Origin of the sequence: Pseudomonas serbiensis, assembly GCF_030580745.1 — a bacterium.
GTDB classification, from domain to species: Bacteria; Pseudomonadota; Gammaproteobacteria; order Pseudomonadales; family Pseudomonadaceae; genus Aquipseudomonas; species Aquipseudomonas serbiensis.
This window is the reverse complement of record NZ_JAUQOO010000005.1, coordinates 288,077-345,305: the sequence shown is the minus strand read 5'-3', so window position 1 is coordinate 345,305 and position 57,229 is coordinate 288,077. Positions and strand designations below refer to the sequence as shown.

Genomic DNA, 57,229 nt, shown 5'->3' with positions numbered 1-57,229 from the left:
ACGCGCTGACCGGTAGGTTGACCTGACTGCGGATCACTGGGAACAGTAACCACATGGCTCATGGCCTGGACCATGATTTCATGTTCATGATTCTCCTGATAAATATTCCCGACCGATTCGGAAGTAGAGGCATTTTCAGTAATCAGGCCTTGTCTGGTACCGGTAATGGTCATGTAGGCGGGGATAGCCATTGATACTCTCCTTGCAAAAAATAAGCGTCCAGCGGCATATTTCGCCAGTGGTACAGCCTGTCTAATACCAAGAAGTGTGCCAGTTTTATTTTTCCTTTTTGGAACATGGAGTTGGCATTTTGCTAGTTTTAAAACAGGCGATTTCAACGGGAAAATTGCGCAAAAAAATGCGCACTTGCGCAAGTTCTTGCATATGTATTTTTCAAGCCTTGTTTCATGAGTGGTGTGGAATGTTATTCGCAGCTATATCCACAATGTATTGCGCAAAAACTTGCGCATGATGGCATTTTTGTCGCATTGATTTGCAGGGGTTGATTTGGTGTTTCGGCTATCTGTTGGCCGCGGTCATGAATTTTCAAGGGGGATTGTAAAATTTTTACCGACAGCACTGTAGGAAAGGTCCGAAAGTCTGCGGTGTGAGCTTTTTCTGCTTGTTAAAGAATTTTTTCATGGTTAGTGTCCGCATCGTGAGTTTCGCAAAGCGTCTTTCTGATCTGCGTGTTAATTGCCTGACTGGTCGGGCAAGGTTGAGTGATGACTTACTTGGATAAGCTTTCCATTCATTGCCTTGAACTTGTCGAACAACCTGTTTCCCAGATGTTCCATGAAGGTGAAGATATTCGTTTTTCAAACGAATTCGAGGCTCTGGAAGCGGAAGTTGGCAAGGCGTACTCATTGCAGGGGAATGTACAGGTCGATTGGCTTAAAGTGCGTGAGGGCAGTGAATATATCTTGCGTGGATGCTCCAGGGATTTGCGTGTTACGGTCTGGTTGACGTGGGCCTTGTATCAATGTGAATCATTTTCCGGGTTGTTGGCAGGAGTAAGTTTGCTTCACTATTTATGCAGTCATCACTGGCCAGTGCTTCATCCTCGAAAGTTGCGAACTCGAACGGCAGCGTTGAATTGGCTGGTCCCTCGGCTCGAACAGGCGCTTGCCGAAGATGTATCTGTGACAACGCAGTTAGCGTTGTTTCAAAAGCTGGTTGAAATACTTGAAGCTCTGGATAACGTGCTGACGAGTCGTCTGGGTGATGAGGCGCCGCTGCTTTTGCCAGTTCGTCGCCGGCTTGCAGGCATGGTACAGCGTGCGACCGAAAGTAAGCCTGATACAGAAAGTCTTGTTGCCCAGGTAAAGCAGGTGGCTGCCAGGGTTTTTAAAAATGAGGCAGTCATTGAAAACGAAAAAGATGCTCATAAAGCATTGAAAGATCAGCAGGAAAGTGCGCGGTTATTATGCGCCTGGTGGTTACGCCAGAAAGCTACTGATGTACGTGCTTTACGCCTGAGCCGCACGGTGTTGTGGTTGTCTACAGACAGAATGCCCGAATGCAATGTCAGGCAGATAACCACGTTACACGGCATTTCAGAGGATACAGTGAAAGGCTACGCAGAGCGTTTTCAGCAGGGACACTATGCGGATCTGGTGGTTGATATTGAAGCCAGTCTTGCCAAGTCACCTTTCTGGTTTGATGGGCAGCGTCTGGTATGGGAGTGCTTGCGTGCATTGAAATCCGAGGTGGCTATGCGGGAGGTGGAGGTTCTCTTTGCCTTGTTCCTGCAGCGGCTTCCAGGCATTTCTGATCTGAAGTTCCATGATGGATCGCCTTTCGCCGATGATGATACGCGAGGCTGGATCAGTGAGCAGGTAATGCCCCATGTCCAGGTTGCGAGCCCCGCTGATACCAGTGAAAAAAGTGCTGCTCAACCTGAGTGGGAACAGGTGTTACAGGAGGCGCTGGAAGTTTCGCGAAAAGAAGGGCTCAAGACGGCCGTTCAGATGCTTAAACAAAAATTGCAGATTGCTCAGAGTCAGCGGGATCGATTTTATTGGCAGTTCGCCTTGGCACAACTTTGTTACACCGCAAGGAAATATGAACTTGCCAAAAGCCAGCTGGAAATACTGGATCAGTATTTACAGGCGTCAGGGTTTCATACATGGGAGCCCGAGCTTTCCTTGAAAGTGCTGCACACATTGAATAGCTCCTATGAAAGCTTGCCGCAAAGCAATGTGGTAAGGGAACGCAAGGATGAAATATACCGCAGGCTTTGTCACCTCGATCTTGAGGTGCTACTTGAGTAAGCCTTGAAGGCTGGAACGCTAAAGGGGAAACATATGGCAAAAGAAGGTTCTGTCGCGCCTAAAGAACGGATAAACGTCACCTTCAAACCTGCGATTGGAGGTGCAAAGGAAGAAGTTGAGCTTCCATTCAAACTTCTGGTGGTGGGTGATTTTACGCAACGTGCCGATGAGCGGAAGCTTGAGGATCGAAAATCAATAAGCATCGATAAAAACAGTTTTGACGCTGTACTGGAAAAGCAGGAATTGACACTTGCGTTGAGTGTGCCAAACCGCCTTCAAGCGTCTGATGGCAGTGAAGAGTTGGGCATCAATGTCCGGGTTCGCTCAATCAAGGATTTCAATCCGGCCAGCCTGGTAGAACAGGTCCCCGAGCTGAAAAAACTTATGGAATTGCGGGATGCCCTTATGGCGCTCAAGGGGCCTCTTGGGAATGCACCTGCTTTTCGCAAGGCCATTGAAAGTGTGCTTGCCGATGATGAGTCTCGCAACCGTGTACTGGGTGAGTTGGGATTGGATAGTGCTGCATCGGAAAGCGCCTGAGTTATAAGCATAAGGAAATCAATCTAATGAGTGCTAAAGCGCTACAGTCAGAAAATGACAACGCTGTAGAGTATGGGGTTCTTGACCGGATCATCGCCGAAACAAGACTGACGCCCGGCGACGAGGCTTATGATATTGCCAAACGTGGAGTAGCTGCTTTCATTGAAGAGTTGCTGAAGCCACATAACAGCAAGGAGCCCGTAAAAAAGGCATTGGTTGATCGAATGATCGCCGAGATCGATACCCGGCTTGGTCAGCAGATGGATGAAATCCTGCACCACAAAGACTTTCAGGCACTGGAAGCTTCATGGCGTGGTCTTCAATTGCTGGTTGAACGCACTGATTTTCGTGAAAATATAAAAATCGAAATATTGAACGTATCCCGGCAAGATTTGCTGGATGATTTTGAAGACTCGCCAGAAGTCATGCAGTCAGGCCTTTATAAGCATGTCTATACCGCCGAATATGGCCAGTTCGGTGGTAACCCGGTTGGGGCGATCATCGCCAATTATTTCTTTTCGCCAAGTTCGCCTGACGTGAAAACCCTGCAGTATGTATCGAGTGTTGCCTGCATGGCTCATGCACCATTCATCGCTGCTGCCGGTCCCGGTTTTTTTGGTCTGGAGCAATTTACAGGCTTGCCTGACCTGAAGGATCTGAAAGATCACTTCGATGGCCCGCAATTCGTCAAATGGCAAAGTTTTCGTCAACAGGAAGACGCTCGCTACTGTGCCTTGACGGTGCCGCGTTTCCTGCTGCGCAATCCCTATGATCCGCAAGAGAACCCGGTGAAAACGTTTATCTACAGAGAAAACGTTTCCGGTAGCCATGAACATTACTTGTGGGGAAATACGGCCTATGCATTTGCCACTCGCTTGACCGACAGCTTTGCCAGGTTTCGCTGGTGTCCGAACATTATCGGCCCTCAGAGTGGCGGTGCCGTTGAGGGGCTGCCGCTGCACCACTTCCAGAGCATGGGTGAGATCGAAACCAAAATACCCACCGAGGTGCTGGTATCCGATCGCCGTGAGTATGAACTTGCCGAAGAGGGATTCATTGCCCTGACCATGCGCAAGGGAAGTGATAACGCAGCTTTTTTCTCCGCCAGTTCCGTGCAGAAACCCAAGTTCTTCGGCATCAGTGCCGAGGGAAAGACAGCCGAGCTGAACTACAAGCTGGGCACTCAGCTTCCTTACATGATGATTGTCAACCGACTGGCGCATTACCTCAAAGTGCTGCAGCGTGAGCAGCTCGGGTCCTGGAAGGAGCGTACCGATCTTGAGCTTGAGCTGAACAAGTGGATTGGCCAGTACGTGGCGGATCAGGAAAACCCAAGTGCCGATGTTCGTGGCAAACGTCCATTGCGTGCTGCGCAGATTATTGTCAGCAACGTTGAGGGCGAACCGGGTTGGTACCGGGTCAGCCTGAACGTGCGGCCTCACTTCAAATACATGGGAGCGGATTTTACGCTTTCCCTGGTCGGCAAGCTGGACAAGGAATAACGGGATGCAAGTCGCAGGCGCTCTGAAATGAGTCCTTACGGTAGTCTTTTCGAGCGTCTGGGGGGTGAGAGCAGGGGCCGCAATGGTATGAGCCGTGAAGAGTGTGTCATTGCTTCGGTGGCTGCTCATCTTGCGAAAATGCTTAGTACCCGAGCGGGTAGCGTACAGACACTGCCCGATTATGGGCTGCCGGATTTGAATGATATGAGCATGAGTCTGCATGACATCCTTGTTTCCTCTCGTTCAACTATCGAGGCTTTCATCAGAATGTGTGAGCCTCGTTTATACGATGTATCTATCGCGCCCCTGCCGCCCGGAGATGACAAGTTGAGGTTGCGATTTTCTATTGAGGGCTTCCTGGTGTTGGACGGTATAAAACGTGCCGTAAGTTTTGCGGCAAGTCTGGATGGTTGTGGAAAAGTAAATATCAATTAAGTGTCAGTCAGTCCCTGAACAGGTGGGTAACGCTTGTCTTTTAATAACTATTATCAAAGTGAGTTGACGGCGTTGCGTCAATTAGGGCGTCGCTTTGCCGAGCGTAATCCCTCACTGGCCCCTTTTTTAGGGCAGGCCGGGCGTGATCCGGATGTCGAGCGGTTACTGGAGGGATTTGCATTCCTGACAGGACGCCTGCGGCAAAAGCTCGATGATGAGTTACCTGAGCTGACTCACTCCCTTGTGCAGTTGTTATGGCCGAATTACATGCGCCCGTTCCCGGCTGTCAGCATGTTGCAGTTCGAGCCACTGGAATATTCTGGCGCGGGAGTGATCGTTGCCCGTGGCACTCCTGTGGAAAGCATACCTGTCGAGGACTCTGTCTGTCGTTTCAGCACCTGCTACCGGACGGAAGTTCTGCCGTTAAGACTGAGCGCATTGAACTGTTCGGAAAATGGCAGCGGTGTATTACTTGGCCTGCGTCTTGAGATGAACGGTGATGGGGCAATTGATTCTCTGCAATTGAATCGCTTGCGTCTGCATCTTGCCGGAGAACCACACATCAGCGAGATGTTGTACCTGGGCCTGATTCGTAACCTTGAAAGTGTCAGCGTGACTCCTTTGGATGCAGAGGGTAATCCTTTGACGACAGGAGCTGCCGGGGAGAAAGTGTCTTTCAATATTTCTGTCGACAAAGTGCAACCTGTGGGGTTCTCAGAAGAAGAGGCACTGATTCCCTATCCCTTGAATACGTTTCGTGGTTATCGTTATCTGCAAGAGTATTTCATATTTAAAGAGAAGTTTTTATTCGTCGATGTGCTGGGGCTTGAAGTTGTCAACACGCTGGCCCAGGGTCTCATTGAAAAGGTGAGAGGCGTCGAGTTGTCATTTGATATTGCAAAAAATGATATTCAGCGTTTGCGACCCACCCTTCAAAATATCAAGTTGTATTGCACTCCTGTCGTGAATCTGTTCAAGCAGGATGCCGTGCCCATTCGTCTAGAGGGAACACGGGATGAATATTTTTTAATGCCGGGCGGTCATGGTTCAGAAAAGTGCGGGATCTTTTCGGTGGATAAGGTGACGGGCTGGCAGCCGGGAGGTCTTGGGTATCAGGAGTTTGTGCTGTTCGAGTCATTCGAGCACGATTCCAGTTTTGATGTGCAGCAGCCCAAGCCTTATTACAGCATTCGTCAGCATCCTTCGCCTTTGCATGATGGTCTGGATACGTATTTGAGTTTTGATGGTCGCCAGACTGAGCGACATGAAACAGTCGCTGTAGAGTTGACGTGTACCCATCAGGGTCTTCCCTTTCACATACCGATGGGGGGCATTTGCAGGCCTTGCGAAGATACGCCTGACTTTTTGAGGTTCAAGAACATTACACCGGCCACTCGCTGCTTTGCGCCACCTCTGCATAGAGAGTTTCTGTGGCGAGTGATAAGTAACATGTCCTTGAACTATCTGTCATTGAACAATGTATCGGCACTGAGAAACATTCTGGAAACGTATGACTTTCCACGCCATTACGATCAGCAGGCGGAAAAGGTCAGCAAGCTGCTTTTGAGCGCGCTCAAGTCTATCCGTCATGAACCGGTCGACCATTTATATCGAGGCCTTCCTGTTCGTGGATTGAAAACCGAGTTGTTGATCGATACACAAGGGTGTGCCGGTGAAGGAGGCTTGTTTGTCTTTGCCTCGGTACTTAATGAGTTTTTTGCTCTTTATGCGAGTCTCAACTCTTTTCACGAGTTGCATGTCAAGAGCACCCAGGGAGAGGTATACGAATGGACGCCGCGCATGGGACTTCAGTCGTTGATCTGAATCGCCTGAGTCAGGAAATACCCAGGTATTCCCTGTTTCAGGCAATACCCTTGATTCTCGAACGACTTCGGGAAAGTAACCCGGATATCGATGAAGACGAGATTCAGGAGTTGCTGGAGTTTCAGGCCAATCCAAGTCTGGGGTTTCCCGCGAGTGATATCGATTGTCTGCACTTTTTTGAAGAAAATGGACAGCAACGAGCACGGCTCGGGCTTAATCTTTTGTGTTTGTCCGGAGCCAGTTCGCCATTACCTGCTTTTTATAGTGAGCAAGCCTTGGGTGATAGCAGAGAAGCGGAAACGACACGCTCGTTTCTTGATGTCTTTCATCACCGTCTGCAACGACTTCTTTTTCCGGTCTGGCGTAAATATCGCTATGACGCCAGTTTCACCTGTGGTGCGCAGGATTCGTTTTCAGGGCAGCTTTTTGCGCTGATAGGCCTCGCAGGGGAGGATATTCGCAGTACTGAAGAACTGAACTGGAAGCGTTTGTTGCCTTACCTGGGGTTGCTGAGTTTGCGGGCTCATTCAGCTGCATTGATAGAGTCTGTTCTGCGTTACTACTTCAAACATGCAGGTGTGTTTATCGAGCAGTGTATGGAGCGCTCGGTCGATATTGTTCAGCGGCAATGCAATCGCCTGGGTGTGGTGAATAACCGTCTTGGCGAGGATGTTGTACTGGGCGAAAGAGTCTGCGACCGAGGTGGAAAATTCCGTATTCATATCAAACAGCTTGGCTGGAATCGCTTTCACGAATTCCTGCCCATAGGTTCCGGTTTTGGAAGTCTTTCGGCATTGGTGCGTTTCACCCTGCGCGATCAACTGGATTACGACATTCGTCTGGAGTTACGCCAGGACGAAATCAGAGAGCAGCGTATTGGCGAATCGAACCGTTGCCATCTCGGCTGGAGCAGTTGGCTTGGATGTGAGCGGGCTGACGGGCTCGTCACTCTGAATAGTCATTAAGGACAGATATTCATGATCAATGTAGACCTGCAACAACTTGTAAAGGCACTGGATGCAGTAACCCGCCAAGACCTTGAGGGAACTGCCGGGCGTTGTGTGGCAAGAGGCGGGAGCAAGATCCTAGTAGAGGATCTGCTGCTGGCCTTGCTCGAGCGTCCCGGGGGGATACTGTCCCGCGCCTTGCAGGACGCAGATGTCGAGCCAGGAGAGCTGGCGGTAACGTTGCAAATGAGCATGGAGCAAAGCTCCTCCCGAAATCCGGTATTTGCCCCTGAGCTGGTTCAGTGGCTTCAGGATGCGTTACTGGTCGCCAATCTGGAGTTGGGCCAGAGCGAGATCGGTCAGGCCGCCTTGATCCTGGCTCTGCTGCGCAATCCGATCCGCTACGCCGGTAGCCGTTATCAGCCACTTCTGGCGAAGATAAATACCGATCGTGTGCGGGACTTTGCGCTTGGCGAGCAGGTTGCCTCTGCCGATGTCCCGTCAGGAAACGGGGAGTCCCTGCTGGCCCGTTTCACCCACAACCTGACCCGGCAAGCCCGTGAGGGCGGGCTCGACCCGGTTCTGTGCCGTGATTCCGAGATCCGGCAGATGATCGACATCCTCGCCCGTCGCAGAAAGAACAACCCGATTGTGGTCGGCGAGGCGGGCGTCGGGAAGACTGCCATTGTGGAGGGGCTGGCGCTACGGATTGCCCGTGGTGAAGTCCCTCGGCCTTTGCAGGGCGTCGAACTTCTGTCTCTGGACATGGGTTTGTTGCAGGCAGGTGCAAGCCTCAAGGGGGAGTTTGAACGTCGCCTCAAAGGCATCATCGATGAGGTGAAGTCTTCTCCAGAACCGATCATCCTTTTTATCGATGAGGCCCATACCCTGATCGGCGCAGGAGCGCAGGCCGGCAGTTCCGATGCGGCGAACCTGCTGAAACCTGCTCTGGCGAGAGGAGAGTTGCGTACCATCGCGGCAACCACCTGGGCAGAGTACAAGAAGTATTTCGAGAAAGACCCGGCGCTTTCACGGCGCTTTCAGCCTGTGCAGTTGCATGAGCCTACGGTCGATGAAGCCATCACCATTCTGCGCGGCCTGGCCCAGGTCTATGAAAGAAGTCACGGTGTTTATCTGCGTGATGATGCGGTGGTTGCGGCAGCCCAGTTATCTGCACGTTACCTGACCGGACGACAGTTGCCGGACAAGGCAGTCGATGTTCTCGATACGGCCTGTGCTCGTGTCCGCATCAGTCTTGCTGCGGCTCCTGAAAGCCTTGAACGTCTGCGTGCCGAGCTGGCTGAGGGGCAGCGTCAACTCGATGCCTTGCGGCGTGATGCAGATGCCGGATTGTCGGTTGATGCGTGCTTGCTGTATGCGCTGCAAGCCCGGATGGCGCAGGTTCGAGAGGATGAGGCTGAACTGGAAAGGCTCTGGCTTGAGCAACGAGAGATTGCCGGGCATTTGCTTGAGTTACGACAGAAGCTGGCTGCTGCGCGTGCGCAGAAAGACCACGACGCCGTATCCGAATCATTTGAGTATGAACTGCAGATCACCCATCAGCGCCTGGTCCAGGCCCAGGCAAGCAATCGGTTGGTCAGTTTTGAGGTCTGTCCCCGTCTGGTCGCTGAGGTGGTCAGCGCCTGGACCGGTATTCCGCTTTCACAACTGGCCCGTGAGTACAGCGAAAAGGTCGCTGACTTCGCTTCGGACCTGCGTTTCTGGATTCGAGGTCAGGAACAGGCTGTTCAGGCTCTTGATCGATCCATGCGTGCGGTGGCGGCAGGCCTGAACAAACCCGATGCACCTGTCGGCGTCTTTTTGCTGACAGGCCCCAGTGGTGTCGGCAAGACAGAAACGGCTCTGGCTCTAGCTGATCTTCTCTATGGTGGAGAGCGCTTCCTGATCACGATAAACATGTCCGAATTTCAGGAAAAGCATACGGTTTCCCGATTGATCGGTGCGCCACCCGGTTATGTGGGTTACGGCGAAGGTGGCATGTTGACAGAGGCTGTCCGGCAGAAGCCATATTCGGTGGTTTTACTGGATGAAGTGGAAAAGGCCGACCCCGATGTATTGAATCTTTTCTACCAGATATTCGATAAGGGTGTGCTCAATGATGGCGAGGGAAGGGAGATCAATTTCCGCAATACCCTGATCCTGATGACCTCCAATCTTGGGAGCGATTACATCACGATGCTTTGCCAGAACGGTCAGCGCCCCGATGCCGATGAGCTGGACAAGATTGTCCGCCCGGTGCTCAGTGCTCACTTCAAGCCGGCGTTGCTGGCACGGATGCAGGTGGTGCCTTATTACCCGGTCTGCGGGCCTCTGATGCGGGAACTGATCGAACTCAAGCTTCGTCGTCTGGGTGATCGGTTGTCAGGCCGGCAACTGATGTTCAGCCACTGCCAGGAACTGGTCACTTATCTGGCTGAGCATTGTACTCAAAGCGATAGCGGTGCCCGGTTGGTGGATTGTTTGCTTGACCTTCACGTATTGCCGTTGATTGCAGACCACGTACTGGATGCCATGGCCAGGGGAAACAGGCTGGAAAAAGTACATGTCACGCTCGACGGTACAGGCACCGTTATTTGCGAGTGTGTGTGATATGGGCTTCATGTTCGATTCAATCGAAGAGCCACTTGGCTATGCACAGGAACTCTGTATTCAATACACCAGCATTTCGCAGATATCCGATAGCGAGATGCTGTTGCAGGGATTTGCTCTGGCGGCATCGGAACTGAGTGGTTGCGAGCTGGCCCGGTTGTATCTGCTCGATGCCACGCATACGCACTTGAAGTTGTGTGCAGAGTCTCTGGGCGGTGTGGTCATACCTGGAGCCACTGCAAGCCTTGCAGTGGACTTCAACAGCGAGCAGCCATTGCAGTTATGTCTCTGCCAGAATCAGGTTGTCAGTGTGAGTGAACTCGATGTCTGTTCATTCGACACCGGTTTTTTGCCGCCCCATGAAAAGACCTGGAAGTCATTGTTATGTGTCCCTCTGATCAATCAGCAACAGAGGGTTGCCGGCCTGTTATTGTGCGCCAGCCTTGAGAGCCGGGTTCTGGCGGGTTTTGCTGAGTCACTGGGAGGGCTGGGGGCATTCGTGCTTGCGCAATTGCATCTGCTGCAACGTCTGCGCAACCTGCAGGAGCCTTTCGTTCAGCCTCTGGCAACGACTCCTCGAGACACCGGCTATGGCTTGATCGGCCAGAGCGAGATCATGCATCAGACCTGTCACTTGATCGGGAAGGTTCTGCATAGCTCATATACCGTTTTGCTGACCGGGGAGACAGGCACAGGCAAGGAGGTGGTTGCCCGAGCCATCCACGACCATGGGCCTCGTCGCTCCATGCCATTTGTCGTCCAGAACTGTAGTGCCTTTCCTGAGGGGCTTCTGGAAAGCGAGCTGTTCGGTTATCGCAGAGGTGCATTTACCGGGGCGGATCGTGACCGGGCAGGTCTGTTCGATGCAGCCAATGGCGGTACGCTGTTGCTGGACGAGATTGGCGATATGCCGCTGTCTCTGCAGGCCAAGTTATTACGGGTCTTGCAGGAAGGAGAGATCCGTCCGCTGGGCTCAAACGTTACCCGCAAGATCGATGTGCGCATCATTGCAGCAACCCACCGCAATCTTCAGGCGCTGGTCGCCGAAGGTCTGTTCAGGGAAGACCTTTACTATCGTCTGGCACAGTTCCCCATTGAGTTGCCTGCCTTGCGCCATCGTGAAGGCGACATTGTGCAGCTGGCACGGCATTTTTCCGACATGGCCTGCCACTTTCTTCAACGGGTCCCTGTTCGGTGGTCCGAAGTCGCGCTTGTTCTGCTGTGCAAACGTAACTTCCCCGGCAATGTCCGCGAGTTGAAAGGGCTTGTCGAACGCGCTGTGCTGCTGTGCGAAGGCGATGAACTACTGCCTGAGCATTTCTCTTTCGATGTAAAGCTGCTGAGTCGTGACACCAGCCTCAATCTGCGGGAGCGCCTTGAACAAGTAGAGCGCAGCGTATTGCTTGATAGTTTGCGCAAGAGTGGCGGCAATCGCAGTCTGGCTGCACGTGAACTGGGGCTGGCCCGTCGCACGCTGCTTTATCGAATATCTCACTTGAACATCAAGCGCGATGAGTTGCATGTCTGATTAAAAAGACACTCTTCTGGTTGTTCTTATTATCCATGCTCATGGAGGTTTTATGAGTGTTCGCTACTGGCTGCCTGCTGTTTCTGTTCTTGTGGTTATTGCCTTTCTTGCGGGATGCACTGGCCACTTCAAGTTTGATGATGACGAGTACCGGCCTCTGGGCGATCCCGACTCACTAAATCGTGGTAAGTAATCATAAATAGGTGTGCTCATGGAACGGCTTTTTGAAGTGGAAAACACCTTGCTGGACCCTCTTGCAGCACTGGAGTCCAGAAACAGTGTTTATTCAGACATGAATGACTTCTATTCATTGCCCAGTGCGTCCTGGCAGACAGGCCAGAGTCAGGATCATGCTCAAGTAGACAGTGAACATATGTCGTTGCCTGAGTTGATTGATATGCCAGTCACTGAACCTTGTCCGGTCGAGCCGGAAAGGCTGATGGACGACTTCTGGAAAGAGTTTGGCGATGCGCTGGGGATCAGTCTCGATCATCTTGAACTGTCCGGCCGTGAAGCCCTGGCGATAAATACCGCTCGCCTGTTCCGGCAGTGTATTGGCGGCTTGCGAAAAAACCTGCACACCCGCAGTGAGTTGAAACGCGAGTTGCAGTTAGTACCTGACAGCATTAGCCCGCTTGAAGACGCGGCAGATATCAGCATTGCAATGGATAAATTGCTGCTGGGCACATCGCCGTCGCTTGTCCAGGCCTTTCGTGACTTGCAGGCGCATCAGGTTGCCATGTTTGACGCCAGTCGGACCCTGGTGCGTGCCACTTTCGATCATTTTTCACCGCAACACCTGACCTGGCAGTTTGAGCTGGATAACGGTGCCTCGTTATTGCGGACAGCGGGCAGTCGCTGGCGCGCGTATATGCGCCATTACCGCACTCTGGAACAAGAGAGTGAATGGGAAGAACACCTGCTGGTTCGCAATTTTTCTCAGGCCTATCAAGAACAGATTCGCCTGATCAATACCCTCCATTTCAATACCCAAGGATGATGCTTATGTTTTGCTTCAGGAGTTCGATCATGCTGTCAGTGCTGCTGGCACTTGGCGGTTGTTCGGCATTGTCGCCTTACTCGACCCAGACTCGTTTGAGTCTGCAGTTGACTGCCAGTGATTACCTTAATCCGGATATCAATGGTCGGTCATCTCCCATTGTCTTGCGTCTGCTGGAGTTAAGGCATCCCGTCACTTTCGAGAACCTGGATTTCTTCAGTTTGTATGGGCGTGCGAGGGAATCCCTGAATAAGGATCTGGTGATCAGTGAGGAACTGGAGTTATTGCCAGGGCAACGTATCGATCTCAAGTTGAGAGCCGGTAAAGACAGTCAATATATCGGTGTCCTGGCGGCTTATCGAAACCTGCCTGAAGCCCGGTGGCGCCATGTTATCCCGCTGACGGCCGAAGGGCATACGCGCACCGGGCTGACACTCGATGAAACCGGTATTCACCGCAGTGATGAATATCAGCCGAAGCGAATGACCGGTCATGAATGAGCATAAAGTCATCTGGCGCGAAGGTATGTTGTTGCGCCCGCAGCACTTCCAGCATAACGACCGTTACTATGACCATCAGATGAAGACCCGTACACGGTTGGCCGGTGCCTACCTGTGGGGTTTCATGACGTTGGTGATTGACCCGCAGTTTCTTGCTTCCGGGCAAATAGTGATTGCGCAGGCCTCGGGTGTTCTTCCCGATGGAAGCATCTTTGACCTCAGGGACCGCGATAAACCTCTGGTGCTGGATATACCGCCAGACATCATGGACACGTCGGTCTATCTTGCGTTGCCGCTGGTGACCGGGAATTACATTGAGGCGCGAGGCCCTGAACAGCCGGATGTGCTGGCACGTTACACCGCCTATACAAGCAAGATATCCGACTCCAATGCCGGGGAGGGTAACGCCACTGAGATCATGTGTGCGCGCCCGGAGTTTCGCCTGCTGCTGGGTGAGCAGCAGAGTGAACAGACTTATGTGAAGCTCAAGCTGTGCCATGTCCTGTCTGTTTCTCCAGACAAGGCGATCACCCTGGCGACTGAGTTCACACCGACATTCATCAACGTTCGCAGCTCGGCCTATCTGGCCTCATGCCTCAAGGAAGTTGTGGGCCTGCTGGAATACAGAGGCGACGTCATTGCCGGGCGCATTCGGGCGAGCGGCAAGGTCGGGGGCGCGGAAGTTGGCGACTTCATGATGTTGCAACTGATCAATCGCACTGAACTTATCCTGAAGCATTACCTGAATATCGAAGATGTTCATCCTGAAGAGTTGTACCGCGTGCTGCTGGTCATGCTGGGTGACCTGGCCACTTTCGGCAGTGACAGCAGGCGTCCCTCACTGAGCAGCACTTATCGACATGGCGATCAGTGTGCGACGTTCAGGGCCTTGATGGCTGATATCCGGCAAGTGTTGTCGATGGTGCTTGAGCAACATGCAACCGAACTGGAACTTCAGGCCCGTCAGTATGGGGTTCTGGTTTCCCCACGTGTCGATCAGCAATTGCTTGGCTCGGCGTCGTTCGTTCTGGCGGCCAGTGCGCATTGCGATACCGAAGAGTTACGGCATCGATTGCCTTCACATCTCAAGGTCGGGTCTGTAGAGAGCATCCGCGAACTGGTCAGCCTGCATCTACCGGGAATCAGGCTCAGGCCACTGCCGGTCGCGCCCCGGCAGATTCCGTTTCACTCGAACAAGACCTATTTCATTCTCGAACTCAGTACTCAGGAACAAGCCCAGGTGGAAAACTCCTGTGGCTTTGCTTTCCATGTTTCAGGTGAGTTTGACGGGCTCGAACTGAAATTCTGGGCCATCAGGAACTCATGAACATGCACATTGATATGCAAGGCGATCAGGACGACAACCTGGTTCATCAGCAGGACAGCGGACATGGCGGGCTGACAGACTTCGCCAGACCGTCAGGTTTCGAGCAACTCGAAGAGCGGCTGAGCTATACGGCACGTCTGGTGCCTGCCGAGACGTTCAGCATCAACATCAACCCTCTTGTAACGGCCGCGAGTGATCTGTTGGCGGAGATCGTCAAGCTGGCCCTTGGCGCAGAGGCGGATGAACTTCACTCACTGAACCGAAGGCTTTCGCAGAACATCAGGCTTTTCGAGGCCCGAGCCCGGCAGGAGGGCATAGAGAACGATCAACTGCTGGCTGCCCGTTATGTGCTTTGTACAGTGATTGATGAAACCGTACTGACCACAAGTTGGGGCAGCGAATGGTCGACGATGAGCCTGCTGAGCCGTTTTCATCAGGAAACCTTTGGCGGTGAGAAGTTCTTCCTTTTGTTGGAGCGCTTATCGAGCAATCCGGCCCGGCATTTACCCATGCTGGAGTTGATGTATCTGTGCCTGTCATTGGGGTTTGAAGGCAAATACCGGGTCATGAAGCGCGGAAGCATCGAGCTGGAAGGGATTCGTGACGGCCTTTATCGGCAGATCCGGCAGTTGCGCGGCGATGTCTGTTCAGAGCTATCGCCGAACTGGCATGGAATGCAGGGCCAGCAGGGTCCGGCCATTCGCCCGGCTCCCTGGTGGCTGGTGGGTGTGTTCACCTTCGTGAGCCTGACAGTGATGTATTCGGGGTTCGCCTGGGTACTGGCCGAGCAGCGCGAGATGGTGCTCAAACCCTATCGTCAGATCCACGCCGCAGTACCCAAGACCTCAGCCGCAAACAGAGACATGTAATGAAAAATCTCTTCAAGAAAATGGCAGCCCTGTTTTGCCGGACATGGCTGTGGACGCTGCTGTCCGTGTTGTTTCTGGCGCTGTGCATATGGTTCGTGGGGCCGTTGCTGGCGGTGGCCGATCACAAGTTCTGGGAAAGCCCGACGTCCCGTCTTTTGTCCGTGAGCCTGTTGTTTCTGCTGTGGGGGCTGAGCATGGTCTTCGTCAGTTGGCGCAGCGCAGCAGGCAGGAAGAAACTGGAGGCCGACACGGCTGGTCAGGAGCATCTTCGCCAGCAGGCCCTGATTGAAAAAGAGCACAAGGAGTTATCCGGACGTTTCAGGGATGCGTTGCGTGTCATCAAGCTTTCCAGCCTGTATGGCGGTCAGGGTGAGCGTTTGCCCTGGTACCTGTTGATCGGCCCTGCCGGGAGTGGCAAGACGAGCCTTCTGGACTTTTCCGGCTTGGAGTTTCCGCTCAATAAAACCGGGCGCAAGTTGACCCGTGATACCCGAGGCACCGCCAGCAGCGATTGGTACTTTGCCGATCAGGCGGTGATTATCGATACGCCGGGCCGATACCTTGAGCAGGCCACGCCGCAAGTCGATGCCAGCGCCTGGCTTACGTTGCTGGGGCTGCTGCGTAACCGTCGACGGACCTGTCCGGTCAATGGCGTATTGGTGACGTTGCCTGTCGATATCCTTTTGGAGAATGACGAAGTCCGTCTGGAGATGGTCGCCGAAGCGGTACGTAACCGTCTGGATGAGTTGTATCGCAAGTTGCATGTCGATGTGCCGGTTTATCTGGTGTTGACCAAGGCCGACTCGCTGCAGGGGTTCGATGAGTTTTTCGACCAGCTATCCAGAGAAGAAGGCGAGCAGGTGCTTGGCGCGACGTTCGGCAAGGATCAGCGAGGCAGTGATTCCGATGTGCTCAAGCACGAGTTCGAAGAACTGCTGCGACGCCTGGGCAGCCAGGTCATCATGCGTATCCACCAGGAGCATGACCTTCAGCGTCGTGGGCGAATGCTCGGGTTTCCCGATCAGTTCGGGTTGATCGGGCATCGGCTGTGCATGTTTGCCGAGATGGCTTTTGCCGGGAGTCGATATCAGCGCGCCACGCAACTGCGCGGTTTCTATCTGACCTGCGCGCCTCATCTGCTCGCAAGCGTTCAAGAGGCCAGTGCAGAGGAGGGCAACAGTGCGCCGGGCAACAACAAGGTGTTGCCAGGCATGCACACCGGGCGCGCACGCTTCATTCGTTACCTGTTGAGCCGGGTCATTTTCCCCGAAGCGGCCCTGGCCATGATGGACAAGGGCGAGCGCTGGCGAGTGGATTGGGCGCGTCGCGGCTTGTATTGCGCTGCCCTGATGATATTGGCGTTGTTCGGTGCGCTGTGGGCGAACGGTTTTGCCACCAATCATGATCGTCTGGAGAGCATTCGCCATCTGGCGCAGCAGTGGACACAGCAGCGTTCTGCCCTGAATACGCAGGCCGATGCTCTGGCGATACTCAAGCCTCTGAACCTCAGCCATGCAGCCGCCCAGGTTTTTCCCGCGCCAGAAGAGGTATCACTTCATGAGCACAGCGGCCTTTATCAAGGCGAGGCCAGCAATCGTGTGCTGATGGATGCCTATCAGGCGGAACTGCAAAACCTGTTGTTACCTCGTGTGGCCCGGACGCTGGAGGCGCAGATACAGGCCAGCATGCAGGACCGTGAGCAACTGCTGGAAAGCCTGCGTGCTTACCTGATGTTGTATTTGCCCCAGCGTCGGGATCAAGCCTTGCTGCGAGACAGGATGGCGGCGGACTGGGCGCTGCGGTATGCAGGTCAGGCGCAGGAGCAAAACGAGCTAAATGGCCATCTGGAGCGCCTGCTCAGAGAATCTTTCGTTTACCCCGTCAACGATGCGCTGGTGGCCCAGGCCCGTCAGGCGCTTCGTAGCGAGTCGCTGGCCACTATCGTCTATCGGGTATTGCGCGAGCAGGCGCGCAATCTTGGGGATTATCGTCTTGCTCAACATATCGGCACCCAGGCCAGCCTTCTGGTTGGCACGCAATACCCGATTCCCGGTTTCTATACCCGGCGAGGCTACCAACAGTTCTTCGTGACCCAGGGTGTTGGCGCGATCAATGACATCCTGCGTGACAATTGGGTGCTGGGCGACGGCACAGGCCTGAACGGCATGGAACTGCGCAGCCTGATGGTCGAGCTGGAGCAGCTGTATTTCCGTGATTATGCCAATCATTGGAGCGAGGCTGTCGGGCAGGTTTCATTGCAGCCTTTTGACGGCCCCATGCAGGGCGCGACTCAGGTTTCAGGCCTGATATCAGCCAATTCGCCGTTACTGCAACTGCTGACGCAAGTACGCGATAACACCCAGTTTGCAGCAGCAGCCGAAACGGTAGTGGAAGCGCCAGCAGTTGCCCCGAAAGGTGTGTTGAATGCAGTGGCGTCTGCTGCGGTTGAGCCGGCAGCGGCCTTGCTCCCGGTGTTGCCGGACACTGCGAAGAAATCGTTGCAGCGCCGTTTTGAACCCTTGCATCGCTTGCTGGACGAACACAACGGCCCGGCGGCGGATCTGCTTATGGTGATCCAGGCTTTGAACGAGGTTCAACTGCAACTCGCCAGTCTGGCGCGATCCGGTCAGCCTGAGCTATTGGCTTTCGAGATGGCGCGAACCCGCATGTCGGGGCAACGGGATGCACTGAGCAACCTGCGCAATGCATCCACTCAGTTGCCGCAGCCGGTTGGTGGATGGTTCAACGGCCTGGCCGAAAGTACCTGGTCATTCGTTCTGGGTGAGGCTTATCGCTATATCAACCAGCGCTACAGGAACGAGCTGTACAGTTTCTATGAGCAGTCCCTCGATAAACGCTATCCGTTCCATGCTCATAGTGGCAGCGATGTCGCCATCAATGACTTTCGCGAGTTCTTCAAGGCGCAAGGGCTGGCCGAGCGGTTTTTCGACAGTTACATGAAGCCTTTTGTAAGTGGCGATCCGGGGCATTATCGCCTGCGTACCATTGATGGTTCAGGCTTGCCTGCCAGTCGTGCCTACCTCGATCAGATGGCCAGTGTGCAGACCATTCGCAAGAGTTTCTTTGCGGAAAACCCCGACGAACCTCTGGTGCAGTTCAAGCTTGAGCCTTACACGCTGGACCCGGCCGTCAGCCGTGCCGAGTTTCGTCTGGGCAACCAGATGATGGAGTATCGCCATGGCCCGATTGTGCCGGTCTCGTTCAAGTGGCCCACCGATGCAGATGACGGCCGTGCCAGCCTGGTGCTGGAGCGAATGACAGAACGCCCGATAGGTATCGAGAAGAGTACCGGGCCATGGTCGTTTTTCCGGCTTCTCGACCTGATGCAGGTTGAATACCTCAAAGGCCGGGATGTGCTGGTGCTCAAGGCCGATGTGGGTGGGCTGCGGGCCAATTACCTGTTGCTCGGTCAACGATCTGCGAACCCTTTCGATGTTTCGGTATTGCGCAGATTCCGGATGCCGGCACAGCTTTGATGTTTTGAGGCCGGGAATTGCCGCCCGGCCTTGTTTTATTCCGGCACCTGCTTGCCCCAGCGTTCCATGGTGAAATCGACAAAGCTGCGCAGTTTGGGTAGTTGGTAGCGATCCGGTGAGTAGATCAAATGCATGGGCCTGCTGGGCAAGTGATAGTCAGGCAGCAGCGCAACCAGTCGCCCGTCGCGAAGGTCCTGCTGCACGAAAGCGTCGGGCAGCATGACGATGCCTGCGCCAACCCTGGCCGTGCGGTACAGGCCTGACGAGCTGTTCATCACCATCGGGCCGCTTATCTCCACCGTGACTTCACCTTCCGGCCCGGTCAGGCGCCAGTGCTTTTCCACACCGCTCCAGTCATCGCCGGCCGGGTAGGCGAAGGCCAGGCAGTCGTGCAGTTGCAGGTCTTCCGGCCGAAGGGGCATGCCGCGTCGGGCCAGGTAATCCGGTGATGCGCAGATGGTCAGTGTGTAGTCCTGCAAGGGCCTTGCGATCAGACGCGAGTTTTCCGGAACGCTGCCCATGCGGATGGCGGCATCGAAACCGTTGTCGAGCAGGTCCAGACGCTGGTTGGTCAAGACCAGATCCAGCTTGACCTTGGGAAACTGCAAAGAGAACTCGCACAAGGACGGGGCCAGCACCTCTGAACCGAACGTCAAAGGCGCGGTAATGCGCAAGGTGCCGGTGGGTTCGCCCTGAGCCTGTTCGGCCAGTCGTTCGGATGCGGCCACCAGCCCCAGCACCTCCAGGCAGCGTTCGTAATAGGCGGTGCCGAACTCTGTCAGGCGCTGACGCCGGGTCGTGCGCTTGAGCAGGCTGACCCCGAGGCGTTGTTCCAGCGCCCGAAGATGGTTACCGACCATGGTTGTGGAAATCGAACACTCCTGTGCGGCGCCGGTCATGCTGCCTGCTTCCACAACTTTTACGTACACCGACATTGCCTGGAACAAATCCATTATCAAGTCCAAGTTTAAAATGATTGAAGGGTTTCAGTGTTTATCCAGCTCTGGTGGCTAACGATACTGCAAAAAACGACTGACCACCCTGGAGCTTTACACCATGACCGCCGATTGCCTGATGACCACTTACAAGCCCCTGGCCCTGAATTTTGTCCGTGGCCTGGGCACCCGTCTGTGGGATCAGGCAGGGCGCGAGTATCTGGACGCCGTGGCAGGCGTTGCGGTGACCAATGTCGGCCACTCTCATCCCTTGCTGGTAGCCGCTATCCGCGAGCAGGCAGGCCTACTGTTGCATACCTCCAATCTGTACAGCATTGATTGGCAGCAACGATTGGCACACAAGCTAACCCGGTTATCGGGCCTGGAGCGTGCGTTTTTCAACAATTCTGGTGCCGAGGCCAACGAAACGGCACTCAAGCTCGCCCGTTTGCATGGCTGGCACAAAGGCATTGATCAGCCCTTGGTGGTGGTCATGGAAAATGCTTTTCACGGGCGCACGCTGGGCACCTTGTCCGCGAGTGACGGGCCTGCCGTGCGGCTGGGGTTCAGCGCTTTACCGGGGGATTTCATCAAGGTTGCGTTCGGGGATCTGGCAGCGTTTGACCGGATATGTGAAAGCCATGGCCATCGCATCGCCGCCGTGCTGGTCGAGCCTGTGCAAGGTGAGGGCGGGGTGCAGGTCGCGCCAGATGGGTATCTGAAAGCCTTGCGTGAATGCTGTACACGGCGCAACTGGTTGCTGATGCTCGACGAAATCCAGACGGGCATGGGGCGTACCGGGCAATGGTTTGCCTTTCAGCACGAAGGCATAGTGCCCGACGTCATGACCCTGGCCAAAGGCCTGGGCAATGGAGTGCCCATCGGCGCCTGCCTGGCGAAAGGCCCGGCTGCCCGGTTGTTTACACCCGGCAGTCATGGCAGCACCTTTGGTGGTAATCCACTGGCCTGCCGCGCCGCCTGTACTGTGGTGGACATCATCGAGCAGCAGGATCTTGTGCAGAACGCTCGTCAGCAAGGGCAGCACTTGCTTGAGCGGTTGCGCGAAGAACTGAGCGATCACCCAGAGGTACTGGCCATTCGTGGCCTGGGATTGATGATCGGAATTGAACTGCAACAAGCCATTTCTAACCTGGCCTTGATTGCAGCCCGCCAGCAAGGTTTGTTGATCAATGTGACGAGAGGCAAGACCATCCGCCTTTTACCGCCGCTGATTCTTGATGGCGCAGAAGTCGAAATGATCGTGCAGGGCATCGTCAAGACACTGGATAGCGTTGACCGCAGTGCAATTCAGGGTTGTGCCTGAGGCAACGGATTGAGGGAAAGGCGAATCCTGGGCTATACCGTGATGATGCAGATGCGGTAGAACAAAGGCGGGAATTATGAGTCTCACCCCCCATGGATTTGAAAGGAGCCCACCATGCTTATCCGGTCCCTGACCCTCGCCACCTTGCTGATCGCTGCCGGTCCATCGTTCGCGGCCGACAGCGATGCTCCGCTGGCGCAGGAGCGCGGCAAGACACGTCCGTTGATCATCATTGCCCCCAGCACGGTCGACCCCACCCTGATCAGCCTGAAAAAGGCCCTTGATGAACCCGCCAATCGCGAGGCATTCGCCCAGCGCAATATGGTCCTTTATACCGTGGTCAATACCATCGGTGAGCGTAACGGCAAAACCATGGATGCCCAGTCCACCATGGCCTTGATACGCGAACTCAAGCTGGGTGCGGGTGTACAGACCAAGGTCATTCTTGTGGGCAAAGATGGCGAGAAGAAGATCGAGAAATCCGGGGCAATCGATCCCAAGGAAATCTTCGCCACCATCGATCAGATGCCGATGCGCGAAAAAGAAGCTGCCGCGCCGCCCCCGGAACCGGAAGCCAAACCGGCGCCTGCCGAAAAGGCTGCGAAACCCGGCAAGGCGACCCAAGGCAAGACGCTGGACGATTGATGAGAGAGCAGGGTGGGGCTGTGTTGTCAGCTCCACCCTTTTTCTGCTGAGGCTCAATCGCCTCGAATGTACTGCTCAAGCTGCTGGATAAGGCTGGCCTGCTCCGCGATGGCTTCCTTGACCAGGTCACCGATGGACAACAGTCCCAGCAACTGCCCGTCTTCCACGACCGGCAGGTGACGAAGATGATTGTCGGTCATGATGCCCATGCAGGTTTCCACGCTCTGCTGTGAATCGACCGTGATGACCTTGCTGCTCATGATGGCGCTGACCGGCGTGCCGACAGACGAGCGTCCCTTGAGAATCATCTTGCGTGCGTAGTCACGCTCGCTGACCACCCCGACAACCACACCGCCTGCAACGACCGGCAATGCCCCGATATTCTTGTCGGCCATCAGCCTGAGTGCATCGAGCACCATCTGATCGGGACCGATGGTATGCACTTGCTGGTTGTGTTCGGATTTGAGCTTCAGCAATTGGGCAACGGTTTTCATATGGCTCTCCGTGAATGAGGACCTGAACAGACTGTGTGAATTATTGTAGCCCTCGGTTGAGGGCACTACAGAATCACGGGAACGGAGAATTCAGGCAAGTCTTTGTGAAAGGGGGATGCCAGGCCCCCTTTTGCATGATCTACCAGCGATAGGTCGCACTGGCCTGCACGGTACGTTGCGCGCCGTACCAGCACCACGAATAGTAATAGCAGGACGCTATGTATTCCTTGTTGGCCAGGTTGGAGACATTAAGCGCCAGACGCAGGTTATCCATCGGGCTGTAGAGGTTTGGAATGTCGTAATGCGCCGCTGCGTCGAACAAGGTGTAGCCCGGCACTTTCAGGCTGTTGGCTTCATCGCCCCAGGTCGAGCCGATATAGCGCGCACCACCACCGACACCAAAGCCGTTCAGCTTGCCCTCGCGAAAGGTGTAGTCGACCCATGCCGAGGCCGTATGACGCGGAATGGCTGGCGGGGTTGTGCCTTCAGCCGGCAGCGCCGGGCCATTGGCCTGGCCGACGATCCCCGGCTGGACCCGCACTGTGCTGTTTGACTTGCTGATCTGGTTGTCCAGATAGGCATAAGCCGCCGTGATATCCAGGTTGTCGCTCAGGCTGGCCTTGCCTTCAAGCTCGAAGCCGCGTGACTGGACTTCGCCCGTCTGGACCTGGCAGCGGGCACCGTTGCAGATATTGGTCGCGACCGGGTCCGGAGTCAGCACATTGGTGCGTCGCAAATCGAAGATGGCGGCACTGATGAAGCTGTTGCTGCCCGGCGGCTGATACTTGATGCCCAACTCGTACTGCTTGCCCTCGGTCGGCTCGAAAGGCCTGTTGCCAAAGCCTGTGCCCGATTGCGGCTCGAAGGATTCGGAATAGCTGATGTAAGGCGCCAGGCCGTTATCGAACAGATAGACAAGGCCCAGACGCCCAGTGAAGGCTTCACTTTCCACCGAGCTTTTGGTTTTCACGCCGGTCGCTATCCGTCTTGAACTGTTGGTGCTGTCAGCCCAGTCGTAGCGGCCACCCATCAGCAATACCCATTTGTCCCACTTCAACTGTTCTTGCAGATACAGACCTTTCTGCTGGCTGCGGGCGGTCGCGTCAGTGCTGTAGGTGATGGGCGTTATCGGGCTGCCGTACACCGGGTCGAACAAGTCCAGCGCCGGACCATTGCCACTCCCGGATTTGGTGTCGGTACTGGTGTTCTGATAATCGGCACCGAACAGCACCGTATGCTGCACAGGGCCAGTACTGAATTTGGCCTGGAGTTGATTATCGACAGTGTAGGAATCCATGTTTACATCGCTGCCGATGGTGTAGCGCCCCATGGTGCGGTAATCGGGCTGCAAGGCATCGGTGCCGTTGTAGATACTCTGATAGATACCTTCGCTGCGCAGGTAGCGGGTGTTCTGGCGAAAGGTCCAGACATCGTTCAAGTGATGCTCGAACAGGTAGCCGACGGCGTGATACTCACGGTCGCTTTTCTCGAAGTCCTTTTCTCCGTCGTAGAAGTCCACGTCGATATTGCGCCCGGTCGGGCTGTCCAGCAATGAGCCGTAAGCCGGCATCGAGCCATAAGACGCGCCTTTGGGATCACTTTGATAGTTCGCCAGAAAAGTCAGCGAGGTGTCTTCATTCGGGCGCCAGGTGAAGGCTGTCGCAATCGATTGGCGGCGGGTTTCGGTGTGTTCGATCTGGCCGTCGGCATCGTCATACAGCCCGGACACGCGATAGGAGTAGACCCCCTGATCGTCAATCGGCCCGCCGAAGTCGAAGGTCGTGCGCTTCTTGTTGAAGTTGCCGTAAGTGAGCCCGATTTCGCGAAAGGGTGTCTCGGTCGGCAGCTTGCTGACCATGTTCACCACGCCGCTGGGGCTGGCCTGGCCGTACAGCACGGAAGAGGGGCCGCGCAGCACTTCGACCCGCTCCAGATCGAAAGCATCTTTCTGGGGCGAGGCATCACGGTTGCCAGGCATGCGCAGGCCATCCAGATAGGTCGCTGGAGAGAAACCACGGATGCTCATCTGGTCGAGTCGCGAGGCTGTAGAGCCACGGGTCTCCGGTACCACCGCCGCGCTGTAGCGCAGGATCTGATTGAGGCTCGCCGCACCCTGGGCTTTCATCTGGTCCTTGGTGACCACCGAAATCGACTGCGGCGTTTCGATCAGCGCGGTGTCGGTCTTGGTTCCGGTCCGGCCACGGGTCGCGACATAGCCGGAAACCGGGCCACTGGCGCTCTCGGCCTGGGTTGCTCCGATGATGCTGGTGGCTTGCAGCTCCATTGTTCCCTCAGTGGGTTCGGGCGCTGGCTCGATGCGATAGCGATTGGCCGATAACGCCAGGGCCTGCAAGCCAGTACCGCTGAGCAAACGGCTGATGGCCCCGTGGGTACTGAATTGCCCCTGCAGCCCGTTGCTGCGCTTGCCTCGTGTCAGAGCCGGGTCAAATGCCAGTACCAGTTGCGCTTGCTCCGCAAGAGTATTGAGCGCTTCACTCAAATCCCCGGCCGGGATCGAGAAATGGCTGACAACGCTGGCCTGTTGCTCAGGCACGGATGATTCGGCGGCTTGCAGAGGCACCGCAGCGCAGGCCATGAGAGTGGCGAACGCCAATGGATGCAGCGAACTGGCAGGGCGAGACATGAAAGATCCTTGGTGCAAATGGAGGGTTTCCTTAGCCCTGACGTACACCAAGGGAAAACGGACAGTGGAATGAGAAATATTTATATCTGGCGCGCGCCATGGCGGGAAATCAGGTAGCGCTCCAGGCACCTGTCATGTGCCTCATGTCGGCGTAGATACGATTTGATACAAATATGACACATCTTGCTAAAGCCAAGGCTTTCCTGGCCGATACCTCGCGCATAAATAGACGTTATCGCTCCGGAGCCTGGCCCCAATGAAAATTGCATCTTCCGACCAAACGCCTCTAATGCAACTGCACATTGCCAGCTCAGTGCCAGTGGTTGCGACCGAAAACTCGGTCAGTGCCAGCGTTACGCCCGTTACGGTTCAGGTTCAGATCTCCAAAGAAGGCCGTGAAAAATTAGAAAGTGAAAAATACGCGGACATTGACCGGGCTCCCTTGCCCGAAGACGTCAAAGAGGCCCTGAAGAATATTCGTAAGCTGCAGGAAAAAATTGCTGAGAAAAGTCAGGAACTGATGGAGTTGGCAAGCGACAAGACGTTGTCTGACGACGACCTCAAGCGTAAACGAGATACGTTGACGATCGAGATAAGAAGCATGCAATCCGCTTTGGGGGATGCAATGAGCGCCCTGAACAACTCAATGAGTTCAAAAAACATGAGTGCCGAGAGCCAGGGCATTGCCAGGGGGCTGCTCGGGATGAAATAAGCCATGAGCTTTGTGCGGCCAGGATTGAACATGTCCCGAACCGGGCTATGCCGGGCGCGATGTGTACGAGAAGGGTAGAATCACCTTCTGAAACACTTTCTTGAGGTCCGCACGTTGGATTTACAGCAGGGCTTTATCCTGAGCCGACACTGGCGTGATACGCCTGCCGGGACTGAAGTCGACTTCTGGCTGGCCACCGATCACGGCCCCAGACATATCCGCCTGCCTTGCCAGCCTTCCGTCGCTTTTGTGCCCGCCGAGCAGAGCGAGCGGGCCAAGGCGTTGCTGCGCAGCGAGCGTGGTGTGGAGCTGCGTCCGCTGGCGCTCTGTGATTTCCGGCATCGCCCGGTGCTGGGTGTCTATTGCCAGCAGCATCGGCAGTTGATGAACATCGAGAAGCTGTTGCGCAAGGGCAATGTGGATGTCTATGAAGCCGACATCCGCCCCCCGGAACGCTACCTGATGGAGCGCTTCATCACGGCTCCGGTGTTGTTCGGCGGTACGCCCGATGCCGATGGCGTGTTGTGCGATGCCCATATCAAACCCGACCCGACTTATCGTCCGCAGTTGAAACTGGTGTCGCTGGATATCGAAACCACGGCCAGGGGTGAGCTGTATTCGATTGCCCTGGAAGGCTGCGGGCAGCGCCAGGTCTACATGCTGGGGCCAGCCAACGGCGGCAATGAAGCGCTGGATTTTCAACTGGAATATTGCGACACCCGCGCACAGTTGCTGGAGAGGCTGAACCAGTGGATGGCCCTCCATGATCCGGATGCGATCATCGGCTGGAATGTGGTGCAGTTCGACCTGCGAGTCCTGCATGAGCATGCCAAGCGCCTGCAGGTTCCTCTGATGCTGGGGCGTGACAACGAGCCCATGGGCTGGCGTGAGCATGGCAGCCGCAATAATCATTACTTTGCCGATATCGGCGGCCGTCTGGTGATCGACGGTATTGAAGCGCTGCGCTCCGCAACCTGGAGCTTTCCGTCGTTCAGCCTTGAAAACGTGGCGCAGACCCTGCTGGGCGAAGGCAAGGCCATTGATACGCCGTATCAGCGCATGGACGAAATAAACCGGATGTTCGCCGAGGACAAGCCGGCGCTGGCCCGCTACAACATCAAGGACTGCGAACTGGTGACACGGATCTTCGCCAGGACCGAGTTGCTGACCTTCCTGCTGGAGCGCGCCACGGTGACCGGCTTGCCCGCCGACCGCAGCGGTGGTTCGGTTGCCGCGTTCTGCCATTTGTATATCCCGCTGATGCACCGCCAGGGCTTTGTTGCCCCCAATCTCGGCGAGCGCCTGCCGGAAGCCAGCCCCGGTGGCTTTGTCATGGACTCCCGGCCCGGTCTGTATGAGTCTGTGCTGGTGCTGGATTACAAGAGCCTGTATCCGTCGATCATCCGCTCTTTCCTGATCGACCCCGTGGGGCTTGTCGAGGGTATGCGTCAGCCGGATGACGAGCATTCCGTACCGGGCTTTCGCGGGGCGCGTTTTTCCCGTACGCGGCATAGCCTGCCGTCCATTGTCGAGCGTGTCTGGCAAGGTCGTGAAACCGCCAAGCGCGAACAGAATGCGCCGCTGTCCCAGGCGTTGAAGATCATCATGAACGCTTTCTATGGCGTGTTGGGGTCGAGCGGTTGTCGCTTTTTCGACCCGCGCCTGGCGTCGTCGATCACCATGCGTGGCCATGAAATCATGCTCAAGACCCGTGAACTGATCCAGGCTCAGGGCTACACGGTGATCTACGGCGACACCGATTCAACCTTCGTCTGGCTGGGACGTCCGCACGAGCAGGAGGAAGCCGCGGATATCGGCCGGGCGCTGGTCAAGCATGTCAACCAGTGGTGGCGTGAGCATCTGCACAACGAGTACGGTCTGCAAAGTGCCCTTGAGTTGCAATATGAAACGCATTTTCGCCGTTTTCTGATGCCGACCATTCGGGGCGCCGAGGAGGGTAGCAAGAAGCGTTATGCCGGGTTGGTGACTCGTGCCGACGGCAGCGAGGAAATGGTCTACAAAGGGCTGGAAACCGTACGCACCGACTGGTCGCCGCTGGCGCAGCAGTTTCAGCAGGAGCTGTACTTGCGGATCTTCAAGCGCCAGCCTTATCAGGATTATGTGCGTGAGTATGTACGCCGCACTCTGGCCGGCGAACTCGATGACTTGCTGATTTATCGCAAGCGGTTGCGTCGCAAGCTGGATGACTACCAACGCAACGTCCCGCCCCATGTGCGGGCGGCGCGTCTTGCCGATGAGTACAACGACCGTCAGGGCCGACCGCGCCAGTATCAGAACGGTGGCTGGATCAGCTATGTGATAAGTGTCGCCGGGCCAGAGCCCCTGGAGATTCGTACCGCGCCTATCGATTACGACCATTACGTCAGCAAGCAACTGCAACCCTTGGCTGACGCAATTCTGCCGTTTGTGCTGTCCCGAACCATCGACTTGCAGAGTCTGGATCAGCTCAGTTTTGACTTCTGATTACGGCTGGTTCATTCCGGAATTTCAATACGGATTGCGCGGGTCCCGATTTCTGCGCCGCTCACGCTATCAATCGCAACAGGTTTTATATCGATGCCCGTCTCGGCATCCAGAAAGCGCGTCAGATCGCCTTCACCTCGATGCTTCTTGCCCCAGGCGCCGATCATGAACAGCACTGGCAAGTAGTCTCTTCCGGCCTCGGTCAAGACATATTCCTCCCGTGGCGGACGCTCCGAATACAGGCGCTTCTCCAGCAGTTTCTCGTCCGTCAGCGTCGCAAGACGCTTGGTGAGCATGGTCGGGGCGATCCCCAGGCTCTTCTTGAACTGGTCAAAGCGCGTCAGGCCGGCATTGGCATCGCGAAGGATCAGCATGCTCCAGGCATCACCTATGCAAGCGAGGCTTCGGGCGATGGGGCAGGTGCTTTCGGTAGTGTTTTTTGAGTTCATATCATTTCAGTATTGACTCAGTACTGAAACGATACTAGCATTTCTTCCGTACCGAGTCCACCCGCAAAGGGGCTGGAGGGGCGAAGCAATATCGTCCACGTTGATCGCACAGTTTCCGGTGCGCGTATGCCAACGGCTGAATCGCAACTTTACTGCGAGCGGCCAAGTAACGCCTTGACTTTGGGGAATGATAAATGAGCAAGACAGTTTTGATTACAGGCGCATCATCTGGTTTTGGGCTATTGCTCGCCAGACAGCTTTATCAACAAGGCTTCAATGTTATCGGCACGAGTCGCGAGCCGCACAAGTATGCAGCTCAGGTTCCGTTCAAACTCTTGAAGCTCGATATCGATGATGATCATTCGATAAAGTCTTTTGTGACGGAGTTGTTTCAGCATGCCCGGCAACTGGATGTATTGGTCAATAACGCTGGTTATATGGTCACGGGCATTGCAGAAGAAACACCCGTCGAATTGGGGCGTCAGCAACTGGAAACAAACTTCTGGGGAACAGTGAAAGTCACAAATGCCCTTTTGCCGCATTTCAGGGCGCAGAAGCAGGGCAGGATTATCACCGTCAGTTCGATTGTCGGTTTGATCGGGCCACCCAATCTGTCTTACTACACGGCGTCGAAGCATGCCGTACAGGGCTATTTCAAATCCCTGCGTTTCGAGTTGAACCCGTTCAACATCAAGGTCAGCATGGTTGAGCCGGTCTGGTTCAAGACCAACCTTGGCCACAACGCCGTCACCGCAGAAGACACCTTCATCCCGGATTACAACGCATACCGCACGCAAGTGAGGGCTGCGACGCAGAAAGGTATCGACGGCGCTGAGGCTCCCGACAAGGTTGTCAAGACCATTACCCGTCTGATCCACGCCAAAGAGCCAGGATTCAGTAACCCTGTGGGCAAGATGACCCGCATGATTCTTTTCCTGCAAAACTATGTGCCCAGGATGTTTGAAAGCGCGATCCTGAAAAGCGTTAAAACAGCTTGAACAATAGAGTCGAAGTCAAAGAGCGGGAAGCATGGAAGCTTCGCCCTTGAGTATTATTCCTGAGAGTATCTGATCATGAAGTATTACTTGTGCAAGTTCATTCCTCCGCGTGCGGATTTTCTGGCAACCATGACGGCCGATGAGCAGCAATGGATGAAACAGCATGGCGAGTATCTGAATGCGCTGCTTGAAGATAATGTGATTGTTGCACACGGCCCGGTCATCGATGAAAGCGGTGGTTATGGTGTTTCGCTTTATCAGATTGCCGATGATCAGGATATTGCGGCTTTTACTGCCGAAGATCCTATTGTAAAGAACGGGGTCGGCCACTACGAACATTACACCATGCTTCATTTGAAGGCCCGCTGATCACAACTAAAGCAAACGCTCTACCAGCATCGGCAATACCTGCTCGCACGAAGCCTCGATCTTCATGTGTAGCAAGTCGTCTGCACGGGTCTTGCCCTGATTGATCGCAATGACGGGTTTGCCCTGTTCGACCATCGCCTTGCACAACCGAAATGCCGACCAGGCCATCAATGAGGTGCCGACCACCAGCAGTCCATCGGCCTGCTCGACACTTTGCGTGGCTTTGGCGGCAGTATCGGTTGCGACGTTTTCACCAAAGAACACCACGTCCGGCTTCAGCCGCTGGCCATCGCAATGCGGGCAATGGGGTACCTGAAAGTCAGCCTCGAAAGACGAGTCCAGCAGGGTGTCGCCATCAGGTGCCTGTATGGCGTCGACCCCGGAGAGATAAGGGTTCTGCGCGAGCATGATGTCCTGGATCGTGGCGCGGTCATTGCGTTGATGGCAGTCCAGGCAATAGACGCGATGCAGGCTGCCATGCAACTCGATCACGCCATGGCTTCCCGCCTGATCGTGGAGCGCATCGACGTTCTGGGTAATGAGCCCGCTGATGTTGCCACTGGCCTGCAAACTCGCCAATGCCCGGTGCGCGGCATTGGGCTCAGCCTTGCGGATACGCGGCCAACCGAGCATCGCCCGCGCCCAGTAACGCTGTCGTGCGCTGTGTTCCTTGAGGAATTCCTGATACATCATCGGCTGCTTGCCACGCCGCACGCCATCCTTGTCGCGATAGTCAGGAATGCCCGACGCCGTGCTGATACCTGCGCCGGTCAGGGCAAGGAGCGGCTTGTCGGCCAGGGTCTGGAGCAGGTCGCGGATCGTGTTGTCCAGCATCGTCGGACCTCTAACGGAGGGTTCAGGTCGAGGTTACCACCAATCGTTTACCGGCCAATCCTTTTACCAGGCCTTGCTCCAATATCACTGGCCTGACCATCCTTTTGTTTGCCGGTTCTGGCCTGGGTGATCAGCGCGGGGATCAGCGGGCCTTCGGGCAGGGTTTTCCAGAAGCGGGAAGGCATATGGCCTTGCATGACCTTGGGGTTCAGGCGTGCGGGGTTGAAGATGTGGCTGTAATAGGTCAGCCACAGATCGCCGTGGGGGTCTTCTACCTGACGGGCCAGCTTTTGCCAGACCTCGGGGCAGCGCCGTTCATGGATCAGTTGTGTGCCATCGTAATAAACCCCGTCTTTTGGGGTGGCGATCATCCAGCGATGCTGGCCCATGCGGCCGATGAAGTGCTGGCTTGCGCTTTCCAGAATGTCATGGGCCGGTTCGTGCCAGGCCACGTATTCGGGTTGTAGCAGATCGCAGGCTTCGCTTGAGGCAGGAAGTGCCACAAAGCGCAGGAAGGCATGTAGGTGATGGGCCTCACGGCCAATGGTCTTGAGGCGTCGATGCAGTTCGCTGCCCAGCTTGTCACCCGCCAGCATGGCGGTCCGGTCGCCATGGCTGACCCGCCACAACACTTCATACAACAGGCTCCAGCGCTGATCGCCCCGATAGCAGGCCGCGCTTTGCAGCAAATGCAGCAACTCCAGCGGTACGCGCGCCTGAAACGGCCCTTGTTGCTGCGGGATATCTTCATCGCTGGAGAAAAGATCCGCAGCGCTGCCAGCCTTCCAGCTGACCCGGCTGGGATCGATTTCATGGCTCAACAGCCAGCGTGCCTGCTGGCGCCAGGTATCGAACAGGTCATCGCAATCCAGGCAGATCATCCCCAAAGCCCCAGTTGTTGAGGTTGCGGCCTATCCCGCAACTGGTGATGCAGTTGTTCGCTGCTGCTGTCGGCCTGGGACGGATGGTAATCGCTGGTGATGATGAACGGCCTGGCTTTGGCCAGGACGCAGCGCAGCCGGGTCAGGTCCTCATAGCGAATGCGCCGTTGCCTGCGCAGTTCGACCAGCCGTTGGGTGGTGCGGATGCCGATGCCCGGAATACGGGCGATCAGGGCCGGTTCGGCGTTGTTCAGGTCCAGCGGGAAGACCGCACGGTTGCTCAAGGCCCAGGCCAGCTTGGGGTCGATGTCCAGCGCCAGATCGCCCGGTCCATTGAGCAGTTCAGTGGCAGTAAAACCGTAGCCGCGCAATAGAAAGTCGGCTTGATACAGGCGGTGTTCGCGCAGCAGTGGCGGTGCGGCCAGTGGCACGCTGTTCGGGCTGTTGGGGATCGGGCTGAACGCCGAGTAATAGACCCGGCGCAGCTTGAAGTTGCTGTAGAGCGACTGAGCACTGTGCAGGATGGTGCTGTCATCGGTGGCGTCGGCCCCCACGATCATCTGGGTACTTTGCCCGGCGGGTGCGAAACGCGGGGCACGTGGCTCGTTGAGCACGGTCTGCTCGCCGGTGTGGATGGTTTTCATGGCCAGCTTGATGGAGGCCACGTCCTTTTCCGGTGCCAGGGTTTGCAGGCTGGCATCGGTTGGCAGCTCGATATTCACGCTCAGGCGATCGGCATACAGGCCTGCTTGTTCTATCAGCGCCGGATCGGCATCGGGGATGGTCTTGAGGTGGATATAGCCCCGAAACTCATGTTTCTCGCGCAGCAGCCGGGCGACCTGCACCAGTTGCTCCATGGTGTAGTCGGCGGACCGGATGATGCCGGAACTCAGGAACAACCCGCTGACACAGTTGCGTCGATAGAAATCCAGCGTCAGGGTGACGACTTCTTCGGGGCTGAAACGGGCGCGGGGCACATCGCTGGAGCGCCGGTTGACGCAGTATTGGCAGTCATACAGGCAGAAGTTGGTCAGCAGGATTTTCAGCAGCGAGACGCAGCGACCATCGGGCGTGAAGCTGTGGCAAATGCCCATGCCGGTAGTCGAGCCAAGTCCCGTCTTGCCTTGTGAGCTGCGCTTGGGAGCGCCGCTGCTGGCGCACGACGCATCGTATTTGGCAGCGTCTGCCAGAATGCTGAGCTTGTCGATGAGCTGCATGAAAAATACCGATACTGTTTTTATATACAGTATAGGGTTAAGTGACTTACCACAAGCTCGGAATCAGGCTACAGGCCCTGACTGGTCCGTATCAGATCATAGGCCTTGCGGGCCAGTGGATTAACGGTGTTGGGCCGAATCCACAAGTGATAGGTCACGTTGGGCAGGCGCGGCAGGCCATCGTTCTCACCCAGTACGCGCATGTCCGGCCCGAGCATTTCCATGCTGCGCGGCGTGACGCCGAGGCCTGCACGAGTGGCGGCCTTGATGCCGATCAGATTGGACGCCAGATAAGCCTGCCGCCACGGGATATTGGCGGCTTCCAGAGCCTGCAGGGCATAGCGCCGATAGATGCTCGGTTCATCCACCAGAATCAGCGGCAGCGGTTCGTCCGGTACATGGATGTATTGCGCGGAACAGATCCACCACACAGGCGAAGTACGCAAGGCAAAACCTTCCAGGGTCGGGTCTTCGCGGGTGGAAATCACCATGTCCACCTTGCCGCGATGCAGGTCTTCCATCAGAAACGGGCTGCGGCCCACGTCGATTTCAAGGCGCAGGCGTGGAGCCGAGCGGGCGATATGGCTCAGCAGCGGCGGCAGAATGGTGTCGGCGATGTCATGGGGCGAGCCGATACGCAGCACGCCACTCAGGCTGCTTTCACGCAACGAGTTCAGGGCGTCGTCATTGAGCGACAGCATCTGCCGGGCATGACGTAGTAACTGTCGGCCCGGCTCGGTCAGTTGCTTCTGGCGACCTTGTTTCTGGAACAGGCTGACACCCACTTGTTGCTCCAGACGCTGCATGTGCTGAGTGACCGAGGACTGAGTGCGTGACAGCTGCAGGCCAGCCTCGGCAAAGCTGTGATGATCGACCACGGCGACAAAGGTGCGCAGCAGTTCCAGGTCGAGAGTCGAGGTCGGGCTTGATGGGGCGGTCATGGTGATCTGCGCTGAATTCATATCAGGGGTTCAGGCAAATACATTACGTAATTTTATGTTTGATGTGGTGTTTTTTCTGCGCGTTTTAATTTTGTCCAATGAATGCTGGGTTTTTATTGGCGGCTGAGCGGGCTCTGCATGGAAAGTTATAACCATATTTGATATTTGAATTTCCGTTAACAGGCAACGATCCGTAATGTCCCGGCATCAGGTCGGGGAACTCCGATCATTTGCCTGGGGAATTTACATGCCGACTCGCTCATCCGTTTCACGTTTCTTCCCGGCCATGCTGGGGCTGTTTGCCGGTCTGGCGGTCAGTGGTTCGGCACTGGCCGATGCCACCCTGGACAAGATCCAGGAGCGTCATCGTCTGGTGGTGGGCGTGTTGTTGTCCGGCGGGCCTTTCGGCTCCATCGATCCGGCGACCCAGAAACCCAAGGGCGCGAACGTGGATCTGGCCGAAGACATCGGGCGTCGCCTGGGTGTCGAGGTGGAGCTGGTGTCGGTATTGACTGCCAATCGCGTGCAATTCCTGCAACAAGGCAAGGTCGATCTGTTGATCGCCAATATGGAGTGGACCCCGGAGCGCGGCCAGATACTCGGCTCGGTGCCGACGCCTTTCTACAAGGTGGGCGGTACAGCCGTTGTACTCAAGGACAGCAAGATCAACCGTTGGGAAGACCTCAAGGGGCAGCCGGTCTGCACCTCTCAGGGCAGCAGCTACATCAAGCCGCTGACCGAGTTCGGTGCAGAACTGAAAGCCTTCAAGAGTTCTGCCGAATCCTTGCTGGCGCTGCGCGGCAATAATTGTGTCGCGGCCGTGCATGACGCCACGCTGATCAATCCACTGCTGGCCAGCAACGAAGAATGGAAGGGCTACCGCGCCATTCTCCCTGAGCTGAACCCGGCACCTTCCGTGATCTGGACCCGTATCGGCGAAACCGATACCCAGGCGCGTCTGGACAGCATCGTCAAGGACTGGCATCGCACCGGCTGGCTGATCGAAGTCGAAAAACGCCACAACATCACGCCTGCATCCCCGGCACTGGTCGAGCTGCATGAGCAGTTCAAGGCCAAGGGCGCCTGATCTTTCTCCCATTTCCCTGCCGACGCGCATAGCGTCGGCCATTCAAGGAAGGCTCCCATGAGCAGATTTTTTACAGCCAAGACGCTCACTGCGTTGGGGCTGATCCTGTGCGCCGGGCTGGCCAGTGCCGACGCGACTCTGGACAAGATTCAGGAGCGCCACAAGATCAGCATCGGTGTAATCCTCAGCGGTCCTCCGTTCGGCACCATCGATCCGAAGACCGGCGAGCATCTGGGCTACAACGTCGAGTTGTCGAAGGAAATCGCCAAGCGCCTGAACGTGGAGCTGGAAACCGTATCGGTGCTGGCTCCCAATCGCGTGCAGTTCTTGCAGCAGGGCAAGGTCGATCTGTTGATCGCCAATATGCAACTGACCGAAGAGCGTGCGCAGATTCTCGATTACGTGCCCACGCCTTACGAGGAAGTGGGTGGCGCAGCGTTGATCCGCAAGGGCGCGGGCATCAGCAAATGGGAAGACCTCAAGGACAAGCCGGTGTGCGTGTCCCAGGGCAGCAACTTCATCAAACCGTTGCAGGAAGTCTACGGCGCGCAGATCAAGGCGTTCCGCAGCCAGTCCGAATCGCTGCTGTCGCTGCGCGGCAATGGCTGTGTGGCGGCCGTGCATGTAAGCCCGACCATGCACACCCTGCTTGGCGAGCCTGAGTGGTCCGGTTTCGAGATCCCCCTGGCCACTGACCTGATTCCGTCCAAATCCGTGATCTGGGTGCGCAAGGGCGAGAAAGACATTCAGGCCCGCCTGGACGCCATTGTTCGCGACTGGCATCGCAGCGGCTGGTTGATCGAGCTGGGTAATCGCACCGGCATGGCGCCGTCCCAGGCTTTGCATGATCTGCATGAGCAATATCGCAATGCAGCGCCGCTGGCTGCCACGCCATGAGTGATGGGCTGTTCCAGGCATTGCAGCAGCTGCTGGGCGACAGTCATGTGCAGACTGGCGAACAGGCCCGTGAGCGCTTGACTGACAAGCAGGGCCGCTATGTCGGGCAAGTGGTCGCGGTGGTGCGTCCTGCGGATACCCAACAGGTCGCCGCCGTGGTGCGTTTGTGTGTCGCCCATGCTGCACCGGTGGTGGTGCAGGGCGGTAACACCGGCCTGATGGGCGCTGCAACGCCGGATGCCAGCGGCAAGGCGGTGCTGTTGCTGCTGGAACGCATGAACCGTGTGCGTGAGATCGACACCGATAATGACACCCTGACTGTCGAAGCCGGTTGCATCCTGCAAAACCTGCAAGACGTAGCTCGCAAGGCCGACCGTCTGTTCCCGCTCAGCCTGGGCGCGCAAGGCAGTTGTACCATCGGCGGCAATCTGGGCACCAATGCCGGTGGCAACGCCGTGCTGCGTTATGGCAATACCCGCGAACTGACGCTGGGGCTTGAAGTAGTCACAGCCCAGGGTGAAATCTGGGAAGGGCTACGCGGCCTGCGCAAGGACAATACCGGTTATGACCTGCGGGACCTGTTCATTGGCAGCGAAGGCACGCTGGGCATTATCACTGCCGCGACCCTGAAACTGTTCCCGCTGCCCAAGGCGCAGCTCACCGCATTCCTGGCCTTTGAGTCGCTGGCTCAGGCGGTGAGTTTTCTGTCCCACGCCCGTGCAGGGTTTGGAGCAAGCCTGACCGCTTTCGAGCTGCTTTCGGCCGACTGCCTGACCTTGCTGCGTGAACAGTTTCCCCAAGGCCCGCAACCCTTCAGCCATGCTGAGCATCCCTGGTTCGCTTTGCTGGAATTGTCCGATAACCACAGCGAAACTCATGCGCGGCAGAGTTTCGAAGAAGTACTGAGCGATGGTTTCGAGGCCGGGCTGCTGGCCGATGCTCTGGTGGCCGAAAGTCTGGCCCAGAGCCAGGCGCTGTGGCAGTTGCGCGAGAACATGAGCGATGCCCAGCGGCGTGCCGGGCGCAATATGAAGCACGATATCTCGGTGCCGATTTCCCGGGTCGTGGAGTTTGTGACCCACACCGATGCCTTGTTGCAGCAGCACTTTCCCGGTGTGCGCAATTTCACCTTTGGTCACCTGGGCGACGGCAACCTGCATTACAACGTCGCGCATCCGACTGGCTCTACTGTCGAGGCGCATATGGCCCGTTACGCTGAATTGAGCGAACGGGTACATGACAGCGCCCACGCCCATGGCGGCTCGATCAGCGCCGAACATGGCATAGGCCAGCGCAAGCTGGACATGCTGTCCCGTTACAAAAGCCCCGTGGAACTGGACTTGATGCGTCGCATCAAGCAGGCCCTGGACCCGCACAACCTGCTCAATCCGGGCAAGGTACTGGAGACCCGAGCATGAGCATCGGCTTGTCAAAGCGCGTGCAGCGCGTCTCATTGTCGGCCAACGCCGCCGCCAAATCCCGGGCCACCGCCTTGCGCGATGCCGGGGTGGATATTCTCGACCTGACCACCGGCGAGCCGGATTTCGACACCCCTGAACACATCAAGCAGGCGGCCTTCAAGGCCATTGCCGCCGGTGCCACCAAATACACGCCGACGCCCGGTGTGCGGGCCTTGCGCGAGGCGGTGCAAGGCAAGTTGCAGCGCGAAAACGCTCTGGACTACCCGCTGGCATCCATCGTGATAGCCAACGGTGCCAAGCAGATCATCTTCAATGCGTTCGCCGCGACCCTGAATGACGGCGATGAAGTGCTGGTGCCGGTGCCGTACTGGCCGTCGTTCCCGGACAGCGTACGTTTCAATGGCGGTGAGCCAGTGTTCATCGAGTGCGGCCTGGAGCAAGGCTGCAAGCTGACCCCGACGCAACTGGAACGCCATATCGGTGAGCGCACGCGCTGGCTGATCCTCAACGGGCCGGGCAACCCCAGTGGCGCGGTGTATAGCGAGGCGGAGCTGTTGGCGCTGGCTGACGTGCTGCGTCGTCATCCGCACGTGCTGGTGCTGCTGGACGAGTTGTACGAGCACATTCGTTTCGACGGGCAGCCAGCCCGGAGCCTGCTCAATGTCGCGCCGGACCTGCAGCCTCGCTGCCTGCTGGTGGGCGGTGTTTCCAAAACCTACGCCATGACCGGCTGGCGGGTCGGCTTCGGGGCCGGGCCGCAAGAACTCACCACGGCCATGACAGTGGTGCAGTCGCAATCGACTTCCGGCGCGTCATCGATAGGGCAGGCCGCAGCATTGGCGGCGTTCGAGGGTGGTCTGGCGTTTCTGCCGGAGCAGGTAGCGGCGTATCACCAGCGCCGTGACTTGTTGGTTGAAACCCTGAGCGCGGTGGATGGCCTGGAAGTGCTGGTGCCGCAAGGCGGCTTCTTTGTCTTTGTGCGTTGCGCCGGATTGCTGGGTCGTTATCGCCCTGACGGCCAACGGCTGGAAAACGATGCCGATGTGGTTGCCTGGCTTCTGGAGTCCGGCGTGGCCGGTGTCGCGGGCAGCGCTTATGGTTTGTCGCCGTGGTTTCGCCTGTCGATTGCCACGGCCACCGAAACCGTGATCGAAGCCGGGCAGCGTATTGCCCGTGCCTGTGCGCAGTTGAGTGTGGGGGAGGCGCCATGAGTCACTGGCTGGAGTCGTTCGTGCAGTGGACGGCCGGATTTGGCCTGAACTACGCCTTTCTGCTGGATGCCTATCAGCGCGGCACGATGGTCGACGGGGCGTTGACCACCTTGCTGCTGTGCCTGCTCACCATCATTGGCAGCTTGCTGGTCGGTGTCGCCCTGGCGGCCATGCTCACCTCGGGCAAGCCATGGCTGCGTTCGCCAGCCAGAGTATTCATTGAAGTCACCCGCAATACGCCGACGCTCGTGCAACTGTATTGCGCCTTTCTGGTGTTGAACATGCTGTTGACCCAGGCCGTCGGTGCAGCCAATCCGCTGACACCTTTTGCCTGGGTCGTGATCGTGATTTCCCTGCACAAGGGGGCTTTCCATGCCGAAGCCTTGCGGGCCGGTATCGAAGCGGTGCCTTCCGTAACCCTGGAAGCCGCCAGCTCCCTGGCTTTCAACAGTCGCCAGTTATTATGGAACGTGCAATTGCCACTGGCCGTGCGCTTTGCCTTGCCATCGCTGATCAACAACCTGATCGATCTGGTGAAGATGACTGCCGTGGCCTCGGCCATCGCGGTGGGGGATATCACTTATGCCGCGATCATGATCTGGACCCAGAGCGATAACGTGCTGGAACTGATGATCCTGATCCTGAGCTTTTTCGGTTTGCTCAGCTTTGTCGTCAACTGTGCAGGGCGTGCCCTGGAATCACGCCTGAGGATGCCCGGCTATGGCCATTGATTCATCGGTTGCCGCGCCCGTCGCGTGGCCACGTCGCCATTTACTGGCGCTGACGCTGGTTGCTCTGACGGTTGTCTGGTTGATTTTCGGTGCCCCGGACAGCCCGGTCTTTCTGGCATTGATGCAGTGGTCGCCCGCTCTGGCGGTGGGGTTTGGCCAGAACATTCTGATCAGTCTGGTTGCCATTGGCCTGGGGACGGTGTTCGGGCTGCTGGTCGGTGCTCTGGGGATGTCACCTTTCTGGCTGCTGCGCCTGCCTGCACGGATCTGGATACAGATCTTTCGCAATGCGCCCTGGCTGGTGCTGATCTACTTCACCACTTATGTGTTCCCGTTCGAGATCAAGATCGGCAGCACATATATCTCGTTTCCCGACTGGGTGAAGGTCACTATCGGCCTGGCATTGCCAGCCAGCGCCAATGTCGCGGAAATCTTCCGGGGTGCCGTGGCGTCGATCCCCAGCACGCAATGGGAAGCGGCGCGCTCGCTGGCCTTCACTCGCGCACAGATTTTCAGCTCGATCATTCTGCCGCAGTGCTTCAAACGCATGTTGCCGCCGTGGATGAACCTGTATGCGGTCATCACCATGGGCACCGCACTGGCTTCGCTGGTGGGAGTGCATGACGTGATCGATACCGCACAGATTGCCAGCAATACCGTCAACCAGACCGGTTTCACCGTGATCATCTATTGCAGCCTGCTGGTGCTGTTCTTTGCCTATTGCTACCCGATTTCCCGTCTGACCCAACGCCTGGAGCGACGTTATGCCTTCTATTGATTCTGGCGCCGAGCCTCTGGTCAGTCTGCGCGACCTGCACCTGTCATTCGGCAGCAACCTGGTGCTCAAGGGCATCGATCTGGATGTGCAGCGCGGTCAGGCAGTGTCGATCATCGGCCCGTCCGGTTCGGGCAAGTCGACCATTCTGCGCTGCATCACCGGGCTGTTGCAGACCCAGCGCGGCACCATCCGCGTGGGTAATACCGACGTTCATGCCCTGACCCGCGAAGCGGAGCGTATCGAGTTGCGCAAGCGTGTGGGTTTTGTCTTCCAGCAGTACAACCTGTTCCCGCATCTGTCGGTGCTGGAAAACCTGGTCATCGCCCCGCGAAAAGTGCTGGGGATCGAGCGTTCCGAGGCCGAGAAGCAGGCGCGTGCCTTGCTGGCCAAGGTGCGTATGGAACACAAGGCCGATGCCTATCCGGGGCAATTGTCCGGCGGCCAGCAACAGCGGGTTGCGATTGCCCGCGCCCTGACCATGCGCCCGGAACTGATCCTGTTCGACGAAGTGACCTCGGCCCTGGACCCGGAAACCGTCGGCGAAGTGCTGACCGTGATCCGCGAGCTGACCGAGGAGGGCATGACCTGCGTACTGGTCACCCACGAAATGCGTTTCGCCGAAGAAATCAGCGACGTGGTGTATTTCACCGAGAACGGCCTGATCGTCGAGCATGGCAGCGCCGAGCAGATTTTCCAGCACCCGACCAGTGAGCGGACCCGCGAATTCCTGCGCCACGCTCTGGGAGATACCGGGCGCCGTGCGCCGGTGTCCTCCGACCCGTTTGCACTGAGCAATATCAGCCGTTACAGCCTGTCCGTATAACTAAAATTGAACCCCACCGGGAGCTACCTGATGAGCAACGCAAACCGAACCCAAGTGATTGAAAGTTTTCTGCAGCAGATTCGTGCCATCAACCAGCGCGGCGTAGACCGCGAAGCGTTGAAGGAAATCATCGCGCTGCTGGAAGACTTGGCCAGGCGCCATGACCTGTTCAACTTCACCGCATTTCCTTCGCCGGTTCCGGGGCAAGGCGAGACTGCTTTTCGCTATCGCCTGAACGACGATGGCGAGACCCCGACCCTGTACATGAACTCGCTACTGCCGGGCAAAAGCACCTTGCCGCACAACCATGAAACCTGGGCGGTGATCGTTGCCGTGCAGGGCCAGGAGATCAACTACGTCTGGGCGCGTACCGACGATGGCAGCGACCCGGCCTTCGCTCGTCTGGAGCTGGAAAAGGAAGTCATCGTCCAGCCAGGCACGCCCATCGGTTTCCTGGGTGAAGACCTGCATGGCATCAAGGTCACGGGCGAAGAGCCGACCTTGCACTTCCATCTGTATGGCCGGCCGCTGGAGTCGCTCAACGGGCGTTTCGGTGTCAATGAAGAAGGCCGTGTCCTGAACTACAACGCCTCGCAGATGGCGCCGTCGATTCGCGCCTATTGATCGTCGGCACAGGTTTCCCAATTCACTTTTATGAGCCACCCCATGAGCCAGACCACCACCGCGGTCCAACTGCAACAATGGCTGTTCGACGGGCAGGAAATTGCCCTGTTCGACCTGCGCGAACATGGCCAGTATGGCGAAGCCCATCTGTTCCATGGCGTCACGCTGCCCTATAGCCGACTGGAGCTGGATATCCGCCGCCTGGCCCCCAACCCCGGCGTGCGGCTGGTGATCTATGACCAGAATGGCGGCGATGTTGCGACACGCGCTGCCTTGCGACTTGAAGCGCTCGGCTATCGCCACGTGCATATTCTTGAAGGTGGCGCCGATGGATGGCAGGCCGCAGGACTGCAACTGTTTGCGGGTGTGCATGTGCCGTCCAAGGCTTTTGGTGAGCTGGTGGAAGAGGCGCGCCATACGCCGCACATCAGCGCCACCGAACTGGCGCAGCGTCAGGCTCAGGGCGAGTCGCTGGTGGTGCTGGACGGCAGACCATTCGACGAATACCGCAAGATGACCATTCCAGGTTCCGTATGCTGCCCCAATGGCGAACTGGGTTATCGCCTGCCGGAACTGGTCAGCGACGAACACACGCCGATCATCGTCAATTGCGCCGGGCGGACCCGCAGCATCATCGGCGCGCAGACGCTGATCGATCTGTGTGTCAAGAACCCGGTCTATGCACTGGAAAACGGGACACAGGGCTGGTATCTGGCCGATCTGCAGCTGGAGCACGGCAGCACCCGACGCTACCCGGATGCGGTATCGCCCGGTTCGTTGACCCGTCAACGCGATGCCGCACAGGCGCTGGCCGAGCGGGCAGGCGTGCAGACGGTCAGTGCCGAACAGGTCCGGGGCTGGGCCGCTGATAGCAAACGCAGCCTGTTCCTGTGCGATGTGCGCACCGCCGAGGAGTTTGCGGCAGGAACATTGGCTGGTGCGCAACATACGCCGGGCGGCCAGTTGATTCAGGCGACGGACTTGTATGTCGGCGTGCGTCAGGCGCGGCTGGTGCTGGTGGACGACGAAGGCATTCGTGCGCCGATTGTTGCCAGTTGGTTGCGGCAGTTGGGGCACGATGCCTATGTACTGGCTGATGGCGTGAGTAGTGGCTTGTCGTTACCTGTTGCGCAAGCTGATGTGACGCCGGACTTGCCGGGCATCAGCGTGCAACGGCTGGCCGACGCCTTGAAGGATCAGGCCATGGCACTGATCGATCTGCGTTCGAGCACACACTTTCGCAAAGGGCATATCGAAGGTTCACGCTGGTCGATTCGCCCGCTGCTGGCTGCTGCCGTGGCTGAAGAGTCCCGGCCTCTGGTGTTGATTGCCGATGATCCGGCTCTGGCGCAATTGGCGGTCGAGGAATTGCCACAGGCGCAGCGCCAGCAGGTGCGTCTGCTGGACGGCGGGATCAAGGCCTGGCAAACCGCCGGGCTGGCGCTGCGCGAAGATAGCGCCAGTCTGGCGGACGAGCAGTGCATCGATTTTCTGTTTTTCACTCATGACCGGCATTCCGGGAACAAGGACGCTGCCCGCCAGTACCTGGCCTGGGAAATCGGTCTGCTGGGGCAGATGACCGAGCAGGAAATTGCCAGCCTCAAGCCTTTGTCCGCAAAAAAGCCTGAGCGCCCGTCACATAACCCCTTGGTCAAGACCCGGCTGATTCATGCCGCGCGTACGGACAAGGGCAGTGGCGTGCGCGGGGTGAATGTACCGGTTTCGCGCATGAGCACGGTGCTGTTCGACAGCCTCGGGCAGATGCGCGATATCCGCAAACGGCGTGATACCGAGCGCCTGTTGAGCTATGGCGCGAGAGGCAATCCGACGGGGTTTGCGCTGGAGGATCTGGTGACAGAGCTGGAGGGTGGTTATCGCACCCGCTTGTTCAGTACCGGCCTTGCGGCAGTGGCACAGACGTTCCTGGCCTATCTGCGCCCAGGTGATCATGTGCTGCTGACCGATGCGGTGTACTCGCCGGTGCGACGTGTGGCCCGTGACTTCCTTGAGCCATTCGGCATTCAGGTCAGTTACTTCAGGGCTGACGGGCAAGGGCTGGAAGCACAATTGCAGGCCAATACCCGCATGGTCTACACCGAAGTGCCGGGCTCGTTGCTCTACGAACTCTGTGACTTGCCGGCCATTGCCGCGCTCTGCAAACCACGAAACATTCTGCTGGCGGTAGACAACACCTGGGGCTCGGCCTACCTCTATCGACCGCTGGAGCTTGGGGCGGACATTTCCATCATGGCCTTGACCAAGTACCTGTGCGGTCATAGCGATGTGGTGATGGGCAGCGTCTGCACCCGTGAAGAAGTCTGGCAGCCGCTGGGAAGAATGAGCGACACCTTCGGCAATGCGGTCAGCCCCGATGACGCCTATCTGGTCCTGCGCGGTGCCCGCACCCTGGCTTCACGCATGGAAACCCACGAACGCCAGGCCCTTGAAGTCGCGCACTGGCTGAACGAACAACCGCAAGTCCGCCGCGTGTTCCATCCAGCCTTGCCGGACCACCCCGGCCACGCCCTGTGGAAGCGCGACTTCACCGGCAGCAACGGCTTGCTGTCCTTCGAGTTCGAGTCTTCGGACCCAGGCCAGTTGGAACGTTTTATCGGTGCCTTGCAACTGTTCGGGCTCGGTGCTTCATGGGGTGGCTACGAAAGCCTGATTACCGTGGCCAACGTCAGTGATCGCGACAATGAAGCTGACCGACTGCTCAACCCGGTGCTGCGCCTGCATATCGGGCTGGAGGATGTATCGGCGTTGATCGAGGATTTGCAGAGGGGGTTTGGGGAAGGATGAAAGCTGCAAGTTTCAAGCTGCAAGCCTCAAGTCAAAAGCCTCAAGCCTCAAGCCTCAAGCCTCAAGCCTCAAGCCTCAAGTCAAAAGCTTGTAGCTTGTAGCTTGTAGCTTGTAGCTTGTAGCTTGTAGCTTGTAGCTTGTAGCTTGTAGCTTGTAGCTTACAACTTGCAGCTCACCTAAACGTTATTTCATAACAAAATCCCGGATGGCCGTGTAATACTGTAACGAATCGTTGCAGGCTACTCTCCCGTGAAAGCTCCTCGCGCTCCCTCTGTAGCAGGTTCCGTTCTGGCTCAATCGGCCTTGAAGCGGGTCCTGCTGGCTCTCGGTATTTTGCTGTTGTTATGGCTGGCCATCGCCTGGTCGGTGGCTATTCCATGAGTGCGGCCATTGCTCTGGACAATCTGACCGTCGCTTACGAACGCCGTCCGGCGGTGCATCACATCAGTGGCCGTTTCGAGGCGGGCAGTCTGACCGCTATCGTCGGTCCCAATGGCGCTGGCAAGTCCACGTTGATCAAGACCATTGCCGGGACCATGAAGCCAGCGGCGGGGCGTGTGGATCGAGGCCGGCTGGCGACTCATACCCTGGGTTATCTGCCTCAGGCGGCCGAGATAGACCGCAGTTTCCCGTTAAGCGTGGCCGATACCGTCGCCATGGGCGCATGGCGCAGCATCGGCCCGTTTCGTGGCCTGACTCGCAACCATGCCAGGCTCACTCATGATGCGCTGAAAACCGTGGGCCTTGAGGGGTTCGAGGGGCGCAGTATCGGTTCCCTGTCGTCCGGGCAGTTCCAGCGGGTGTTGTTTGCACGGCTGTTATTGCAGGACGCCTCGGTGATTCTGCTGGACGAGCCTTTCACCGCCATTGATGCCCGCACCACCCGCGACCTGCTGGAGCTGGTCCGGGTCTGGCACGGCCAGGGACGCACGGTGATCGCGGTATTGCACGATATCGATCAGGTCCGTCAGCACTTTCCGCAAACCCTGTTGATGGCCCGAGAGGCGATTGCCTGGGGGGCGACGGCCGAGGTGTTGAACGATGCGAACCTGCGGCGTGCCCGCAATATGGCCGAGTTCTGGAGTGCGGATGCTCAGGTCTGCGATACCGAAGGTGAGCATTCATGATGCTCTATGCCACGCTGATCGAGCCTTTTGTCGAGTTCGGTTTCATGCGCCGGGCTCTGGTGGCCTGCCTCGCTTTGGGGATCGGTTCCGGTCCGGTGGGTGTGTTGCTGATGCTGCGACGCATGAGTCTGGTGGGCGATGCCATGAGTCACGCGGTCCTGCCGGGCGCGGCGCTGGGTTTCATGGTGGCAGGCCTGTCGCTGCCGGCCATGGGCATTGGCGGCTTGATCGCCGGTCTTGCGGTGGCCTTGCTGTCCGGGCTGGTCAGCCGGCTGACTGCCTTGCGCGAAGATGCCAGCTTCGCCAGTTTCTATCTGACGTCACTGGCCGCCGGAGTATTGATCGTCTCCATGCACGGCTCCAGTGTCGATCTGCTGCATGTGCTGTTTGGCACCATCCTGGCCATCGATGACAGCGCGATCTATATGGTCGGCGGCATTGCGTCATTCACCCTGATCCTGCTGGCCGTGATCTATCGCCCGCTGGTGCTTGAGTGTTTCGATCCGGGTTTCCTGCGTGCTGTCGGCGGGATGGGGTCGCTGTACCACGTGCTGTTTCTGCTGCTGGTCGTGCTGAACCTGGTGGCGGGCTTTCAGGCGCTCGGCACCCTGATGGCGGTGGGCATGATGATGCTGCCTGCGACTGCTGCGCGATTCTGGGCAACGTCACTGAGCGCCCTGATGCTGATTTCGACGGTATTGGCGACCCTCTCGGGGCTGATCGGCCTGATCGTTTCCTATCACCTTGGCGTGGCTTCCGGGCCATCCATCGTCCTGACTGCCAGCGTCTTTTATGGTTTTTCCCTGCTGTTCGGGCGCACGGGCATCTTGCGTCGACTGTTTCCAAAACCCCACCTGGCCAACTGAAAAGGGCATGTCATGAAACGATTGATGATGTTGAGCTCAATGGCGGCGATTGTGCTGTCGGCGTTTGCAAGTCTTGCCCAGGCCAAGCCTCTGGAGGCGGTGGCTTCGTTCACGGTGATTGCCGACATGGTCAGTAACGTCGGTGGCGAGCGGGTTCACGTGACGTCGCTGATAGGCCCCAATGGCGACCCTCATGTTTACGAACCCACCCCGCGTGATGCCCAGGCCCTGAGGAGTGCTGATCTGACGTTCGTCAGCGGCCTGCATCTGGAGGGCTGGATGGACCGCCTGATCAAGGCGTCTGGCTACAAGGGCCAGCCGGTCGTGTTGTCCGATGGCATCAAGACCCGTTACATGCAGGAGGACGGCAAGCTCATCACCGATCCCCATGCCTGGAACAGCGCCGCCAACGGGGTGAGCTATGTGCGCAATATCATTGCCGCGCTCAAGAAGGCGGACCCTGAAGGTGCCAGCGTCTACGAGGCCAATGGTCAACGCTATATCGTGCAATTGCAGCAACTGGACCTCTACGCCCGGGACCAGATCCAGTCGGTGCCTGAGTCGAAGCGCAAGATCCTCACTTCCCACGATGCGTTCGGTTACTTCGGTGATGCCTATGGCGTGACCTTCCTGTCGCCCTTGGGGTTTTCCACTGAGTCGCAAGCTTCGGCTGCGGATGTCGCAAAACTGATCCGCCAGATCAAGAGCGAGCACGTGACAGCCTATTTCTTCGAGAACTCCGGTGACCCGCGGCTGGTCAAGCAGATCGCCGATGCCAGTGGAGCGCAGCCAGGTGGTGAACTGTACGTCGAGGCCTTGTCACCCGCGGATGGCCCGGCGGCCAGCTATGCGCAGATGTTCCGCTATAACGTCGACAAGCTGACTACGGCGATGAAGGGCCAGTGAGCGTAGGAGCGAATTCATTCGCGAATGAATTCGCTCCCACAGAAACACACCTTCTCAATGATTCAGAAACTTGAAGATGGTGGTCTGGGTGTAAGGCTTGCCAGGGTCCAGTCGCGTACTGGGGAAGGCGGGCTGGTTGGGCGCATCGGGGTAGTGCTGTGTTTCCAGGGTGAAGGCGCCCCAGTGCGGGTAGACCTTGCCAGCCTTGCCATGGATGCTGCCGTCCAGAAAGTTGCCGGTATACAGCTGCACACCAGGCTCGGTGGTGAACAGTTGCAGGTGACGACCTGACTGCGGGTCACTGACTTCTGCCGCAAGTTTGCTGATGTCCCCCTTGGTGTCCAGCACCCAGTTGAAGTCAAAGCCGCCTTGCTTGGGTTCAGCGTATTTGAGTTGCTGATGGTCGGCCTTGATGTTCTTGCCGATGGCCGTTGGCTTGAGGAAGTCCATTGGCGTGCCGGCCACCGGGGCCAGTTCACCGGTAGGGATCAGCTTGTCGTTGACCGGCGTGTAACGGGAGGCGTGCAGGGTGGCCACCTGCTGGAGAATATCGCCGTTGCCAGCGCCCGCCAGATTGAAATAGCTGTGGTTGGTCAGGTTCAGCACCGTGGGCTTGTCGGTGGTGGCACGGTAGTCGATCTTCAGCTCGTTCTGGTTGTTGAGGCTGTAGGTGACTTCTGTCAGCAGCGCGCCGGGAAACCCCATCTCGCCATCGGGCGACAGGTAGCTCAGTTTCACTCCGACCGAGCCATTGCTCTTGATGCTTTCTGCTTTCCAGATGCGCTTGTCAAAACCCTGATTGCCGCCATGCAGCGCGTTGGTCTTGTCGTTGAGCGGGATGTGGTAGGTCTTGCCGTCCAGCTTGAATGTGCCTCCCGCCAGACGGTTGCCGAAACGGCCGATAGTCGCACCGAAATACACGGTGCCATTGGCCTGATAACCCTGCACGTCATCGAAGCCCAGAACGACGTCTTCGACCTTGCCGTTCCTGTCCGGCACCTTGAGCGCTTGCAGGGTTGCGCCGTAGGTAATGATGCTGGCTTGCAGGCCATGACTGTTGTGCAGGGTGTACTTCTCGATGTGCGTGCCATCGGGCAGTTTGCCGAAGGTGCTATGTTCGCTGGACAGTGCGGCGGCTTGTGCGGTCAGGGTAGAGATCATCAGTGACAGTCCAAGGCTGCTGAGAAGAGCGTGATTTTTCATCTGTTCTACTCACTTTTATTGTTGTTGTGAAAGGTGACGGTAGCGCAACGCATCGTTGGATTTCGCTGGCAGGCAGCAAATTGGTAAGACTATTTGATCGGTTTTAATCCGATGCAAGGATTTATAGTCGATAAAAAGCCGCTTGAAAAATAAATCGTAATACTATTTAGTAGAGGCAGTTCCTAAGAAAAATAAAAAAGGACACCGTTCATGCATTGGCAGCCTCTTTCCGAGCACCGCTTCAAACTGGCTGAAGGTTCTTTCTGGGACCTTGAGCAACAGGCTTTGTACTGGGTCGATATCGCCGGGCGTCTGGCTTGTCGGCTGGTTCAGGGGCAATACAGCCAATGGCGTCTGCCCGAGGCGGTTTCCGCATTCATTCCCACCGATAAGGGCGATGCCCTGGTGACCCTGGCCAGTGGTGTGTATCGCCTGGACCTTGATTCGCCAAAGACTTCCGTTTCATTGCTGTGCGTGGCCGATCCGGTGGTGGGCAACCGTGCAAACGAATCGCGCTGCGATGCTCAGGGGCGCCTGTGGCTGGGCAGCATGCAGAACAATCTGGATGCCGATGGCGGTGACTTGCCGCTGGTGCGCCGCTCCGGTGGTCTGTTTCGTGTGGACCCGGATGCAAAGGTCACGCACCTGCTGGACGGGCAGGGCATCGTCAACACCCTGCTGTGGAATGCCCAAGGCACAGTGCTCTACAGCGCCGATACCCTGGATGGCGTTATCTACCAATACCCGATTCTGACTGACGGCAGCCTGGGCGAGCGCCAGGTGTGGGCGCAGCAACACCCTCGCGGCGCACCGGACGGCTCGGCCATGGATGCCGAAGGCTATGTCTGGAATGCACGCTGGGGTGGAAGCTGCCTGATCCGCTTTGCCCCCGATGGCAGCGTTGACCGGGTGATCGACCTGCCTGTCAGCCATCCCACCAGTTGTGTTTTTGGCGGCCCCGACCTGTCTACGCTCTATGTCACCAGCGCTGCACCGGCCGATGCCCATGGCCAGTTCGATGGCGCGGTACTCAAGGCCGATGTGGGCGTCGCCGGGCAGATTTGCCCGCGCTTCGCAGGCTGAATTTTCATTGCATCCAAGGAGAGTTGAACATGGCGATACCTTTGTCGTTACCCCCGGTTCCCGAGCCGGTTCGCGGTGAACGCCTCAAAGGCAAGGTGGTGCTGGTGACCGGCGCTGCACAGGGGATTGGCGAAGCCATCGTGGCGTGTTTTCAGGCGCAGCAGGCCAGGCTGATCATCAGTGATGTGCAGGGCGAAAAGGTCGAGCAGGTGGCGGCGAAGTGGCGCGAGCAAGGGGCCGAGGTCCACGCGCTCAAGGTCGATGTCACGCAGCAGGATCAATGGCGCAGCATGGTGGATCTGGCCATCGAGCATTTTGGCCGGGTCGATGTGCTGATCAACTGCGCCGGGGTCAATGTGTTCCGCGACCCGCTGGAGATGAGTGACGAGGACTGGAAGCGCTGTTTCGCCATCGATCTGGATGGTGCCTGGTATGGCTGCCGCAGTGTCTTGCCGAAAATGCTGGAGCAGGGCGCGGGCAACATCATCAATATCGCCTCGACCCATTCGAGCAACATCATTCCCGGCTGTTTTCCCTATCCGGTCGCCAAGCATGGCCTGCTGGGTCTGACCCGGGCCCTGGGTATCGAATACGCGCCCAAGGGCATCCGGGTCAACGCCATCGCGCCGGGCTATATCGAAACCCAGCTCAACGTCGATTACTGGAACGGCTTCGATGACCCACAGGCCGAGCGGCAACGCGCCTTCGATCTGCATCCGCCCAAACGTATCGGCCAGCCCATCGAGGTGGCGATGACCGCACTGTTCCTGGCCACTGATGAGGCACCGTTCATCAATGCCAGTTGCATCATGATCGATGGCGGTCGCTCGGTGCTTTATCACGAGTGACACTCGGTTACATTGCTGTTCCTGTCGATATGGTATGACTATTTGGCGGGTTCCCGGTGTACAGAGCCTGGAGCCTCACATTGTTGGACGCTGTAGCTATTCAATAAAAATAAGGAGTTAGCTATGTTGAGTCGTCACGGGATTCGTTCCCTATGCTGCGCCGCTGTCACTACTGCCATCCTGGGCATGAGTGGCATCCTCCATGCTGCCGAAGAAGTGAAAATCGGCTTTCTGGTCAAGCAACCCGAAGAACCCTGGTTCCAGACCGAATGGGCCTTTGCCGACAAGGCTGGCAAGGAGCACGGCTTCACTGTGCTCAAGATTGCCGTACCTGACGGCGAGAAAACCCTGGCAGCCATCGACAGCCTGGCAGCCAACGGCGCCAAGGGTTTTGTCATCTGCCCGCCCGATGTTTCCCTCGGCCCGGCCATCGTCGCCAAGGCCAAGGCGTTGGGATTGAAGGTCATGGCGGTGGATGATCGTTTCGTCGATGCCAAGGGCAACTTCATGGAAGACGTGCCGTACCTGGGCATGGCCGCTTTCGAGGTGGGTCAGAAACAAGGCGAGGCCATGGCGGCCGAGGCGAAAAACCGCAATTGGGACTGGAAAGAAACCTACGCCATCATCAACACCTACAACGAGCTGGATACCGGCAAGAAACGCACCGACGGCTCTGTGGATGCGCTGAAAAAAGCCGGCCTGCCGGAAAGCCATATCCTCTTCACTGCCCAGAAGACCCTCGATGTGCCGGGCAGTATGGATGCGACCAACTCGGCGCTGCCGAAACTGCCGGGTAATGCCAAGAACCTGATCATTGGTGGCATGAACGACAACACCGTGCTCGGTGGCGTGCGTGCCACAGCCACCAACGGCTTCAAGCCAGCCAACGTGATCGGTATCGGCATCAATGGCACCGACGCCATCGATGAACTGAAGAAGAAGGAAAGCGGCTTCTTCGGCTCGATGCTGCCCAGCCCGGACAAGGAAGGCTATGACACCGCCTACCAGATGTTCAAATGGGTCACGACCGGCGAAGAACCTCCCAAGTACACCGCCATGGATGACGTGACACTCATTACGCGGGCCAACTTCCAGGAAGTCCTGACCAAGATCGGTCTGTGGAAGTAATGCCAGTCAGTTAAGAGGGGCTGGACTCACAATCCGTGGGAGGGGCCTTGGCCGCGACAGCATATGTAAAGGCACTGAAAATATGTTGCCTGTCAGCAGGTCGTCGCGGCCAAGGCCCCTCCCACAAGTAACAGGTATGCCTCAACTGATCGGCATTTGTCTGTGTAAGTGAGTTCAAGGGGGCCTGATCTCAGGCCCCTTCGCGAGTGAGGAGGACAGTTCATGCAGCAGGCAATCGAACAACAGCAAGCGGCCGGTGGTGCCTTGCGCTTCAGCGGCATCGGCAAGGTTTTTCCCGGCGTCAAGGCGCTGTCGGACATCAGCTTCCAGGCCAATCCCGGCAGCGTACATGCCTTGATGGGCGAGAACGGGGCTGGCAAGTCCACATTGCTGAAAATACTGGGTGGCTCCTATACACCCAACAGCGGGACCTTGCAGATCGGTGAAAACACCCATCAGTTCAGGTCCACTGCGGACAGCATCGCGGCGGGTGTCGCAGTGATTCACCAGGAGCTGCATCTGGTGCCGGAAATGACCGTGGCAGAAAACCTGCTGCTGGGGCATATGCCCAATCGCTTCGGGATGATCAATCGTCGGCTCATGCTGCGTCAGGCCACGGAACTGCTCAAGGGGCTTGCCGACGAAATCGATCCGGGCATGCGTCTCGGGGATTTGTCGCTGGGGCTGCGGCAATTGGTGGAAATCGCCAAGGCCATGTCGCGCAATGCCCATGTGATTGCCTTCGATGAACCCACCAGCAGCCTGTCGGCGCGTGAGATCGACCGCTTGATGGCGATCATCGCCAAATTGCGCGACGAGGGCAGGGTGATTCTTTACGTGTCCCATCGCATGGAAGAAATCTTCCGCATCTGCGATGCCGTGACGGTGTTCAAGGACGGGCGTTTCGTACGCACCTTCGAGGACATGGCGGAGCTTGACCATGATCGTCTGGTGACCTGCATGGTCGGGCGCGATATCCAGGATATCTATGACTATCGGCCCCGTGAGCATCAAGGCCCGAGCCTGCGCGTCACCGGGCTGCTCGGGCCAGGGTTGCAGGAACCGGTCAGTTTCGCGGTCGAGAAGGGCGAAGTGCTGGGTTTCTTCGGGCTGGTCGGTGCCGGTCGTACCGAGCTGTTTCGCCTGTTGTCCGGCATGACCCGCAGCAAGGCTGGCACGCTGCAACTGGACGGCAAGCCGCTGACCTTGAAGTCTCCTCGGGACGCGATTGCCGCTGGCATATTGCTCTGCCCGGAGGACCGCAAGAAAGAAGGCATCGTGCCGCTGTCCAGTGTGGCCGAGAACATCAATATCGGCGCCCGGTCCCGGCATCTGAGCCTGGGTTGCCTGCTTCAAGGACGTTGGGAACGCGAGAACGCCGAAAAACAGATTCGGGCGATGAACGTCAAGACGCCTTCGCCGGATCAGCAGATAGTCTTTCTTTCCGGTGGTAATCAGCAGAAGGCGATTCTGGGTCGCTGGTTGTCGATGCCGATGAAAGTCCTGCTGCTGGACGAGCCCACCCGAGGCATTGATATCGGTGCCAAATCCGAGATTTACCAGATCATCCATAACCTGGCGGCGCAAGGCATCGCGGTGATTGTCGTGTCCAGCGACCTGATGGAAGTCATGGGCATCTCAGACCGCATTCTGGTCATGAGCGAAGGGGCGATTACCGGTGAACTCAACCGCGACGAGGCCGATGAGTCGCGACTTCTACAACTGGCATTACCCCGCTCACGCGGCTGAACCTTTGGTCTACGACCATGAACAATAAAAAAGAGGTGCGTATGTCTACCGAAACCAGCCTGCGGGCTCCCCGTCAGGGCGTGAATATGCGCCGCTTTCTCGATGAATGGGTCATGTTGCTGGCTGCACTGGGCATTTTCATGCTGTGTGCGGTGTTCATCGATAACTTCCTGTCGCCGCTGAACATGCGCGGGTTGGGTCTGGCAATTTCCACCGTGGGCATTGCCGCCTGCACCATGCTCTATTGCCTGGCTTCCGGGCACTTCGACCTGTCGGTCGGTTCGGTACTGGCTTGTGCCGGGGTTATTGCCGGGATCGTGATTCGCGATACCGACAGCGTATTCCTCGGAGTGAGCGCTGCCCTTGCCATGGGCCTGCTGGTGGGGCTGATCAACGGCATCGTCATTGCCAAGCTGCGCATCAATGCCCTGATCACGACCCTGGCGACCATGCAGATCGTTCGCGGGCTGGCGTATATCTTTTCCAACGGCAAGGCTGTGGGGGTTTCCAACGAGGACTTCTTCGTCTTCGGCAACGGCCAGTTCTATGGCGTGCCGGTACCGATCCTGATCACCATCGCCTGCTTTATCTTCTTTGGCTGGCTGCTCAACTACACCACCTATGGCCGCAACACCATGGCCATTGGCGGTAACCAGGAGGCCGCCTTGCTGGCGGGTGTGCATGTCGACCGGACCAAGATCATCATCTTTGCCGTACATGGCCTGATTGGTGCGCTTGCCGGCGTGGTGCTGGCTTCACGCATGACTTCCGGGCAACCCATGATCGGTCAGGGCTTCGAGCTGACAGTCATCTCGGCCTGTGTGTTGGGCGGCGTCTCGCTGAGCGGCGGTATCGGCATGATTCGCCATGTGATCGCGGGTGTGCTGATTCTGGCGATCATCGAGAATGCGATGAACCTCAAGAACATCGACACCTTCTACCAGTACGTCATTCGCGGCACCATTCTGTTGCTGGCGGTGATTATCGACAGGCTGAAGCGCCGCTGAATGTATAGCGAATTCATTCGCGAAACGAAATTCGGCAACATACCTGTGCCGGATATGCGGATTTTCGCGAATGAATTCGCTCCCACTTCATAAGTGAGTTCTAGAAACAGGTTGGCTCGCTGACATGAATTAAATAGAATGATTCTCATTTTAAGTTGCTGTCGTGGATGGCCTTCGAATGAGTGATGCAGCAGGGTCATCGCCTGGCCTGGACAACTTCTATCGTGATCACCGTAGCTGGCTGGAAAACTGGCTACGGTGCCGCTTGGGCAATGCGTGGGATGCCGCCGATCTCAGTCAGGATACGTTCTTGCGGATCATGGCCACCTGGCAGAGCGAACCCTTGGCTAACCTGCGTGAGCCGCGTGCCTATCTGGTGACCGTGGGCAAGCGGCTGCTGATCAATCATTACAAGCGGCGCAGCCTTGAACAGGCTTATATGGAGGCTTTGGCGACATTGCCCGAAGAGGCCGTTCCATCTCCCGAGCAGCGCTGGATCCTGTTGCAGACTCTGCAGGCACTGGATGAGTTACTCGACGACTTGCCGGTGGTGGTGCGTCGGGCGTTTCTCTGGTCGCAGCTTGAAGGTCTGGGTTATGCGCAGATCGCACTCAGGCTGAAGGTGTCCGAACGTACCGTGAAACGCTACATGGCACAGGCCTATGCACATTGCCTGATGGCCGAGCTATGAGTGACATGGCGCGTGATGAGCAGGCCCGGCAAGTGGCGCATGCTGCTGCCTACTGGCTGGCGTTGCTGGAGTCCGGGACTGCCAGTGCCCAGGAGCACGAACAATTGCAGCGCTGGCGCGAGCAATGCCCAAGCCATGAGCAGGTTTGGCAGCGGGCACAAGGCTTGCGCCAACGTTTCTCCGAACTGCCGCCCGAACTGGCCATGGCCAGCCTCGATCGGGCAGACCTCAAGCGAAGCGAGCCGACGCGCCGGGCGATTCTCAAGCGTGCGCTGGTTATTGCGGCGCTGATTCCCGGCGGCTGGATCGTCAGCAGTCAGTTGCCCGTCAGGGCCTGGCGCGCCGATCTGCGCACTGCAACCGGCGAGCGCAAGACCTTGCGCCTGCCCGATGGCAGTCAGCTGCAACTTAATACCGCCAGTGCCGTGGATCTCGACTTCCTGGACGGCAGGCGCCAGTTATTGTTGATCGAAGGGGAGATTGCCTTGACCATGGCCGGCAATGTGCCAGCCGTGAGCATCAACACCCGCATGGGCCATATCATCGCCAACGGTGCCGAACTGTGTATTCGACAGGACGAGCACCGTTGCCGGGTTTCGGTGGCGAGCGGCAGTGTCGATCTGCTGTCCAGACAAGGCGCGACCTTGCGTCTCAAGGGGGGCGAACGGGCAGCCCTGACTGCTCAAGGTGTTACTGCGGTCGAACGCTTCGACGCCCGCCAACCGGACTGGCGCCAGGGCGTGTTGACCGTAGAAAATCGCCCGCTGGGGAGTTTCCTGACCGAACTCAACCGCTATCGCCCCGGCATTCTGCGCTGGGAACCCGAGCTGGAGGCCTTGAGGGTGACCGGCTCGTTCCGGCTGGACGATACCGATCGCATTCTGGATTTGCTGGTTGCAAGCCTGCCTGTACAGGTGCATTCGCGGACACGGTACTGGATCACCCTGGGGCCTCGAAATATTTCTGCCTGACGTGTCCCTTTTTTTTCCGTCGCTTGTCATCTCTCTCAAGTGAACACAAAAGAGAGTGCTCCAATGCCCGTAGTTTTCTTGCGTCGCCTGCGTCTTGCCCGTTTTGGCATGGCTCCGTTGCTGCATATGAGTTGCCAGGCCAGCGTGGTGATCGGTCTTGGCGTCGCGCCGGTATTCGTGGCTTCGGTCCAGGCCGAGGAGTCTGTGCGGCGCAGTTATCAGATTCCGGCTGGCAGCCTGAGTGCCGCCTTGACCCGCTTTGCTGCGCTGTCTGGCGTCAGCCTTTCCGTAGACCCGGCACTGGTGGCTGGTCGCAACAGCAGGGGGCTGGATGGCGAATACCCTGTCGATGAGGGCTTCACGCTTTTGCTGCAAGGCTCCGGACTGCAATTGCAACCGCTCGGCAATCAGTCCTATACGCTGGTGCCTGCACCTGTCGCAGAAAACGGCTCGATGGTCTTGCCCAATACTTCCATCGACGGTAGTCGGCTGGACGGGCAGGGTGACGTTTACGCCGGTGGCCAGGTAGCCCGCAGTGGTTCCCAGGGCATGCTGGGTGACCGTGACTTCATGGAGACGCCGTTCAATCAGACGTCCTATACCAGCACCGCGATCAAGAACCAGCAGGCTCGTACCCTTGGGGATGTGGTAGCCAGCGACCCGTCGGTGCGTACCACCAACCCGGCAGGCGGACGTTTCGAGCAGTTCTCCATCCGTGGTTTCAGCCTGTTCAACAGCGATGTGTCGTTTGGCGGGCTGTATGGCGTGCTGCCGACGTACTCCATCGACATGGAGATGGTCGAGCGGGTCGATATCCTCAAAGGGCCCGGCGCGTTATTGGGTGGCATCGTTCCGCGCGGCAGTGTAGGCGGCAATATCAATATCGAGCCCAAGCGCGCCGGCAGCGAGCCGTTGACCGAGTTCACCGGCAGTTTTGCCTCTGCGGGGCAATTCGGCGGGCATGTGGATATCGGGCGCCGTTTTGGCGATAACCAACGCTTCGGTGTGCGTTACAACGGGGTGCGGCAATCGGGCGATACCGAATGGGATCACCAGAAAGTCGAGCGTGAAGCTTCGGTCATCGGGCTGGACTGGCGTGAGGACCGTATGCGCATGTCGCTGGATCTCGGGGAGCAGGAGCGTTATGCCGATGCGCCCATCGAGCGGGTCGAAGTGGCAGCCGGTATTGCCATGCCCAAGGCCAGGGATATTCGTCGCAACATTGCCCAGCCCTGGACTTATTCCCACTCCAAGGACTCCTTCGGCGCATGGCGAGGTGAGTTCGACTTGAGTGATGCGGTGATGGTGTATGCCGCTGCCGGTGCGCGCAAGGGCAACTATGACTTCCTGCGCCACACTGTTCCTGTGACCACCAGCAGCGGCAACTTTACCGTGACGCCGCGTACCTTTCGACGCGACGAGGATGTCAAGACGTTCACGGTCGGTGCGCGTAGCTGGTTCAACACCGGGCCGGTGGGGCATACGCTGAATATCAGC

At 57.3% G+C, this 57,229-nt stretch carries 51 protein-coding genes (2 of these 51 cut by a window edge); 41 read left to right on the top strand and 10 right to left on the bottom strand.

Features of this window, described 5'->3' with window-relative positions; all coding sequences use genetic code 11:
* A protein-coding gene (locus tag Q6A51_RS09535) for an Hcp family type VI secretion system effector (RefSeq protein WP_304574665.1) crosses the window boundary here: on the bottom strand, window positions 1-191 show its beginning. Its footprint begins 325 nt before the window's first position; 191 of the gene's 516 nt are visible here — the first part of the coding sequence; its start codon is at window positions 189-191; its stop codon lies off the left edge, out of view.
* Between the two features lie 534 nt (window positions 192-725).
* Here Q6A51_RS09535 and tssA point away from each other — a divergent pair.
* From tssA to tssM, 14 genes are read left to right on the top strand one after another with little or no spacing between them, the layout of a single operon-like run.
* A complete protein-coding gene (gene tssA / locus Q6A51_RS09530) occupies window positions 726-2,273 on the top strand; it encodes a type VI secretion system protein TssA (protein ID WP_304574664.1) in 1,548 nt (515 codons plus the stop codon).
* A gap of 33 nt (window positions 2,274-2,306) precedes the next feature.
* Window positions 2,307-2,813, top strand: coding sequence for a type VI secretion system contractile sheath small subunit (tssB, locus tag Q6A51_RS09525; RefSeq protein ID WP_201016926.1), 507 nt, complete (start codon window positions 2,307-2,309; stop codon window positions 2,811-2,813).
* Window positions 2,814-2,839: 26 nt separating this feature from the next.
* On the top strand, window positions 2,840-4,315 hold the full coding sequence (gene tssC / locus Q6A51_RS09520) for a type VI secretion system contractile sheath large subunit (protein ID WP_304574663.1): 1,476 nt from the start codon (window positions 2,840-2,842) through the stop codon (window positions 4,313-4,315).
* Between the two features lie 27 nt (window positions 4,316-4,342).
* On the top strand, window positions 4,343-4,750 hold the full coding sequence (gene tssE / locus Q6A51_RS09515) for a type VI secretion system baseplate subunit TssE (RefSeq protein WP_304574662.1): 408 nt from the start codon (window positions 4,343-4,345) through the stop codon (window positions 4,748-4,750).
* 33 nt (window positions 4,751-4,783) lie between these two features.
* Window positions 4,784-6,574 carry a type VI secretion system baseplate subunit TssF gene (gene tssF, locus Q6A51_RS09510; RefSeq protein ID WP_304574661.1) on the top strand — a complete coding sequence of 597 codons (1,791 nt, stop codon included), beginning with the start codon at window positions 4,784-4,786 and terminating at the stop codon, window positions 6,572-6,574.
* Complete coding sequence (gene tssG / locus Q6A51_RS09505; RefSeq protein ID WP_304574660.1) at window positions 6,538-7,539, top strand: type VI secretion system baseplate subunit TssG; 1,002 nt, start codon at window positions 6,538-6,540, stop codon at window positions 7,537-7,539. The genes tssF and tssG overlap by 37 nt, the downstream gene beginning before the upstream one ends.
* A 12-nt stretch (window positions 7,540-7,551) precedes the next feature.
* The gene (gene tssH, locus Q6A51_RS09500; RefSeq protein ID WP_405046133.1) at window positions 7,552-10,131 is read left to right on the top strand and encodes a type VI secretion system ATPase TssH; all 2,580 of its coding nucleotides are present in this window, start codon (window positions 7,552-7,554) and stop codon (window positions 10,129-10,131) included.
* A 10-nt stretch (window positions 10,132-10,141) separates the two neighbouring features.
* Window positions 10,142-11,659 carry a sigma-54 interaction domain-containing protein gene (locus Q6A51_RS09495; protein WP_304574674.1) on the top strand — a complete coding sequence of 506 codons (1,518 nt, stop codon included), beginning with the start codon at window positions 10,142-10,144 and terminating at the stop codon, window positions 11,657-11,659.
* Window positions 11,660-11,711: 52 nt separating this feature from the next.
* Window positions 11,712-11,852, top strand: a complete 141-nt coding sequence (locus tag Q6A51_RS09490; protein WP_201000341.1) for a type VI secretion protein — start codon at window positions 11,712-11,714, stop codon at window positions 11,850-11,852.
* 18 nt (window positions 11,853-11,870) lie between these two features.
* On the top strand, window positions 11,871-12,659 hold the full coding sequence (gene tagH, locus Q6A51_RS09485; RefSeq protein ID WP_304574659.1) for a type VI secretion system-associated FHA domain protein TagH: 789 nt from the start codon (window positions 11,871-11,873) through the stop codon (window positions 12,657-12,659).
* Entirely contained in the window at window positions 12,659-13,159 is a 501-nt protein-coding gene (gene tssJ, locus Q6A51_RS09480) for a type VI secretion system lipoprotein TssJ (protein ID WP_201017202.1), read from the top strand. Before tagH ends, tssJ begins: the two co-directional genes overlap by 1 nt.
* On the top strand, window positions 13,152-14,486 hold the full coding sequence (tssK, locus tag Q6A51_RS09475; RefSeq protein WP_201016932.1) for a type VI secretion system baseplate subunit TssK: 1,335 nt from the start codon (window positions 13,152-13,154) through the stop codon (window positions 14,484-14,486). Before tssJ ends, tssK begins: the two co-directional genes overlap by 8 nt.
* Window positions 14,487-14,488: 2 nt before the next feature.
* Complete coding sequence (gene icmH, locus Q6A51_RS09470; RefSeq protein ID WP_304574657.1) at window positions 14,489-15,355, top strand: type IVB secretion system protein IcmH/DotU; 867 nt, start codon at window positions 14,489-14,491, stop codon at window positions 15,353-15,355.
* Window positions 15,355-18,852, top strand: coding sequence for a type VI secretion system membrane subunit TssM (gene tssM / locus Q6A51_RS09465; RefSeq protein WP_304574656.1), 3,498 nt, complete (start codon window positions 15,355-15,357; stop codon window positions 18,850-18,852). Before icmH ends, tssM begins: the two co-directional genes overlap by 1 nt.
* A 35-nt stretch (window positions 18,853-18,887) precedes the next feature.
* On the opposite strand, the gene Q6A51_RS09460 is transcribed toward tssM, so the two are convergent.
* Window positions 18,888-19,805 carry a LysR family transcriptional regulator gene (locus Q6A51_RS09460; RefSeq protein WP_201016935.1) on the bottom strand — a complete coding sequence of 306 codons (918 nt, stop codon included), beginning with the start codon at window positions 19,803-19,805 and terminating at the stop codon, window positions 18,888-18,890.
* A gap of 103 nt (window positions 19,806-19,908) precedes the next feature.
* Here Q6A51_RS09460 and Q6A51_RS09455 point away from each other — a divergent pair, with 103 nt between their 5' ends.
* Window positions 19,909-21,111: an aspartate aminotransferase family protein gene (locus tag Q6A51_RS09455; protein WP_304574655.1), complete on the top strand. Its 1,203-nt coding sequence runs from the start codon at window positions 19,909-19,911 to the stop codon at window positions 21,109-21,111.
* Window positions 21,112-21,225: 114 nt separating this feature from the next.
* On the top strand, window positions 21,226-21,756 hold the full coding sequence (locus Q6A51_RS09450; protein ID WP_201016937.1) for a DUF4174 domain-containing protein: 531 nt from the start codon (window positions 21,226-21,228) through the stop codon (window positions 21,754-21,756).
* 53 nt (window positions 21,757-21,809) lie between these two features.
* On the opposite strand, the gene Q6A51_RS09445 is transcribed toward Q6A51_RS09450, so the two are convergent.
* Window positions 21,810-22,250, bottom strand: coding sequence for a CBS domain-containing protein (locus Q6A51_RS09445; protein WP_201000349.1), 441 nt, complete (start codon window positions 22,248-22,250; stop codon window positions 21,810-21,812).
* Window positions 22,251-22,389: 139 nt separating this feature from the next.
* Complete coding sequence (locus tag Q6A51_RS09440) at window positions 22,390-24,894, bottom strand: TonB-dependent siderophore receptor (RefSeq protein ID WP_304574654.1); 2,505 nt, start codon at window positions 24,892-24,894, stop codon at window positions 22,390-22,392.
* A 256-nt stretch (window positions 24,895-25,150) separates the two neighbouring features.
* On the opposite strand from Q6A51_RS09440, the gene Q6A51_RS09435 reads away from it, so the two are divergent.
* On the top strand, window positions 25,151-25,606 hold the full coding sequence (locus Q6A51_RS09435) for a hypothetical protein (protein WP_201016939.1): 456 nt from the start codon (window positions 25,151-25,153) through the stop codon (window positions 25,604-25,606).
* Between the two features lie 114 nt (window positions 25,607-25,720).
* Complete coding sequence (locus Q6A51_RS09430; RefSeq protein WP_201016940.1) at window positions 25,721-28,090, top strand: DNA polymerase II; 2,370 nt, start codon at window positions 25,721-25,723, stop codon at window positions 28,088-28,090.
* An 11-nt stretch (window positions 28,091-28,101) separates the two neighbouring features.
* Here the strand turns inward: Q6A51_RS09430 and Q6A51_RS09425 are convergent, their stop codons facing one another.
* The gene (locus Q6A51_RS09425) at window positions 28,102-28,539 is read right to left on the bottom strand and encodes a winged helix-turn-helix transcriptional regulator (RefSeq protein ID WP_201016941.1); all 438 of its coding nucleotides are present in this window, start codon (window positions 28,537-28,539) and stop codon (window positions 28,102-28,104) included.
* Window positions 28,540-28,733: 194 nt separating this feature from the next.
* On the opposite strand from Q6A51_RS09425, the gene Q6A51_RS09420 reads away from it, so the two are divergent.
* Both Q6A51_RS09420 and Q6A51_RS09415 read left to right on the top strand, forming a co-directional pair.
* On the top strand, window positions 28,734-29,537 hold the full coding sequence (locus Q6A51_RS09420; protein ID WP_304574653.1) for an SDR family NAD(P)-dependent oxidoreductase: 804 nt from the start codon (window positions 28,734-28,736) through the stop codon (window positions 29,535-29,537).
* 75 nt (window positions 29,538-29,612) lie between these two features.
* On the top strand, window positions 29,613-29,906 hold the full coding sequence (locus Q6A51_RS09415) for a YciI family protein (protein WP_201016943.1): 294 nt from the start codon (window positions 29,613-29,615) through the stop codon (window positions 29,904-29,906).
* Window positions 29,907-29,912: 6 nt separating this feature from the next.
* On the opposite strand, the gene Q6A51_RS09410 is transcribed toward Q6A51_RS09415, so the two are convergent.
* The 4 genes from Q6A51_RS09410 to Q6A51_RS09395 all read right to left on the bottom strand — a co-directional run bounded on the left by Q6A51_RS09410 (window position 29,913) and on the right by Q6A51_RS09395 (window position 33,779).
* Window positions 29,913-30,740, bottom strand: coding sequence for an NAD-dependent protein deacetylase (locus Q6A51_RS09410; RefSeq protein WP_304574652.1), 828 nt, complete (start codon window positions 30,738-30,740; stop codon window positions 29,913-29,915).
* Window positions 30,741-30,787: 47 nt separating this feature from the next.
* Complete coding sequence (locus tag Q6A51_RS09405; RefSeq protein WP_304574651.1) at window positions 30,788-31,621, bottom strand: TIGR03915 family putative DNA repair protein; 834 nt, start codon at window positions 31,619-31,621, stop codon at window positions 30,788-30,790.
* Window positions 31,618-32,838 carry a putative DNA modification/repair radical SAM protein gene (locus Q6A51_RS09400; RefSeq protein WP_201000358.1) on the bottom strand — a complete coding sequence of 407 codons (1,221 nt, stop codon included), beginning with the start codon at window positions 32,836-32,838 and terminating at the stop codon, window positions 31,618-31,620. The genes Q6A51_RS09405 and Q6A51_RS09400 overlap by 4 nt, the downstream gene beginning before the upstream one ends.
* 68 nt (window positions 32,839-32,906) lie before the next feature.
* Window positions 32,907-33,779: a LysR substrate-binding domain-containing protein gene (locus Q6A51_RS09395; RefSeq protein WP_304574650.1), complete on the bottom strand. Its 873-nt coding sequence runs from the start codon at window positions 33,777-33,779 to the stop codon at window positions 32,907-32,909.
* Between the two features lie 247 nt (window positions 33,780-34,026).
* Here Q6A51_RS09395 and Q6A51_RS09390 point away from each other — a divergent pair, with 247 nt between their 5' ends.
* From Q6A51_RS09390 to Q6A51_RS09330, 13 genes are all read left to right on the top strand, one after another.
* Window positions 34,027-34,866, top strand: coding sequence for a transporter substrate-binding domain-containing protein (locus Q6A51_RS09390; RefSeq protein WP_374004983.1), 840 nt, complete (start codon window positions 34,027-34,029; stop codon window positions 34,864-34,866).
* A 57-nt stretch (window positions 34,867-34,923) separates the two neighbouring features.
* Window positions 34,924-35,763: a transporter substrate-binding domain-containing protein gene (locus Q6A51_RS09385; protein ID WP_201000360.1), complete on the top strand. Its 840-nt coding sequence runs from the start codon at window positions 34,924-34,926 to the stop codon at window positions 35,761-35,763.
* Complete coding sequence (locus Q6A51_RS09380; protein WP_304574649.1) at window positions 35,760-37,181, top strand: FAD-binding oxidoreductase; 1,422 nt, start codon at window positions 35,760-35,762, stop codon at window positions 37,179-37,181. The genes Q6A51_RS09385 and Q6A51_RS09380 overlap by 4 nt, the downstream gene beginning before the upstream one ends.
* A complete protein-coding gene (locus Q6A51_RS09375; protein WP_304574648.1) occupies window positions 37,178-38,395 on the top strand; it encodes an aminotransferase class I/II-fold pyridoxal phosphate-dependent enzyme in 1,218 nt (405 codons plus the stop codon). The genes Q6A51_RS09380 and Q6A51_RS09375 overlap by 4 nt, the downstream gene beginning before the upstream one ends.
* Window positions 38,392-39,126 carry an amino acid ABC transporter permease gene (locus Q6A51_RS09370; protein ID WP_201016948.1) on the top strand — a complete coding sequence of 245 codons (735 nt, stop codon included), beginning with the start codon at window positions 38,392-38,394 and terminating at the stop codon, window positions 39,124-39,126. The genes Q6A51_RS09375 and Q6A51_RS09370 overlap by 4 nt, the downstream gene beginning before the upstream one ends.
* Window positions 39,116-39,904, top strand: coding sequence for an amino acid ABC transporter permease (locus Q6A51_RS09365; protein ID WP_304574647.1), 789 nt, complete (start codon window positions 39,116-39,118; stop codon window positions 39,902-39,904). The genes Q6A51_RS09370 and Q6A51_RS09365 overlap by 11 nt, the downstream gene beginning before the upstream one ends.
* A complete protein-coding gene (locus tag Q6A51_RS09360) occupies window positions 39,891-40,727 on the top strand; it encodes an amino acid ABC transporter ATP-binding protein (RefSeq protein WP_304574646.1) in 837 nt (278 codons plus the stop codon). Before Q6A51_RS09365 ends, Q6A51_RS09360 begins: the two co-directional genes overlap by 14 nt.
* Before the next feature lie 30 nt (window positions 40,728-40,757).
* A complete protein-coding gene (locus Q6A51_RS09355; RefSeq protein WP_304574645.1) occupies window positions 40,758-41,351 on the top strand; it encodes a cysteine dioxygenase family protein in 594 nt (197 codons plus the stop codon).
* Window positions 41,352-41,393: 42 nt separating this feature from the next.
* Entirely contained in the window at window positions 41,394-44,153 is a 2,760-nt protein-coding gene (metC, locus tag Q6A51_RS09350) for a cystathionine beta-lyase (RefSeq protein WP_304574644.1), read from the top strand.
* Between the two features lie 249 nt (window positions 44,154-44,402).
* On the top strand, window positions 44,403-44,534 hold the full coding sequence (locus tag Q6A51_RS09345; protein WP_268939612.1) for a hypothetical protein: 132 nt from the start codon (window positions 44,403-44,405) through the stop codon (window positions 44,532-44,534).
* Entirely contained in the window at window positions 44,531-45,280 is a 750-nt protein-coding gene (gene aztA / locus Q6A51_RS09340; RefSeq protein ID WP_201016954.1) for a zinc ABC transporter ATP-binding protein AztA, read from the top strand. The genes Q6A51_RS09345 and aztA overlap by 4 nt, the downstream gene beginning before the upstream one ends.
* The gene (locus Q6A51_RS09335) at window positions 45,277-46,146 is read left to right on the top strand and encodes a metal ABC transporter permease (RefSeq protein WP_201000371.1); all 870 of its coding nucleotides are present in this window, start codon (window positions 45,277-45,279) and stop codon (window positions 46,144-46,146) included. The genes aztA and Q6A51_RS09335 overlap by 4 nt, the downstream gene beginning before the upstream one ends.
* A gap of 12 nt (window positions 46,147-46,158) precedes the next feature.
* Complete coding sequence (locus Q6A51_RS09330; RefSeq protein ID WP_304574643.1) at window positions 46,159-47,052, top strand: metal ABC transporter substrate-binding protein; 894 nt, start codon at window positions 46,159-46,161, stop codon at window positions 47,050-47,052.
* A 54-nt stretch (window positions 47,053-47,106) separates the two neighbouring features.
* Here the strand turns inward: Q6A51_RS09330 and Q6A51_RS09325 are convergent, their stop codons facing one another.
* Entirely contained in the window at window positions 47,107-48,255 is a 1,149-nt protein-coding gene (locus Q6A51_RS09325; protein ID WP_304574642.1) for an aldose epimerase family protein, read from the bottom strand.
* A gap of 210 nt (window positions 48,256-48,465) precedes the next feature.
* On the opposite strand from Q6A51_RS09325, the gene Q6A51_RS09320 reads away from it, so the two are divergent.
* The 8 genes from Q6A51_RS09320 to Q6A51_RS09285 form a co-directional block, all read left to right on the top strand.
* Entirely contained in the window at window positions 48,466-49,338 is an 873-nt protein-coding gene (locus Q6A51_RS09320; RefSeq protein WP_304574641.1) for an SMP-30/gluconolactonase/LRE family protein, read from the top strand.
* Between the two features lie 29 nt (window positions 49,339-49,367).
* Window positions 49,368-50,186, top strand: coding sequence for an SDR family oxidoreductase (locus Q6A51_RS09315; RefSeq protein WP_201000379.1), 819 nt, complete (start codon window positions 49,368-49,370; stop codon window positions 50,184-50,186).
* 123 nt (window positions 50,187-50,309) lie between these two features.
* Window positions 50,310-51,314 (top strand): substrate-binding domain-containing protein, encoded by a 1,005-nt coding sequence (locus Q6A51_RS09310; RefSeq protein ID WP_025260055.1) that lies wholly within the window; start codon window positions 50,310-50,312, stop codon window positions 51,312-51,314.
* A 222-nt stretch (window positions 51,315-51,536) separates the two neighbouring features.
* Entirely contained in the window at window positions 51,537-53,063 is a 1,527-nt protein-coding gene (gene araG / locus Q6A51_RS09305) for an L-arabinose ABC transporter ATP-binding protein AraG (RefSeq protein WP_304574640.1), read from the top strand.
* Window positions 53,064-53,104: 41 nt separating this feature from the next.
* A complete protein-coding gene (araH, locus tag Q6A51_RS09300) occupies window positions 53,105-54,070 on the top strand; it encodes an L-arabinose ABC transporter permease AraH (RefSeq protein WP_025260057.1) in 966 nt (321 codons plus the stop codon).
* A 178-nt stretch (window positions 54,071-54,248) separates the two neighbouring features.
* A complete protein-coding gene (locus Q6A51_RS09295) occupies window positions 54,249-54,761 on the top strand; it encodes a sigma-70 family RNA polymerase sigma factor (protein ID WP_201016964.1) in 513 nt (170 codons plus the stop codon).
* The gene (locus Q6A51_RS09290) at window positions 54,758-55,732 is read left to right on the top strand and encodes a FecR domain-containing protein (protein WP_304574639.1); all 975 of its coding nucleotides are present in this window, start codon (window positions 54,758-54,760) and stop codon (window positions 55,730-55,732) included. The genes Q6A51_RS09295 and Q6A51_RS09290 overlap by 4 nt, the downstream gene beginning before the upstream one ends.
* Before the next feature lie 63 nt (window positions 55,733-55,795).
* On the top strand, window positions 55,796-57,229 hold the 5' portion of the coding sequence (locus Q6A51_RS09285; protein WP_304574638.1) for a TonB-dependent receptor. It continues 1,002 nt past the right edge of the window; only the first 1,434 of its 2,436 coding nucleotides appear in the window; it begins with the start codon at window positions 55,796-55,798; its stop codon lies off the right edge, out of view.

Bases quoted from the DNA above. Each gene is read 5' to 3' on its own strand.
- tssA (WP_304574664.1), top strand. From the start codon at position 726: ATGACTTACTTGGATAAGCTTTCCATTCATTGCCTTGAACTTGTCGAA.
- tssB (WP_201016926.1), top strand. From the start codon at position 2,307: ATGGCAAAAGAAGGTTCTGTCGCGCCTAAAGAACGGATAAACGTCACC.
- tssC (WP_304574663.1), top strand. From the start codon at position 2,840: ATGAGTGCTAAAGCGCTACAGTCAGAAAATGACAACGCTGTAGAGTAT.
- tssE (WP_304574662.1), top strand. From the start codon at position 4,343: ATGAGTCCTTACGGTAGTCTTTTCGAGCGTCTGGGGGGTGAGAGCAGG.
- tssG (WP_304574660.1), top strand. From the start codon at position 6,538: ATGGACGCCGCGCATGGGACTTCAGTCGTTGATCTGAATCGCCTGAGT.
- tssH (WP_405046133.1), top strand. From the start codon at position 7,552: ATGATCAATGTAGACCTGCAACAACTTGTAAAGGCACTGGATGCAGTA.
- Q6A51_RS09495 (WP_304574674.1), top strand. From the start codon at position 10,142: ATGTTCGATTCAATCGAAGAGCCACTTGGCTATGCACAGGAACTCTGT.
- Q6A51_RS09490 (WP_201000341.1), top strand. From the start codon at position 11,712: ATGAGTGTTCGCTACTGGCTGCCTGCTGTTTCTGTTCTTGTGGTTATT.
- tagH (WP_304574659.1), top strand. From the start codon at position 11,871: ATGGAACGGCTTTTTGAAGTGGAAAACACCTTGCTGGACCCTCTTGCA.
- tssJ (WP_201017202.1), top strand. From the start codon at position 12,659: ATGCTTATGTTTTGCTTCAGGAGTTCGATCATGCTGTCAGTGCTGCTG.
- tssK (WP_201016932.1), top strand. From the start codon at position 13,152: ATGAATGAGCATAAAGTCATCTGGCGCGAAGGTATGTTGTTGCGCCCG.
- icmH (WP_304574657.1), top strand. From the start codon at position 14,489: ATGCACATTGATATGCAAGGCGATCAGGACGACAACCTGGTTCATCAG.
- tssM (WP_304574656.1), top strand. From the start codon at position 15,355: ATGAAAAATCTCTTCAAGAAAATGGCAGCCCTGTTTTGCCGGACATGG.
- Q6A51_RS09460 (WP_201016935.1), bottom strand. From the start codon at position 19,805: ATGGATTTGTTCCAGGCAATGTCGGTGTACGTAAAAGTTGTGGAAGCA.
- Q6A51_RS09455 (WP_304574655.1), top strand. From the start codon at position 19,909: ATGACCGCCGATTGCCTGATGACCACTTACAAGCCCCTGGCCCTGAAT.
- Q6A51_RS09450 (WP_201016937.1), top strand. From the start codon at position 21,226: ATGCTTATCCGGTCCCTGACCCTCGCCACCTTGCTGATCGCTGCCGGT.
- Q6A51_RS09445 (WP_201000349.1), bottom strand. From the start codon at position 22,250: ATGAAAACCGTTGCCCAATTGCTGAAGCTCAAATCCGAACACAACCAG.
- Q6A51_RS09440 (WP_304574654.1), bottom strand. From the start codon at position 24,894: ATGTCTCGCCCTGCCAGTTCGCTGCATCCATTGGCGTTCGCCACTCTC.
- Q6A51_RS09435 (WP_201016939.1), top strand. From the start codon at position 25,151: ATGAAAATTGCATCTTCCGACCAAACGCCTCTAATGCAACTGCACATT.
- Q6A51_RS09425 (WP_201016941.1), bottom strand. From the start codon at position 28,539: ATGAACTCAAAAAACACTACCGAAAGCACCTGCCCCATCGCCCGAAGC.
- Q6A51_RS09420 (WP_304574653.1), top strand. From the start codon at position 28,734: ATGAGCAAGACAGTTTTGATTACAGGCGCATCATCTGGTTTTGGGCTA.
- Q6A51_RS09415 (WP_201016943.1), top strand. From the start codon at position 29,613: ATGAAGTATTACTTGTGCAAGTTCATTCCTCCGCGTGCGGATTTTCTG.
- Q6A51_RS09410 (WP_304574652.1), bottom strand. From the start codon at position 30,740: ATGCTGGACAACACGATCCGCGACCTGCTCCAGACCCTGGCCGACAAG.
- Q6A51_RS09405 (WP_304574651.1), bottom strand. From the start codon at position 31,621: ATGATCTGCCTGGATTGCGATGACCTGTTCGATACCTGGCGCCAGCAG.
- Q6A51_RS09400 (WP_201000358.1), bottom strand. From the start codon at position 32,838: ATGCAGCTCATCGACAAGCTCAGCATTCTGGCAGACGCTGCCAAATAC.
- Q6A51_RS09395 (WP_304574650.1), bottom strand. From the start codon at position 33,779: ATGACCGCCCCATCAAGCCCGACCTCGACTCTCGACCTGGAACTGCTG.
- Q6A51_RS09390 (WP_374004983.1), top strand. From the start codon at position 34,027: ATGCCGACTCGCTCATCCGTTTCACGTTTCTTCCCGGCCATGCTGGGG.
- Q6A51_RS09385 (WP_201000360.1), top strand. From the start codon at position 34,924: ATGAGCAGATTTTTTACAGCCAAGACGCTCACTGCGTTGGGGCTGATC.
- Q6A51_RS09380 (WP_304574649.1), top strand. From the start codon at position 35,760: ATGAGTGATGGGCTGTTCCAGGCATTGCAGCAGCTGCTGGGCGACAGT.
- Q6A51_RS09375 (WP_304574648.1), top strand. From the start codon at position 37,178: ATGAGCATCGGCTTGTCAAAGCGCGTGCAGCGCGTCTCATTGTCGGCC.
- Q6A51_RS09370 (WP_201016948.1), top strand. From the start codon at position 38,392: ATGAGTCACTGGCTGGAGTCGTTCGTGCAGTGGACGGCCGGATTTGGC.
- Q6A51_RS09365 (WP_304574647.1), top strand. From the start codon at position 39,116: ATGGCCATTGATTCATCGGTTGCCGCGCCCGTCGCGTGGCCACGTCGC.
- Q6A51_RS09360 (WP_304574646.1), top strand. From the start codon at position 39,891: ATGCCTTCTATTGATTCTGGCGCCGAGCCTCTGGTCAGTCTGCGCGAC.
- Q6A51_RS09355 (WP_304574645.1), top strand. From the start codon at position 40,758: ATGAGCAACGCAAACCGAACCCAAGTGATTGAAAGTTTTCTGCAGCAG.
- metC (WP_304574644.1), top strand. From the start codon at position 41,394: ATGAGCCAGACCACCACCGCGGTCCAACTGCAACAATGGCTGTTCGAC.
- aztA (WP_201016954.1), top strand. From the start codon at position 44,531: ATGAGTGCGGCCATTGCTCTGGACAATCTGACCGTCGCTTACGAACGC.
- Q6A51_RS09335 (WP_201000371.1), top strand. From the start codon at position 45,277: ATGATGCTCTATGCCACGCTGATCGAGCCTTTTGTCGAGTTCGGTTTC.
- Q6A51_RS09330 (WP_304574643.1), top strand. From the start codon at position 46,159: ATGAAACGATTGATGATGTTGAGCTCAATGGCGGCGATTGTGCTGTCG.
- Q6A51_RS09325 (WP_304574642.1), bottom strand. From the start codon at position 48,255: ATGAAAAATCACGCTCTTCTCAGCAGCCTTGGACTGTCACTGATGATC.
- Q6A51_RS09320 (WP_304574641.1), top strand. From the start codon at position 48,466: ATGCATTGGCAGCCTCTTTCCGAGCACCGCTTCAAACTGGCTGAAGGT.
- Q6A51_RS09315 (WP_201000379.1), top strand. From the start codon at position 49,368: ATGGCGATACCTTTGTCGTTACCCCCGGTTCCCGAGCCGGTTCGCGGT.
- Q6A51_RS09310 (WP_025260055.1), top strand. From the start codon at position 50,310: ATGTTGAGTCGTCACGGGATTCGTTCCCTATGCTGCGCCGCTGTCACT.
- araG (WP_304574640.1), top strand. From the start codon at position 51,537: ATGCAGCAGGCAATCGAACAACAGCAAGCGGCCGGTGGTGCCTTGCGC.
- araH (WP_025260057.1), top strand. From the start codon at position 53,105: ATGTCTACCGAAACCAGCCTGCGGGCTCCCCGTCAGGGCGTGAATATG.
- Q6A51_RS09295 (WP_201016964.1), top strand. From the start codon at position 54,249: ATGAGTGATGCAGCAGGGTCATCGCCTGGCCTGGACAACTTCTATCGT.
- Q6A51_RS09290 (WP_304574639.1), top strand. From the start codon at position 54,758: ATGAGTGACATGGCGCGTGATGAGCAGGCCCGGCAAGTGGCGCATGCT.